General features: G+C 75.1%; 51 protein-coding genes (2 of these 51 cut by a window edge). 32 read left to right on the forward strand and 19 right to left on the reverse strand.

The window, feature by feature from the left end; all coding sequences use genetic code 11:
• The 4 genes from dut to OG989_RS15445 form a co-directional block, all read left to right on the forward strand.
• Positions 1-208, forward strand: partial view of a dUTP diphosphatase gene (gene dut / locus OG989_RS15430; RefSeq protein ID WP_327030884.1) — the end only. Its footprint begins 371 nt before the window's first position; only the last 208 of its 579 coding nucleotides appear in the window; its start codon lies off the left edge, out of view; its stop codon occupies positions 206-208.
• Positions 209-233: 25 nt separating this feature from the next.
• Entirely contained in the window at positions 234-902 is a 669-nt protein-coding gene (locus OG989_RS15435) for a DUF3710 domain-containing protein (protein WP_151452451.1), read from the forward strand.
• A gap of 127 nt (positions 903-1,029) precedes the next feature.
• Positions 1,030-1,410 (forward strand): OB-fold nucleic acid binding domain-containing protein, encoded by a 381-nt coding sequence (locus tag OG989_RS15440; protein WP_151452452.1) that lies wholly within the window; start codon positions 1,030-1,032, stop codon positions 1,408-1,410.
• 31 nt (positions 1,411-1,441) lie between these two features.
• The gene (locus OG989_RS15445) at positions 1,442-2,125 is read left to right on the forward strand and encodes a DUF3159 domain-containing protein (RefSeq protein ID WP_151452453.1); all 684 of its coding nucleotides are present in this window, start codon (positions 1,442-1,444) and stop codon (positions 2,123-2,125) included.
• 10 nt (positions 2,126-2,135) lie between these two features.
• Here the strand turns inward: OG989_RS15445 and OG989_RS15450 are convergent, their stop codons facing one another.
• Both OG989_RS15450 and OG989_RS15455 read right to left on the reverse strand, forming a co-directional pair.
• Positions 2,136-2,825 (reverse strand): potassium channel family protein, encoded by a 690-nt coding sequence (locus OG989_RS15450; RefSeq protein ID WP_327031173.1) that lies wholly within the window; start codon positions 2,823-2,825, stop codon positions 2,136-2,138.
• 2 nt (positions 2,826-2,827) lie between these two features.
• Positions 2,828-3,493 carry a potassium channel family protein gene (locus OG989_RS15455; protein WP_151452454.1) on the reverse strand — a complete coding sequence of 222 codons (666 nt, stop codon included), beginning with the start codon at positions 3,491-3,493 and terminating at the stop codon, positions 2,828-2,830.
• A 161-nt stretch (positions 3,494-3,654) separates the two neighbouring features.
• On the opposite strand from OG989_RS15455, the gene OG989_RS15460 reads away from it, so the two are divergent.
• The 4 genes from OG989_RS15460 (at position 3,655) to dxs (ending at position 10,241) form a co-directional block, all read left to right on the forward strand.
• Positions 3,655-5,730, forward strand: coding sequence for an APC family permease (locus OG989_RS15460; protein ID WP_151452455.1), 2,076 nt, complete (start codon positions 3,655-3,657; stop codon positions 5,728-5,730).
• Positions 5,727-6,980 carry a class I SAM-dependent RNA methyltransferase gene (locus OG989_RS15465; RefSeq protein ID WP_327030885.1) on the forward strand — a complete coding sequence of 418 codons (1,254 nt, stop codon included), beginning with the start codon at positions 5,727-5,729 and terminating at the stop codon, positions 6,978-6,980. Before OG989_RS15460 ends, OG989_RS15465 begins: the two co-directional genes overlap by 4 nt.
• Positions 6,981-6,989: 9 nt before the next feature.
• Positions 6,990-8,159 carry an anhydro-N-acetylmuramic acid kinase gene (locus tag OG989_RS15470; RefSeq protein WP_151452457.1) on the forward strand — a complete coding sequence of 390 codons (1,170 nt, stop codon included), beginning with the start codon at positions 6,990-6,992 and terminating at the stop codon, positions 8,157-8,159.
• A 129-nt stretch (positions 8,160-8,288) separates the two neighbouring features.
• Positions 8,289-10,241, forward strand: coding sequence for a 1-deoxy-D-xylulose-5-phosphate synthase (gene dxs, locus OG989_RS15475; RefSeq protein ID WP_327030886.1), 1,953 nt, complete (start codon positions 8,289-8,291; stop codon positions 10,239-10,241).
• Between the two features lie 88 nt (positions 10,242-10,329).
• Here the strand turns inward: dxs and OG989_RS15480 are convergent, their stop codons facing one another.
• Complete coding sequence (locus tag OG989_RS15480) at positions 10,330-11,523, reverse strand: hypothetical protein (protein ID WP_151452459.1); 1,194 nt, start codon at positions 11,521-11,523, stop codon at positions 10,330-10,332.
• A gap of 189 nt (positions 11,524-11,712) precedes the next feature.
• Between OG989_RS15480 and OG989_RS15485 the strand changes: the two genes are divergently transcribed.
• Together OG989_RS15485 and OG989_RS15490 are read left to right on the forward strand one after the other, a co-directional pair.
• Positions 11,713-13,683: a hypothetical protein gene (locus tag OG989_RS15485; protein ID WP_327030887.1), complete on the forward strand. Its 1,971-nt coding sequence runs from the start codon at positions 11,713-11,715 to the stop codon at positions 13,681-13,683.
• Positions 13,683-15,500, forward strand: a complete 1,818-nt coding sequence (locus OG989_RS15490; RefSeq protein ID WP_327030888.1) for a hypothetical protein — start codon at positions 13,683-13,685, stop codon at positions 15,498-15,500. The genes OG989_RS15485 and OG989_RS15490 overlap by 1 nt, the downstream gene beginning before the upstream one ends.
• Before the next feature lie 57 nt (positions 15,501-15,557).
• Here OG989_RS15490 and OG989_RS15495 read toward each other — a convergent pair whose 3' ends face one another.
• A complete protein-coding gene (locus tag OG989_RS15495; protein ID WP_151452461.1) occupies positions 15,558-17,426 on the reverse strand; it encodes a glycosyltransferase family 87 protein in 1,869 nt (622 codons plus the stop codon).
• Between the two features lie 106 nt (positions 17,427-17,532).
• Between OG989_RS15495 and OG989_RS15500 the strand changes: the two genes are divergently transcribed.
• Entirely contained in the window at positions 17,533-18,831 is a 1,299-nt protein-coding gene (locus OG989_RS15500; protein ID WP_327030889.1) for an outer membrane protein assembly factor BamB family protein, read from the forward strand.
• Positions 18,828-20,114: an outer membrane protein assembly factor BamB family protein gene (locus tag OG989_RS15505; RefSeq protein ID WP_327030890.1), complete on the forward strand. Its 1,287-nt coding sequence runs from the start codon at positions 18,828-18,830 to the stop codon at positions 20,112-20,114. The genes OG989_RS15500 and OG989_RS15505 overlap by 4 nt, the downstream gene beginning before the upstream one ends.
• 34 nt (positions 20,115-20,148) lie before the next feature.
• Here OG989_RS15505 and OG989_RS15510 read toward each other — a convergent pair whose 3' ends face one another.
• Complete coding sequence (locus OG989_RS15510; RefSeq protein WP_327030891.1) at positions 20,149-21,444, reverse strand: peptidase C39 family protein; 1,296 nt, start codon at positions 21,442-21,444, stop codon at positions 20,149-20,151.
• 149 nt (positions 21,445-21,593) lie between these two features.
• On the opposite strand from OG989_RS15510, the gene OG989_RS15515 reads away from it, so the two are divergent.
• The 4 genes from OG989_RS15515 (at position 21,594) to OG989_RS15530 (ending at position 24,480) form a co-directional block, all read left to right on the forward strand.
• Positions 21,594-22,265, forward strand: a complete 672-nt coding sequence (locus OG989_RS15515) for a response regulator transcription factor (protein ID WP_151452465.1) — start codon at positions 21,594-21,596, stop codon at positions 22,263-22,265.
• A 192-nt stretch (positions 22,266-22,457) separates the two neighbouring features.
• Complete coding sequence (locus OG989_RS15520; protein WP_151452474.1) at positions 22,458-23,627, forward strand: sensor histidine kinase; 1,170 nt, start codon at positions 22,458-22,460, stop codon at positions 23,625-23,627.
• A gap of 167 nt (positions 23,628-23,794) precedes the next feature.
• A complete protein-coding gene (locus OG989_RS15525; protein WP_327030892.1) occupies positions 23,795-24,097 on the forward strand; it encodes a VOC family protein in 303 nt (100 codons plus the stop codon).
• Positions 24,094-24,480, forward strand: coding sequence for a VOC family protein (locus tag OG989_RS15530; RefSeq protein WP_151452467.1), 387 nt, complete (start codon positions 24,094-24,096; stop codon positions 24,478-24,480). The genes OG989_RS15525 and OG989_RS15530 overlap by 4 nt, the downstream gene beginning before the upstream one ends.
• 53 nt (positions 24,481-24,533) lie before the next feature.
• Here OG989_RS15530 and OG989_RS15535 read toward each other — a convergent pair whose 3' ends face one another.
• From OG989_RS15535 to OG989_RS15555, 5 genes are all read right to left on the reverse strand, one after another.
• On the reverse strand, positions 24,534-25,403 hold the full coding sequence (locus OG989_RS15535) for a hypothetical protein (protein WP_327030893.1): 870 nt from the start codon (positions 25,401-25,403) through the stop codon (positions 24,534-24,536).
• A gap of 107 nt (positions 25,404-25,510) precedes the next feature.
• A complete protein-coding gene (locus OG989_RS15540) occupies positions 25,511-26,590 on the reverse strand; it encodes a hypothetical protein (protein WP_327030894.1) in 1,080 nt (359 codons plus the stop codon).
• Positions 26,591-26,749: 159 nt separating this feature from the next.
• Positions 26,750-28,819, reverse strand: coding sequence for a 3-hydroxyacyl-CoA dehydrogenase NAD-binding domain-containing protein (locus OG989_RS15545; protein WP_327030895.1), 2,070 nt, complete (start codon positions 28,817-28,819; stop codon positions 26,750-26,752).
• Entirely contained in the window at positions 28,816-30,012 is a 1,197-nt protein-coding gene (locus OG989_RS15550) for a thiolase family protein (protein WP_151457454.1), read from the reverse strand. The genes OG989_RS15545 and OG989_RS15550 overlap by 4 nt, the downstream gene beginning before the upstream one ends.
• A 155-nt stretch (positions 30,013-30,167) precedes the next feature.
• Positions 30,168-31,496: a ribonuclease D gene (locus OG989_RS15555; RefSeq protein WP_327030896.1), complete on the reverse strand. Its 1,329-nt coding sequence runs from the start codon at positions 31,494-31,496 to the stop codon at positions 30,168-30,170.
• A gap of 209 nt (positions 31,497-31,705) precedes the next feature.
• Between OG989_RS15555 and OG989_RS15560 the strand changes: the two genes are divergently transcribed.
• The gene (locus OG989_RS15560; RefSeq protein WP_327031174.1) at positions 31,706-32,920 is read left to right on the forward strand and encodes a S1C family serine protease; all 1,215 of its coding nucleotides are present in this window, start codon (positions 31,706-31,708) and stop codon (positions 32,918-32,920) included.
• 74 nt (positions 32,921-32,994) lie between these two features.
• A complete protein-coding gene (locus tag OG989_RS15565) occupies positions 32,995-33,834 on the forward strand; it encodes a hypothetical protein (RefSeq protein WP_327030897.1) in 840 nt (279 codons plus the stop codon).
• Between the two features lie 17 nt (positions 33,835-33,851).
• Here OG989_RS15565 and OG989_RS15570 read toward each other — a convergent pair whose 3' ends face one another.
• On the reverse strand, positions 33,852-34,424 hold the full coding sequence (locus OG989_RS15570) for a DUF3000 domain-containing protein (RefSeq protein ID WP_151457523.1): 573 nt from the start codon (positions 34,422-34,424) through the stop codon (positions 33,852-33,854).
• Positions 34,425-34,595: 171 nt separating this feature from the next.
• Here OG989_RS15570 and hemE point away from each other — a divergent pair, with 171 nt between their 5' ends.
• Genes hemE through hemQ form a run of 3 tightly spaced genes read left to right on the forward strand, consistent with a single transcriptional unit; the run spans position 34,596 to position 37,806 of the window.
• The gene (hemE, locus tag OG989_RS15575; RefSeq protein WP_327030898.1) at positions 34,596-35,693 is read left to right on the forward strand and encodes a uroporphyrinogen decarboxylase; all 1,098 of its coding nucleotides are present in this window, start codon (positions 34,596-34,598) and stop codon (positions 35,691-35,693) included.
• 5 nt (positions 35,694-35,698) lie between these two features.
• Positions 35,699-37,108: a protoporphyrinogen oxidase gene (gene hemG / locus OG989_RS15580; RefSeq protein WP_327030899.1), complete on the forward strand. Its 1,410-nt coding sequence runs from the start codon at positions 35,699-35,701 to the stop codon at positions 37,106-37,108.
• Positions 37,105-37,806, forward strand: coding sequence for a hydrogen peroxide-dependent heme synthase (gene hemQ / locus OG989_RS15585; RefSeq protein WP_151457526.1), 702 nt, complete (start codon positions 37,105-37,107; stop codon positions 37,804-37,806). The genes hemG and hemQ overlap by 4 nt, the downstream gene beginning before the upstream one ends.
• A gap of 90 nt (positions 37,807-37,896) precedes the next feature.
• Here the strand turns inward: hemQ and OG989_RS15590 are convergent, their stop codons facing one another.
• From OG989_RS15590 to OG989_RS15600, 3 genes are all read right to left on the reverse strand, one after another.
• A complete protein-coding gene (locus OG989_RS15590) occupies positions 37,897-39,000 on the reverse strand; it encodes a lytic polysaccharide monooxygenase auxiliary activity family 9 protein (RefSeq protein ID WP_327030900.1) in 1,104 nt (367 codons plus the stop codon).
• Positions 39,001-39,112: 112 nt separating this feature from the next.
• Positions 39,113-39,571: a GNAT family N-acetyltransferase gene (locus OG989_RS15595; protein WP_327030901.1), complete on the reverse strand. Its 459-nt coding sequence runs from the start codon at positions 39,569-39,571 to the stop codon at positions 39,113-39,115.
• A 111-nt stretch (positions 39,572-39,682) separates the two neighbouring features.
• Positions 39,683-39,943 (reverse strand): Prokaryotic metallothionein, encoded by a 261-nt coding sequence (locus OG989_RS15600; protein ID WP_151457740.1) that lies wholly within the window; start codon positions 39,941-39,943, stop codon positions 39,683-39,685.
• Positions 39,944-40,102: 159 nt separating this feature from the next.
• On the opposite strand from OG989_RS15600, the gene OG989_RS15605 reads away from it, so the two are divergent.
• The 3 genes from OG989_RS15605 (at position 40,103) to OG989_RS15615 (ending at position 41,895) form a co-directional block, all read left to right on the forward strand.
• Positions 40,103-40,378, forward strand: coding sequence for an isoamylase early set domain-containing protein (locus tag OG989_RS15605; protein ID WP_132233095.1), 276 nt, complete (start codon positions 40,103-40,105; stop codon positions 40,376-40,378).
• A 119-nt stretch (positions 40,379-40,497) separates the two neighbouring features.
• Positions 40,498-41,244 carry a lytic polysaccharide monooxygenase gene (locus tag OG989_RS15610; RefSeq protein ID WP_327030902.1) on the forward strand — a complete coding sequence of 249 codons (747 nt, stop codon included), beginning with the start codon at positions 40,498-40,500 and terminating at the stop codon, positions 41,242-41,244.
• A 66-nt stretch (positions 41,245-41,310) separates the two neighbouring features.
• Entirely contained in the window at positions 41,311-41,895 is a 585-nt protein-coding gene (locus OG989_RS15615; RefSeq protein WP_327030903.1) for a DUF305 domain-containing protein, read from the forward strand.
• 15 nt (positions 41,896-41,910) lie between these two features.
• Here the strand turns inward: OG989_RS15615 and msrB are convergent, their stop codons facing one another.
• A complete protein-coding gene (gene msrB / locus OG989_RS15620) occupies positions 41,911-42,324 on the reverse strand; it encodes a peptide-methionine (R)-S-oxide reductase MsrB (RefSeq protein WP_101414752.1) in 414 nt (137 codons plus the stop codon).
• 47 nt (positions 42,325-42,371) lie between these two features.
• On the opposite strand from msrB, the gene ligD reads away from it, so the two are divergent.
• Complete coding sequence (gene ligD, locus OG989_RS15625; RefSeq protein ID WP_327030904.1) at positions 42,372-43,397, forward strand: non-homologous end-joining DNA ligase; 1,026 nt, start codon at positions 42,372-42,374, stop codon at positions 43,395-43,397.
• Between the two features lie 55 nt (positions 43,398-43,452).
• On the opposite strand, the gene OG989_RS15630 is transcribed toward ligD, so the two are convergent.
• Positions 43,453-43,746: a hypothetical protein gene (locus OG989_RS15630; protein ID WP_132233105.1), complete on the reverse strand. Its 294-nt coding sequence runs from the start codon at positions 43,744-43,746 to the stop codon at positions 43,453-43,455.
• 169 nt (positions 43,747-43,915) lie between these two features.
• Here OG989_RS15630 and OG989_RS15635 point away from each other — a divergent pair, with 169 nt between their 5' ends.
• The 4 genes from OG989_RS15635 (at position 43,916) to OG989_RS15650 (ending at position 51,791) form a co-directional block, all read left to right on the forward strand.
• Positions 43,916-47,110 (forward strand): FtsX-like permease family protein, encoded by a 3,195-nt coding sequence (locus tag OG989_RS15635; protein ID WP_327030905.1) that lies wholly within the window; start codon positions 43,916-43,918, stop codon positions 47,108-47,110.
• Positions 47,111-47,147: 37 nt separating this feature from the next.
• Positions 47,148-49,859: an FtsX-like permease family protein gene (locus OG989_RS15640; protein WP_327030906.1), complete on the forward strand. Its 2,712-nt coding sequence runs from the start codon at positions 47,148-47,150 to the stop codon at positions 49,857-49,859.
• A gap of 2 nt (positions 49,860-49,861) precedes the next feature.
• A complete protein-coding gene (locus OG989_RS15645; protein WP_151456705.1) occupies positions 49,862-50,860 on the forward strand; it encodes an ABC transporter ATP-binding protein in 999 nt (332 codons plus the stop codon).
• Positions 50,861-51,050: 190 nt separating this feature from the next.
• The gene (locus tag OG989_RS15650; RefSeq protein WP_327030907.1) at positions 51,051-51,791 is read left to right on the forward strand and encodes an ABC transporter ATP-binding protein; all 741 of its coding nucleotides are present in this window, start codon (positions 51,051-51,053) and stop codon (positions 51,789-51,791) included.
• A gap of 320 nt (positions 51,792-52,111) precedes the next feature.
• On the opposite strand, the gene OG989_RS15655 is transcribed toward OG989_RS15650, so the two are convergent.
• Complete coding sequence (locus OG989_RS15655; protein ID WP_327030908.1) at positions 52,112-52,564, reverse strand: GNAT family N-acetyltransferase; 453 nt, start codon at positions 52,562-52,564, stop codon at positions 52,112-52,114.
• Positions 52,565-52,637: 73 nt separating this feature from the next.
• Between OG989_RS15655 and OG989_RS15660 the strand changes: the two genes are divergently transcribed.
• Positions 52,638-53,150: an ion channel gene (locus OG989_RS15660; protein ID WP_327030909.1), complete on the forward strand. Its 513-nt coding sequence runs from the start codon at positions 52,638-52,640 to the stop codon at positions 53,148-53,150.
• Here OG989_RS15660 and OG989_RS15665 read toward each other — a convergent pair.
• Together OG989_RS15665 and OG989_RS15670 are read right to left on the reverse strand one after the other, a co-directional pair.
• Positions 53,077-54,666 (reverse strand): alpha/beta hydrolase, encoded by a 1,590-nt coding sequence (locus tag OG989_RS15665; RefSeq protein WP_151455600.1) that lies wholly within the window; start codon positions 54,664-54,666, stop codon positions 53,077-53,079. The genes OG989_RS15660 and OG989_RS15665 overlap by 74 nt on opposite strands.
• 33 nt (positions 54,667-54,699) lie before the next feature.
• Positions 54,700-55,812 (reverse strand): ATP-dependent DNA ligase, encoded by a 1,113-nt coding sequence (locus OG989_RS15670; protein WP_151455599.1) that lies wholly within the window; start codon positions 55,810-55,812, stop codon positions 54,700-54,702.
• 136 nt (positions 55,813-55,948) lie between these two features.
• Between OG989_RS15670 and OG989_RS15675 the strand changes: the two genes are divergently transcribed.
• Positions 55,949-56,161 (forward strand): hypothetical protein, encoded by a 213-nt coding sequence (locus tag OG989_RS15675; protein ID WP_132233121.1) that lies wholly within the window; start codon positions 55,949-55,951, stop codon positions 56,159-56,161.
• 165 nt (positions 56,162-56,326) lie between these two features.
• A protein-coding gene (locus OG989_RS15680; RefSeq protein ID WP_151455598.1) for an SRPBCC family protein crosses the window boundary here: on the forward strand, positions 56,327-56,466 show its 5' portion. 283 nt of this gene lie beyond the right edge of the window; 140 of the gene's 423 nt are visible here — the first part of the coding sequence; it begins with the start codon at positions 56,327-56,329; the stop codon falls past the right edge of the window.

Consider the following 56,466-nt stretch of genomic DNA (forward strand, 5'->3'; position numbering starts at 1 on the left):
GGACTTCCGGCCGGTGGCCGAGCTGCCCGAGTCCCGGCGGGGGACCGGCGGCCACGGCTCCACGGGCGGCCACGCCGGCCTGGTGCCGTCCCCGGCGGACGGCGGGCAGGACGCGGCCCCGGCGGCGCCGGACGGACGGCGGTCGCCGGACGTGCGACGGGAAGAGCGGGACCGGGCAGGCGGCCGGACGGAAGAGGTGGCAGGGTGAGAGCGAACAGCGGAGGGTTGGCGCAGTGATCTTCTCCCGGAAGCGGGACAGTGCCGGACGGCACGCCCGTGACGAGCGGACGACCGAGGTCCTCGACTCGCACGAGGAGTCGACCCCGGCCCGCGGCCCGTACGACATCTCCGAGGCGCCCGAGGGGGTGCAGCGGCTCGACCTGGGCAGCCTGCACATCCCGGCGGTGCGGGATGTCGAGGTGCGGGTGCAGGCCGACCCGGAGGGCGTGATCCAGCAGGTCGTGCTCGTGCACGGTCCGAACGCGCTCCAGCTCGGCGTCTTCGCCGCGCCGCGCTCCGAGGGCATCTGGGACGAGGTGCGCGAGGAGATCCGCCAGTCGCTGTTCAACGACGGCGCGGCGGCCCAGGAGGTCCAGGGCGAGTACGGCACCGAGCTGCACGCCCGGGTGCGTACCCCGGACGGGCTGACCGCCCTGCGGTTCGTCGGCATCGACGGGCCGCGCTGGATGGTCCGCGGCGTCTACCAGGGCGAGGTGGCCACCGACCCGGCCGCCGCCGGCCCGCTGGCCGAGTGCCTCGACGGCCTGGTGGTCGACCGGGGCCAGGAGGCCAAGCCGGTGCGCGAGCCGCTGCCGCTGCGGCTGCCCCGCGAGGTGGCCGACCAGGCGGGCACCGAGGCACCGGCCGACGGCAACCCCGCGCCCGCGCCCCGCGAGGCCTGACCGACCGTCACGACGCACCGGGACCGGCCCCGTCGGCGTACGCTGGCGGGACGGTTCCGGCGTCGCCGGGGTCGTCCCGGGTGCCGGCGACGCGTCGGCCCAGCGTGGAGAGGGTGACGCGGAGGTCATGTCGACCGACGAGGGCCGGGGTCCGCTGCGCCGCATGCTGCGACGGCTGACGGCGAGCGAGGCGGAGATCGAGGCGCAGGAGCTGCGCCGGGAGAGCGCCGAGCACGGCGGTGTACCGGCCGGGCAGTGCATGCGGGGCCAGGTGGTCTCGGTGGCCGGTCGGCTGCGTACGGTCGTCTACACCCCGCGGACCAACCTGCCCACGCTGGAGGCGGACCTCTACGACGGCAGCGACGTGGTCACCCTGGTCTGGCTGGGCCGGCGGCACATCGCCGGGATCGAGCCCGGCCGGCACCTGACCGCGCGCGGCCGGGTGGCGGTGCGCGACGACCGCAAGGTCATCTACAACCCGTACTACGAGCTGGAACCGCCGAAGTGATCCGGTGGCCGCGGCGGACGGAAGGCGTGCGATGACGACGGGACAGCACCGGGCGGCACAGCCGGAGAGCGACCCGCAGGGCGAGGAGCCGCTGCCCACCCTCGCCGAGCAGATGGCCGACCAGCTCGGCGGCTGGCGGGGCCTGGTCGAGTCCAGCATCCCGGTGGTCGTCTTCGTGCTGGCCAACATCATCGGCGAGCTGCGGCCCGCCGTGATCGCCTCGGTGGCCGTGGCCCTCGCGATCGCCGGGCTCCGGCTGGCGCAGCGCCGCCCGGTCCGGCACGCGGTCAACGGGCTCTTCGGCGTCGCCGTCGGCGCCGCGATCGCCTGGCGCACCGGCGACGAACGCGACTTCTACCTTCCCGGCATCCTCTACGGCATCGGCTACGGACTGGCCCTGCTGCTCTCGGCGGCGCTCCGGCAGCCCCTCGTGGGGTGGATCTGGTCGGTGCTGGTGGCCAAGGGCCGCTCGGAGTGGCGCGACGATCCGCGCCTGGTACGCACCTTCACCGGGCTCACCGTGCTGTGGGGCGTGGTGTGGCTGGCCAAGGTGGGCGTGCAGGCGGGGCTCTACCTCGCCCACCAGGACACGGCGCTCGGCGTGGCGCGGCTGGTGCTGGGTTACCCGCCGTACGTGCTGCTGCTGCTGATCACGGTCTGGACGGTCCGCCGGGTCACCCGGGAGGCGGAGTCCGAGGCGCTGCCCGGCGGCTGAGACCGCCGCCTCAGCGCTGCTCGCGGGTGCGCTCGACGCTGTCCGCCCCGAGCATCACCGCGCGGACCGCGTCCTCGACCTCCGCCGTGCACACGAAGATCAGCTCGTCGCCGGCCTCCAACGGGTCGTCCGGCGTGGGCACCAGCACCCGCTTGCCGCGCAGGATCGCCACCAGCGCCGAGTCGCGGGGCAGGGGGACCGCGCGCAACGGCTCCCCGACGTACGGGGCGGTCGGCGGCAGGGTGATCTCCACCAGGTTCGCCTCGCCCTGCCGGAACGTCATCAGCCGGACCAGGTCGCCGACGGTGACCGCCTCCTCGACCAGGGCCGCCATCACCCGCGGCTTGCTCACCGCGACGTCGACGCCCCACTGCTCGGTGAAGAGCCACTCGTTCTCGGCCCGGTTGACCCGGGCCACCACCCGGGGCACCGCGAACTCGGTCTTGGCCAGCAGCGAGACCACCAGGTTGACCTTGTCGTCCCCGGTGGCCGCGACCACCACGTCGCAACCGGCGATGTCGGCCTCCTCCAGGCTGGCCAGCTCGCAGGCGTCGGCCAGCACCCAGTCGGCGGCCGGCACCCGGTCGGGGCGGAGCATCCTGGGCTGGCGCTCGATGAGCATCACCTGGTGGCCGTTGTCGATCAGCTCCTGCGCGATCGAGCGGCCCACGTTGCCCGCGCCGGCGATGGCGATGCGCATGCTCACAGCCCTCCTTCCGGCGGCGCCGCCGCCACCGACGTGACCGTCTCCGCGATGTCGTCGGTGACCAGCATGAAGAGCTGGTCGCCCTCCTGGACGACGCTGGAGCGGGTCGGCAGCGTGCCGATGCCGAAGCGGATCAGGTACGCCACCCGGGCCCCGGTCGCCCCCTCCAGGGCGCGTACCGGCCGGCTGACCCAGTCCTTGTGCACCGGCACCTCGATGATCGACACCGTGCTCGTCGGGTCGCGGAAGATCTCCACGTTCCCCTCCGGCACCAGGTGCCGCAGCATCCGTTCGGCGGTCCACCGGACGGTGGCCACGGTGGGGATGCCGAGCCGCTCGTAGACCTGCGCGCGGCGCTGGTCGTAGATCCGCGCCGCCACCCGGGACACGCCGAACGTCTCCCGGGCGAGCCGGGCCGAGATGATGTTGGAGTTGTCGCCGCTGGAGACGGCCGCGAAGGCGTCCGCCCGCTCGATGCCGGCCTGCCGCAGCACCTCCCCGTCGAAGCCGGCGCCGGTGACGGTGATCCCGGCGAAGTCCGGGCCGAGCCGGCGGAAGGCGTCGGCGTCGTGGTCGATGACCGCGACCGAGTGCCCCCGGGACTCCAGGCTGTAGGCGAGGGTCGAGCCGACCCGGCCACAACCCATGATCACGACATGCACCGCGTCCCTCCTCAAGGTGCGCCACACCGGCCGGTGAGCGTGCCGTCTGCGAGCCTGCCACGTTCCCGGCGCGAGTGCGGACCGACGGTACTCCGCCGGTCCGCCCCGCCGCGCTCGACCACCCCACGACGCCCACCCGGCTGGTCGTACGCTTGGCCGTTGTGGCCAGACCCACCTCGCTGCTGAAGCGGCTGCTCCTCGGTCGACCGTTCCGGTCCGACCGGCTCAAGCACACGCTTCTGCCCAAGCGCATCGCGCTGCCCGTGTTCGCGTCCGACGCGCTCTCCAGCGTCGCGTACGCGCCCGACGAGATCCTGCTGACCCTCTCCATCGCCGGCGCCTCGGCGTACTTCTTCTCGCCGTGGATCGCCCTGGCCGTCGTGGTGGTGATGCTCACCGTCGTGGCCAGCTACCGGCAGAACGTGCACGCCTACCCCTCGGGCGGCGGCGACTACGAGGTGGCCACGGTCAACCTCGGACCCCGGGCGGGGGTCGCGGTGGCCAGCGCGCTGCTGGTGGACTACGTGCTCACGGTCGCGGTCTCGGTCTCCTCCGGGGTGGCCAACCTGGGCTCGGTGGTGCCGTTCGTGGCCACCCACAAGGTGCTGATCGCGGTGACCGCGGTGGTGCTGCTCACCGCGGTGAACCTGCGCGGCCTGCGGGAGTCCGGCACGGCCTTCGCCATCCCCACCTACGGCTTCATCATCGTGATGGTCGGGATGCTGCTCACCGGCCTGGTCCGGGTGTTCGTGCTCGGCCACGACCTGCGCGCGCCCAGCGCCGGCCTGGAGATCCAGGCCGAGCACAGCGTCACCGGCTTCGCCCTGGTCTTCCTGCTGCTGCGCACCTTCTCCTCGGGCTGCGCGGCGCTGACCGGCGTGGAGGCGATCTCCAACGGGGTGCCGGCGTTCAAGGCCCCGAAGAGCCGCAACGCGGCCACCACGCTGCTGCTGCTCGGCACCATCTCGGTGGCGATGCTGGTCGGCATCATCTGGCTGTCCCGCCTCACCGGCCTCCAGTTCGTCGAGGACCCGCGGCTCCAGATCATCTCCGGCCCCGAGGGGTACGTGCAGAAGACCGTCACCACCCAGCTCGGGGAGACGGTCTTCGGCTCCGGCTCGGTGCTGCTCTTCGTGGTCGCCGGGGTCACCGCGCTGATCCTCTTCCTCGCCGCGAACACCGCGTTCAACGGCTTCCCGGTGCTCGGCTCGATCCTCGCCCAGGACCGCTACCTGCCCCGGCAGCTGCACACCCGCGGCGACCGGCTGGCCTTCTCCAACGGCATCGTCTTCCTGGCCGTCGCCGCGATCGTGCTGATCGTCGGCTTCCAGGCCGAGGTGACCAAGCTCATCCAGCTCTACATCGTGGGCGTCTTCGTCTCGTTCACGCTCTCCCAGGCCGGCATGATCCGGCACTGGAACCGGCACCTGAGGACCGCGCGGGACCCGCAGGCGCGCCGGCGGATGCTCCGCTCCCGGGCGATCAACACCTTCGGCATGGCGATGACCGGCGCGGTGCTGATCGTCGTGCTCGTCACCAAGTTCCTGCTCGGCGCGTGGATCGCCATCGCCGCGATGGCGATGATCTACGTGCTGATGCTGGGCATCCGCCGACACTACGACCGGGTCGCGGCGGAGCTGACCCCGCCGGACGAGGGCCGCGCCGTGCTGCCCGCCCGCAACCACGCCGTCGTGCTGGTCAGCAAGCTGCACAAGCCGACGCTGCGGGCGATCGCGTACGCCCGGGCCACCCGGCCGGACACGCTGACCGCGGTGACCGTCAACGTCGACGAGAAGGACACCCGGGAGTTGCAGGCGGAGTGGGAGCGGCGGGACCTGCCCGTCCCGCTGACCGTGGTCGACTCGCCGTACCGGGAGATCACCCGCCCGATCCTGAACTACGTGGCCGGCGTCCGCCGGGAGTCGCCGCGCGACGTGGTCACGGTCTTCATCCCGGAGTACGTGGTGGGGCGCTGGTGGGAGCACCTGCTGCACAACCAGAGCGCGCTGCGCCTGAAAGGCCGGCTGCTCTTCGAACCGGGGGTGATGGTGACCAGCGTGCCGTGGCAGCTCGCCTCGACCGCCGGCAAGGACCTGGACCGGCTGGACGCCACACTGAGCCGGGGGCCGGCACGCGGCCCCCGGGTCGCGCCGCGCGGCACCCTGCCGCCGAGCGTCCCGCCCGTCGTGTCCGCGCCGCCCGGCGAGAGCGGCCAGAGTGGTGGAGGTGAACGGTGAGGGCGCACGGTAACGACCGGGGGCTGGAGGAGGCCGAGCGGGTCGAGCTGACCGTGGGGGCGGTCGCGCCCGGCGGGCACTGCGTCGCGCGGGTGGACGGCCAGGTGGTCTTCGTCCGGCACGCGCTGCCCGGCGAGCGGGTGGTCGCCGAGGTCACCGAGGTGCACAAGGGGTTCGTCCGGGCCGACGCGGTGAGCGTGCTCGAGGCCGCCCCGGACCGGGTCGAGCAGCCCTGCCCGTACGCGAAGCCGGGCCGGTGCGGCGGGTGCGACCTGCAACACGTCGCCCCGGCCGCCCAGCTCGACTGGAAGGCGGCGGTGGTGCGCGAGCAGCTCACCCGCCTCGGCGGGCTCACCGACGCCGAGCTGGACGCCCTCGGCGTCCGGGTCGAGGCGCTGCCAGGCGGGCCGCTCGGCTGGCGCTCCCGGGTCCGCTACGCCGTCGACGGGGCCGGCCGGGCCGGCCTGCTCAAGCACCGCTCGCACGAGGTGGTCCCGATCGACCGCTGCCTGATCGCCCACCCGGCGATCCGCGAGCTGCCCGTGCTGGCCCCGACCGGGGCGCGCTGGCCGGACGCGGACGCGGTCGAGACCGTCGCCTCCACCGGCGGGGACGTGGCCGTGACCGCCGTCGCCGACGGGGCGCCCCGCACGGTGAGCGGCCCGGACCGGGTCCGCGAGGTGGCCACCGGCCGGGAGTGGACGCTGCCGGCGTCGTCGTTCTGGCAGGTCCACCCGGCCGCCGCCGACACCCTGGTCGACGCCGTGCTGGAGCTGGTCGACCCGCGCCCGGGGGAGCGGGCCTGGGACCTCTACGGCGGGGCGGGGCTCTTCGCCGCCGCGCTCGCCGGCCGGGTCGGCGACGCGGGCCGTGTCACCCTGGTCGAGTCGGCGGCGCAGGGCGTCGCCGCCGCCCGGGAGAACCTGCGCGACCTGCCCCGGGTGGAGGTCGTGCCGGCCCGGGTGGAGACCGCGCTGGCCCGCCGCCGGATCACCGGCCCGGTCGACGTGGTGGTGCTCGACCCGCCGCGCTCCGGCGCGGGCGCCCGGGTGGTGCGCGACATCGTGGCCGCCGGTCCCCGCGCGGTGGCGTACGTGGCCTGCGACCCGGCCGCCTTCGCCCGCGACGTGCGCACCTTCGCCGGGCTGGGCTGGCGGCTGACCGTGCTGCGCGGCTTCGACCTGTTCCCGATGACCCAGCACGTCGAGCTGGTCGGTCTGCTCCTGCCGCCCGACGGAGCCGCCCGCTAGCCTGACGCCATGAAGATCGTCGGACTGATGTCGGGGACCTCCTACGACGGGGTGGACGTGGCCGCCGCCGAGTTCACCCTCGACGGGGACACGCTGCGGCTGCGCCCGCTGGGGCACCGCGCCCTCGACTACGACGACGAACTGCGCGAAGCGATCGGCGCGCTGCTGCCGCCCGGGAGCACCACGATCGAGGCGGTCTGCCGGCTGGACAACCGCCTCGGCGAGGTCTTCGCCGAGGCGGCGGCCCTCGGCGTCGAGCTGGCCGGCGGCGCGGTCGACGCGGTGGTCTCGCCCGGGCAGACGGTCTTCCACTGGGTCGCCGACGGGCGCGCCCGGGGCACCCTGCAACTGGGCGCGGTGGCCCGGGTGGCCGCCCGGGTGGGCGTACCCGTGCTCAGCGACCTGCGCTCGGCGGACGTCGCGGCCGGCGGGCAGGGCGCGCCCCTGGTCCCGGCGTTCGACGCGCTGCTGCTCGACCCGGCAGACGGTGCGGCCCCACGCGCCGCGCTCAACCTGGGCGGCATCGCCAACCTCACGGTGCTCGCGCCGGGCGCGCCGGTGCTCGGGTACGACGTCGGGCCCGCCAACGCGCTGCTCGACGCGGCGGCCCGCCGCCTCCTCGGGCGGCCCTGCGATCTCGACGGCGCCCGCGCGGCGGCCGGTCGGGTGCACCCCGGGCTGCTCGACGCGCTGCTCGCCGAGCCGTACTACGCGGCGCCGCCGCCCAAGTCGACAGGCAAGGAGCTGTTCCACGCCGGCTACCTGGACGCCCGGCTGGCCGCCCTCGACGAGGCGGTGCCGGCCGACGACGTGCTCGCCACCCTGACCGAACTGACCGCCCGGGTGGTGGCCGCCGAGTGCGACCGGCACGGCGTGGCGGAGGTGGTGGCGGCCGGCGGCGGGGTGCGCAACCCCACCCTGACCGCCCGGCTGGCGGCCCTCGGGGCGGGGCGCTGGCGGCTGCGCACCACCGACGAGCTGGGGGTGCCCGCGCAGGCCAAGGAGGCCTACGCGTTCGCCCTGCTGGGCTGGCTCTCCTGGCACGGGCTGCCCGGCGCGCTGCCCTCGGTGACCGGCGCCGCCCGGGCCGCCGTGCTGGGCTCCTGGACCCCGTCCGGGCCGGCGTACCGGGGCACCCCGGCCGTCCCGGCGCCCCGGCGGCTGCGGATCGCGGCCTGACTCCCGCGGGCGCGCGCCCGGCCGCCCGCGATCCATCCGCAGGCTGACCAGGCGCTCAGCACCCCCGGTCGGTGGGCGGGCGTCCGGGCCAGCCTGCGGAGTGTCGGACGGCCGATAGACTCTTGCGTCATGAGCGTTGAAGAGGGCACGGTCCACCACACCGGGCTGCTGGCCACCGTCCGGGGTCCGCAGGACGTCAAGCGGATGTCCGCCGAGGAGTTGGACGTCCTCGCCGCCGAGATCCGTGACTTCCTGATCGCCAAGGTCTCGCGTACCGGCGGGCACGTCGGCCCCAACCTGGGCGTGGTCGAGCTGACCCTGGCCATGCACCGGGTCTTCGACTCGCCCCGCGACCGGTTCCTGTTCGACACCGGCCACCAGGCGTACGTGCACAAGATCGTGACCGGGCGGCAGGCCGGCTTCGACCGGCTGCGCCAGCGCGGCGGCCTCTCCGGCTACCCGAGCCAGGCCGAGAGCGAGCACGACCTGATCGAGAACTCGCACGCCTCCACCGCCCTGTCCTACGCCGACGGCCTGGCCAAGGCGTACGCGCTGCGGGGCGAGCAGCGCAGCGTGGTCGCCGTGGTCGGCGACGGCGCGCTCACCGGCGGCATGTGCTGGGAGGCGCTGAACAACATCGCCACCGCCCGCAACCCGCTGGTGATAGTGGTCAACGACAACGGCCGGTCCTACGCGCCGACCATCGGCGGCCTCGCCGACCACCTCTCCTCGCTGCGGCTCAATCCCGGCTACGAGAAGGTGCTCGACACCGTCAAGGAGGCACTCGGCTCGACGCCGCTGGTCGGCCGGCCGATGTACGAGGTGCTGCACGCCGTCAAGCGGGGCATCAAGGACGCCGTCGCCCCGCAGGCGATGTTCGAGGACCTCGGCATCAAGTACGTCGGCCCGGTCGACGGGCACGACGTGGCCGCGGTCGAGTCGGCGCTGCGCGCGGCGAAGAACTTCGGCGGCCCGGTGATCGTGCACGCCGTCACCCGTAAGGGCTACGGCTACCGCCCGGCCGAGGAGGACGAGGCCGACTGCCTGCACGGCCCCGGCAGCGCCTTCGACATCGAGACCGGCAAGCTGGTCGCCGCCCCGTCGGTGAAGTGGACGCACGTCTTCGCCGACGAGCTGGTCGCGATCGCCGACGAGCGGCCCGACGTGGTGGGCATCACCGCCGCGATGGCCGAGCCCACCGGCATAGCCAAGCTGGCCCGCAAGCACCCGAACCGGGTCTACGACGTGGGCATCGCCGAGCAGCACGCGGCCACCTCCGCCGCCGGCCTGGCCCTCGGCGGGCTGCACCCCGTGGTGGCGGTCTACGCGACCTTCCTCAACCGCGCCTTCGACCAGGTCCTGCTGGACGTGGCGATGCACCGGCTGCCGGTGACCTTCGTGCTGGACCGGGCCGGCATCACCGGCCCCGACGGGCCCAGCCACTACGGCATGTGGGACATGTCCGTCTTCGGGGTCGTGCCGGGCCTGCGGATCGCCGCGCCCCGCGACGCCGCCACCCTGCGCGAGGAGCTGCGCGAGGCTGTGGCCGTCGACGACGGCCCCACCATCGTCCGCTTCCCGACCGGCACCGTCGCCGCCGACCTGCCGGCCGTGCGCCGGGTCGGCACCGTCGACGTGCTGGCCGAGGCGGCGCGCAAGGACGTGCTGCTGGTGGCGGTCGGCTCCTTCGGCCACCTGGGCATGGAGGTGGCCACCCGGGTCGCCGGGCAGGGCTTCGGGGTGACCGTGGTCGACCCGCGCTGGGTCCGCCCGGTCCCGGCCGAGCTGGTCGAGCTGGCCGCCGGGCACCGCCTCGTGGTCACCGTCGAGGACGGCGTCCGGGTCGGTGGCGTGGGTGACGCCCTCGCCCAGGCGATGCGGGACGCCGACGTCCGGGTGCCGCTGAAGGACCTGGGCGTGCCAGCCGACTGGCACCCGCACGGCACCCGCGCGCAGATCCTCGCCGACCTCGGCCTGACCGCGCAGGACGTGGCCCGCGACGTCACCGGCTGGATCTCCCGGCTGGACGTCGAGCCGGTCGAGCCGGTGATCGCCGCCGACGACGCGACCGCACAGAACTGAGTTCCAGACCGCCGACGGCGGGTGCCCCGGGAGACCGGGTCACCCGCCGTCGGCGTCTCGCGTGCCGGTCAGCGGAGCCGACGCCGGGTCAGCGACCGCCGAGGGAGCGGTAGTGCGTCTTCTCCGCCTCGGCGAGGCTGAACGTCTCCGACCGGGTCGGCGCCGGCACCACGACCAGCCCCGGCCGGTCCACCAGCCGGGGCGTGTCCGGCGGCGTCGACAGCGAACTGTCGGCGGTCGGCCGCCAGCTCAGCACGGCCAGCGGCTGCCCCGGCACCGGCAGCGTGTACGTCTGCAACGGGTTGGAGCGGTCGGCGGGGGAGACCACCGGCGTGCCCCCGTCGGCGGGGCGGTAGACCACGGCGGTCATCGTGCCGTCGGCCGTCTCCCAGCTCAACTGCTCCAGCTCCGCCGGCTCCCCGCCGCCGAGGGCGACCTCGCCGAGGGTGCGTACGGTCAGCTTGGTCATCGGCCACGACGACGGGACCGAGCGCGGCGCGTCCCGGTCGCCGATGCGCCGGGGGACGCTGCCGAACGGGCCCTCCTCGCCGGCGAGCGCGCAGGTGTCCAGGCCCGTGAGGGCCCGCTTGCCGGAGCCGCTCTCGTCGCGGACGAGGGGGTAGCGCGGGTCGGTGGTGCCGGTGCCGAGGTCCAGCAGCCGGTCGGCGGCGCGGCCCCGGGGCAGCGCCTCGGTGGCCCTGAGCGTGGCGGTCACCGGCACCGCCCGGCAGGCCGGCACGGTCACCGGCTCGGTGAGGCCGTCGGTGTGCCGCAGGGCGCGGCCGTCCGGCCCGAGCAGCCGCTGCACCCGGCCCGACGTGAGGTAGCGCCGCCCGTCGGAGGTGTGCACGGGGAGCACGTCGGAGTAGACGAGGTAGCCGGGGTCGGTGTACTCGGCGGCGCGGGTGACCGCGTACCGGCCGTCCTCGGTGGTGACCTGGAGCAGCCAGGAGGCGCTCTCGCCGGGCACGTCCGCGGCGACCAGGGCCAGCGGCGCGCCGCCGACCTCGCCGGACCAGAGGATCCCGGACGTGGGCAGGTGCACCCGGTCGTCGGCCGGTGACCGCCAGTCGCGTACCGCCTCGGTCACCGCCGACCGGACGGCGGCGTCGCCCGCCAGGGTGCCGCGTGGCGGCCAGACCGTCAGGTCGCCGTCCAGGCTGTCGTAGCCGACCCGCAGGTCGCCCGGCTGCCGGTCGGCCACCGGCCCGCAGGCGGTCGCGGTGAGCAGCAGGGTCAGCAGTGCGGTGGCCGTGATGCCGCGCCGGCGGACTGGAGCCACCTGTACGCCCCCTCGATCGCCTCAGCCGTCGTTCAACGGAAAGCGCCATAGTACGAGATGTCGGATCACCGGGACGCGCCACCTCGCCCACCGTCCGTGCGCAGGTCGCGGGCGGTGGGCGACGCCGACCACAGAGGACACTGCCGTGGTTTCAGGGTGAATGTCCCGCTCGGGTAGACTCCGCCGACTGTGACGCCTGCCGAGACCCGCGCCGAATCCTGGTCGGAATCCGACGCCGCCGCGGCCCCCGCGTCCGAACCCGTGGCGCCGCCCGTGGGCGGCGCCGGTGACCGTACGCCGGACGGGGCCGCCCGCGCCGACGAGGCCGACGCCCCCGGCGCGGCCGTGGCCACCACCGAAGCGACCGACGCCGCCGCCCCCTCCGGTGAGGCCCGCGGGGCGGACGGCGCGGCCCGGCCCCGGCGGTGGACCCGGCGTCGGCAGGACCTCACGGTCTTCGGCCTGTTCCTGCTCGCCGCGGTGTGGGTCACCAGCCAGATCTGGGTGGACCCGGCCGGCCGGGTGGCCTCGCTCTACAGCAGCGACCCGGCCCAGGTGCAGTTCTTCCTCGCCCACTCGGTACGCGTGGTGCTGCACGGCGAGTTCCCGTTCTTCACCGAGCAGTTCAACTACCCCGACGGGGTCAACCTGATGGCCAACACGGCCATCCTCGCGCTGGGCATCCCGATGGTGCCGGTGACGCTGCTCTTCGGGCCGGCCGTGACCTTCGTGGTGCTGGTCACGCTCGCGCTCGCCGGCACGGCCTCGGCCTGGTACTTCGTGCTCTCCCGGCACGTCGTGCGCAGCCCGCTGGCGGCGGCCGTCGGCGGCTGGTTCTGCGGGTTCTCGCCGGCGATGCTGTCGCACGCCAACTGGCACCCCAACATCATCTCGCAGTTCCTGCTGCCGTTCATCGTCTGGCGGGTGCTGGTCATCACCCGGTCCCGACGGCCGTGGCGCGACGGCGTGCTGCTCGCCCTGATGGTCACCGCCCAGGCGTTCATCAACGAGGAGATCCTGCTCTTCACGGCGCTCGCCTGCGGGGTGTTCCTGCTCGCCGTGCTCGCCCAGCGGCCCGGGCTCTGGTCGGCGGCGTGGCGGCCGCTGGCCAAGGCCCTCGCGATCTGCACCGTGCTCGCCGGGTCGCTGCTGGCGTACCCGCTCTACGTCCAGTTCGCCGGGCCGATGGCGTACCACGGCCTGAGCGACGCGGTCCGCGACTACGGCAACGACATCGCGGCCTTCTTCGCGCCCGGCTCGCCGACGATCGGCGGCGACGAGCGCGCCAACGTCAACCTCGCGCCGAACTACTCGGAGGAGAACGCCTTCTTCGGTTGGAGCCTCGCCCTGATCGCCATCGGCATCGTGGCCTGGCTGCGCCGGGAGATGCTGGTCCGGGCGCTCGCCGCGACCGGGGCGTTCTTCGCGGTGCTCTCCCTCGGCGAGCGGGTGTCCTGGTGGCACCGGGAGCTGTTCACCGGGCCCTGGGAGTGGCTGGTCCGGCTGCCGCTGCTCGACGCGGTGGTGCCCACCCGCTTCGGCCTGATCACCAGCGTGGTGGTGGGCATCCTGCTGGCGCTCGCCGTCGAGCGCTCCCGGACGCTGCCGGTCGAGCGGCGGACGCTGCGTACGCTCACCGTGGCCGGGCTCGTCCTGGCGCTGCTGCCGATCGCGCCGATGCCGCTGAAGGTGACCTCCCGCCCGCCCGTACCGGACTTCATCACCGCCGACCGGTGGCGCGGCTACGTCGGTGAGGACCAGACGCTGGTGCCGATCCCGGTGCCGAACATGGGGCACACCCACGGCATGCGCTGGGCCGCCTCCACCAACCTCGACTTCAAGATCCCCGGCGGCTACTTCCTGGCGCCGCGCAACGGCAACACCGGCGACCCCGGCCGCTTCGGCGGCCGGCCCAGCGGCGTCGGGCGGCTGCTGGAGGAGGTCGCCTCGACCGGCCGCATCCCGAAGCTGGACGACCGGCAGCGCCGCCGCTCGCTCGACGAGCTGCGGCACTGGCGGGCGGCCGTCCTGGTGCTCCCGGTCGGCCAGCACCACTCCGAGCAGCTGCGGCGCACCGTCGAGCAGCTGGTCGGTCCCGGCCGCCGGGAGCTGGACGTCTGGGTCTGGGACGTCCGGGCGCTGACCGACCAGCCGACCTGATGACCGCCCCGGCGGCGACCGGCACCGCCGGGGCGGCACCCGCCCGGCGGTCCCGCCGGCTGCCGGTGCGCGCGCCGGACGCGCTGGTCGTCGCCGGCTACCTCGCCCTGGCGGTGCTGCTGACCCTCGGCCAGTGGGGTCGCCCGGGGCGGCTGTTCCACCAGGCGGGGGACCAGGTCCTCTTCGAGTGGATGCTGGCCCGCGCGGCCCGGGCGGTGACGGGCCTGGAGAACCCGCTGTACAGCGGGGAGCTGAACGCCCCGGACGGGGTGAACCTGATGGCCAACACCTCGGTGCTGGGCCTGGGCGTGCCGCTGACCCCGGTCACCCTGCTCTTCGGCTCGCAGGTCGCGTTCCTGGTGGCCGTGGTCTGCTGCCTGGCCGGCACCGCGACCGCCTGGTACGCGCTGCTGCGCCGCCGGCTCGTCGACTCCCGGGCGGCGGCGGCGGTCGGCGGGCTCTTCTGCGGCTTCGCCCCCGGCATGGTCGCGCAGGCCGGGGCGCACCTGCACATGGCGGCGCAGTTCCTGGTGCCGGTGATCCTGGCGCTGGTGTTCCACCCGGACCCGCGCCGGGTGTGGCGGCACGGGACGCTGCTCGGGCTGCTGGTGGCGTACCAGGTCTTCCTCGGCGAGGAGGTGCTGGTCTTCCTGGTGCTCGCCGCCGGGACGTTCGCGCTGGCGTACGCGGTGGCCGACCGGGAGAGCGCGCGTCGGCGGGCCCCGGCGCTGCTCGGCCGCCTCGCGGTCGGGGTGGCGGTGGCGCTGCCGCTGCTGGCGTACCCGCTGTGGTTCCAGTTCTTCGGTCCGGGCCACTACCGGGGGATGCCCTTCCACGCGTACGGCTACCAGCTCGACGCCGCGTCGTTCACCGCCTCGGCGCGGCAGACGGTGCTCGGCGACGACCACCTGCCCGGCCTGCTCGCGCCGAACCCCACCGAGGAGAACTCCTTCTTCGGCCCGGGGCTGCTGGTGCTCGCCGTGGTGATCGTGATCTGGCTGTGGCGCCGGCCGCTGGTCCGCGCGCTGGCCGCCTGCGGGCTGCTCTTCGCGCTGCTCTCGCTGGGCGAGCAGGTCCGCCTGGACGGCACGTCCACCGGCATCCCCGGGCCGTACCGGCTGGTCGCCGAGCTGCCGCTGCTCGACCACGCGGTGCCGGCGCGCTTCCCGCTGGTCTGCGTCCCGGTGCTGGGCATCCTGCTCGCCCTCTCCCTGGACCGGCTGCGCCCTGCGGCCGGGGCCGACCGGCTGCGCCCCGAGGACGGGGCCGAGGCCCGGGTGGGCGCCGTGCCGGTGCGGCTGCTCTGGGGCGGGGCGGTGGCCGCCGCGCTGCTGCCGCTGATCCCCACCCCGATCCGGACCGTGCCGGCCTGGCCCGTGCCGGCGTTCGTGGCCGAGGGCGGCTGGCGGGCCCACGTCCCGCCGGGCCGGACCCTCGTCCCGGTGCCGCCGGTGACCGGTGCGGGGCTCAGCCCGGCGATGCTCTGGTCGGCCCGCACCGGGCTGGCCTTCCCGGCCCCGGGCGGCTACTTCATCGGCCCCCGGGGCGCCGACGACCCGGCCGCCCGGTGGGGCGCCCCGGACCGCCCCACCGCCGAGCTGCTGCGCCGGGTGGCCGAGACCGGCGAGGTGCCGGTGGTCACCGACGAGCACCGCCGGCAGGCGGTCGAGGACCTGCGGCACTGGCGCGCCGCGCTGGTGGTGCAGGGCGGACTGCACCACGGCGACCCGGTGCGCCGTACGCTCGACGCGCTGCTCGGGCCCGGCCGGGAGGTGGCCGGCGCCCACGTCTGGGACGTCCGCCCGGTGGTGGGCTGACGGCTCAGCCCCGCCGCCGGTCGCCCGGCGGCCGGCTGAGCCTCGACGGTCGCCGGCTCACCCGACGAGCGGCCGGACGTCCCAGAGCCACACGTCGTCGACGCGCTGGGGCGGGCCGATCAGCGCGGTCATCAGCTCGCGCAGGACCGCCTCCCGGGGATGCGCGCCGAGGACCACCACGGACGCCCGCCAGAAGCGCAGGTCCTCGACGGCCTGGCGGCGGTTCTCGTCGGTCAGCGCGGGGACGGCGTTCTTGTCCATGGTGGAGTAGATCAGGGTGCTGGTCGGACGGTTGGGCGCGCCGAAGACGCCCTCGCCCAGCTCGTTCGGCCCGATGAAGTAGCCGCCCGGGATCGGGAACGCGTGCTGCGTCAGCGCGCTCCAGCGCAGCGTGGGCAGGCCGTGCACGTTGCTCGGGATCGGTACCGGCACCAGGGTCCGGCCCTCCGGCACGTACGGGCGCCAGCCGCCGGCGGTGATGAAGTGCGGCGGCGGGTCGACGGGCTCCGCGGGCAGCGGACGCGGGAACAGCGGCAGCACGGCGAGCGCGACGGCCGCGTACCCGACCGGCCGGAGCCAGCGGCGGCGCGACCCGGCGTCGGCACCGGCCGCGCGGTCGTCGCCGTCGGAGCCGGCGCGGGGGGCCGGCACCGGCGGGCGGCCGCTGCCGGCGACGGTGTCCCAGGCCAGGGCGAGCAGCACGCCGAGCGCCGCCGCCACGACCAGGGCCAGCCGGGTCGGCATCATCATCTCGACCAGCGGCAGGTCGTCGGAGACGTAGGCCCACGGGCCGTCCGTCTCCGTCTCCACCCCGTTGATCCGCACCTTCGGGCCGATCGAGGCCACCGTGAAGACCACCACCAGCACCGCGAGGATCCGGGCGGCGAGCGAGCGGCGGACCAGCAGCACCAGCGCCACCAGCGACAGCAGCACCAGCGGCCAGCCGAACCAGGTGTTCTGCTCGGTCAGGCCGATGGTCTTCTCCACCGCCTCGTCGCCGGCCACGGTGTCGCGGGCGAAGGTGACGAAGGCGGCCAGGTCCTCGCCCCAGTTGTGGAACACCCCGCCCTGCAACCCCCGGTAGGACTGCGGGCCGTTGAACTGGAACCAGATCGGGTAGGCCGTCAGGAGCAGCGCCAGAGCGCCGCCCACGCCGAGCGCGGCGGCGAAGGTGCCGGCCACCGCCCGCGTCCGCGCCGGCCGCATGATCGCGTACGCGACCACGACGACCAGGCACGCCAGCGCGGTGAGCAGCAGCATCTCCTCGTTGATGAAGATCTGGTACGCCACCAGCAGGCCGAGCACGATCCCGTTGCGCCGCCACCGGCCGGGCTCGCCGAGCCGGAGCACCCGCACCACGATCAGCGGCAGCAGGAAGTTCGAGACGAAGTTGGGCTGGCCGTTGGCGTGGTGCACGATGCCCGGCGCGAAACCCAGGAACGCGCCGCCGACGAAGGCCGCCGCGCGCGAGCGCACCAGGTGCCGCGACAGCATCCAGTACGACGTGCCGGCGGTCGCGGCCAGCGCGCCGCCCAGGTAGAGCGCGTACATGACCTGCGGGCCGAGGAGCATGGTCAGCGGCGCCAGTGGCAGCGTCACCCCGAGCAGCGAGGTGTTCGCCATCATGTTCACCCCGTCCGGGGCGTTCTGCCGCTCGGTGAACAGCGGGTTCTCCAGGTGCCGCACCGAGTACGCGCCGTGCGAGAAGAGCCACTCGAACCAACTGTGGTCGGTGGGCAGGTGCGACGACACCCGGTTCTGCACGTCGACCCAGTAGTTCAGGCACACGAAAACGCCGAGCAGGACATAGGCTCCGATGGCCAGTACGTCGGCGCGGGAGGGCCTGCGCCGGGGCCGGCGCGTCGGCTCGGCCGCGACGGGCTCGGAGACGGAGTTCAGCGAGGGGTCTACCACCGGCACAGCCACGACGCGCCATCGTACAGGCGCTCCGGCGTCGCTTTTGCCGGGCCGGTGCCCCCACGGCCGATTTGCCGGTCCGCCGGAGGCCACGGTGTGACGGGGAGGACGCCACGTGACGGTCATCGACCTGGGCGAGCGACGGGACGTCGACGGGGCCGCCGGGCCCGGTCCGGGCCGGTTCCTCCGCCGCTGGGCCCCGGCCCTGGTCGCCCTGCTCTGCCTGGTGACGTCTGCGGCCGCCGCGCCGTGGCCCGCGCAACCGCCGGGCGTCACGGTCCCGGCCGGCCCGGACGCGAATCTCCTGTTCGTCGAGGGGGTCCTGCTGGTGGCGGAGCCGTCGGGCCCCGGCACGGTGGCCGACGGGGATCCGGTGTCGCGGCTGGCCGCCCACCGGCTGCCCTCCGGCCGTCCCCTGTGGCGGGTGCCGTTGCCCGCGCCGGGGCGGGTGTTCCACGCCGTCCGGGCCGGCGACCTGCTGGCGGTCGGCCTGGCCGGGGACCGGACGGCGTCCGAGGTGGTCGGGCTCTCCCTCGCCGACGGCGGGGTGCGCTGGCGGGGCGCGGGACAGTTGCACGGCGCCACCTCGGCCGGGCACCTGCTGCTGTCGGGCTTCGCCGGATCGAGCGCGTCCGTGCTGCGCTCGGTGGACCCCGCCACCGGTGCCGTCCGGTGGTCGCAGCCGCTGGCATTCGAGGACGCGCACCTGTCGCGGCGGGACCAGCGGATCAGCCTGCTGACGGTGCTCGCCGGCGGGCGGCTGGAGCTGCGCGACCCCGACACGGGCGCGGCGCGTGCCGCGACCACCGTGCCCGACCGCTCCCGCGTGCTGACGGTCACGGAGGAGTTGGTGCTGCTCACCGACGCCAGCGGCGTCCTCAGCGGCTACGAGATTCCCGGCCTGCGCCGGCGGTGGAGCGTGCCCCGCGGCCCGGCCGACCAGCCGGACGTCTACGACTGCGGCGCCCTGATCTGTGTCGACGACGGCTCGCCCGCCACCCGGCTGCTCGATCCCGCCACCGGCGCCCTGCGGTGGCGGAGCGAGAACGCGGCGCTGGGGCCGGTCGCCGTCGAGGGCCGGCTGCTGGCCGTCCGGCGCGCCTCCGGTGGCGCCGCGGAGCACGTGCTGCTCGACGCGGCGACCGGCCAGCCGGTGCGGCAACTGGGCCGCTGGCGGGCCGGCGCCCCGTGGCTCTCGGCCGACGCGACGACCGTGCACCGCCGGCAGCGCGACGGGCGGTACCTGGTCGGCCGGATCGACGAGCGCGGGGAGGGCGTGCAGGTGCTGGCGGCACTGCGCGGCGTGGTGGGGGAGTGCGGCGCTCGCGAGTCGTTCGTCGCCTGCCGGCGCGAGGACGGTGGGTTGGGCGTGTGGGAACTGCCCGGCGACCGCGACCGGAAGGGGCGGGCGTGACGCTCATCGACCTCGGCGAGGTGCGTGACGAGCCGGGCCGCGAGGCGCCGCCGCCCCGCCCGCCGCGCGCCGTCGGCCGCCCGTTGCGGGTCGCGCTGGCGCTCGCGTTCCTCGTGGCCACCGTGGCGGCGGCCGCCCCGGTGCCGGCCCGGGTCGGGCTCGTCGTGCCGGCCCGCCTCGGGTCGGAGGCGTTCCTGCACGGTGACCGGCTCTACGTCGTCGAGCCGGCCGAGGGGGAGCCCGAGGGGACCGTCGAGGTGCGCGCGTACGCCCTGCCCGAGCGGGCGCCGGCGGACGACGCCCCACCCACCCCGGTGTGGCGCTCCCGGGTCGCGGCGGCGGGCCGGTTCTGGCAGGTCCAGACCGGGCCGGGGATGGTGCTCTTCTCCGTCACCGGGGACCAGGACGACGGGCAGACGATCGCCCTGGACGCCGCGACCGGCCGCGGGCTCTGGCGGCAGCCCGGCTACCCCTGGTGGGACCCGGCCGGCATCCTGCTGATGCAGACCGGCGGGGAGGAGGGCGGCGCCGTGCGGTCGGTGGATCCGGCCTCCGGGCAGGCCCTGTGGTCGGTGCCGACGACGCGCGAGGGCGCGACGTACAGTCTCCGCGACGGGCGGGTCGAGCGGATCGTCCGGGTCCCCGCCGAGGGGCGGGTCGAGGTGCGCGACCCCCGCTCCGGCGCACTGGTGCACGCGGCGGACCTGGGCCTCGACGAGGCCTCCGGGCACGTGGTGGTGGCGTACGACCTGCTGCTGGTCGTCCGGCCGGCCGCGGGCGTGGTGACCGCCTACGGGCTGGACGGGCTGCGGCGGCGGTGGAAGGCGCGCGTCCCCATGGTGGAGCACGTCACCGAGTGCGGCGAGCTGTTGTGCGTGCCCGGGGGAAACAGGTTCGTCGCGCTCGACCCGGCGACCGGCGCGCTCCGGTGGGTCGGCGGGCGGTGGTTCGGGGTGCTGTCGGCACAGGGCGGCCGGCTCCTGGCGGTCGCGCCCGGGCCCCTCGGCGACCGGCTGGGCGTGCTCGACGCGGCCACCGGTCGGGAAGTGGCCGACCTGGGCACCTGGCAGCTGATGACCTGGCACGCCGACGAACGGCTCCTGGCCGTGCGGCCGGCCGCCGCCGGTGGCGGGGTGGTGGTCGCCGAGCTGGACGTCGCCGAGGGCCGGGCCCGGGTGCTGGACGTGCTCCGCGGCGCGACCGGGGACTGCCGCAGCCGGGCCGAGACGGTGGTGTGCCGGCTGCAGACCGGCGAGCTCGGCGTCTGGCGCTATCCCGGTTGAGCCGCCGCGTCCGGTGCCGCGGACGCCGCCGGGGTCACCAGTTGGGCTGCTCCGGCGCCGGGGGGAGCGGCACGCCGGGCGGCCGGAGCACGTACGCCACCCCGCCGCTGCCACCCTGCCAGGCGGCCTCGAACCGGTCCCGGTCGACGGTCCGGCGCACCGCGTCGTCGTCCGGGGCGTACGGGTCGTTGAGCACCGGCGCGCCCGTGGCGGTGAAGCCCACCAGCACCATCAGGTGCCCGGCGGTGTCGTAGTCCAACCCGGGCACCTCGCCCGACTTGAACGCGGCGGAGACGATCAGCGGGATGCCGGTGGCCACGAACGCCTCCGCCTCGGCCAGCGACCGCAGCCGGGTGACGAAGGCGTCCACCCCGTGCAGGCCCGCGTACGCGGTGTTGAACGGCCAGTTCCCGGCCCCGGCGAAGGCGTGGTCGTAGCAGTGTCGCGCGGCGTGCACCACCACCGGGCGAGGGCCGGCCGGAGCCACCCAGGCGTACCGGGTCGGGGCCGGGGCGGCGTCCCAGAAGGCCAGCACCATCGAGGTGCAGGTGGGGCTGCACCAGGCATCCCCGCCGCCACCCCACTGCGGGTGGGCGCCGGCGTGCAGCCGCTGCGAGTAGCGCGGCACGTCCAGCACCGTGCCCCAGGCGGCCGGGACCGTCGCGGCGGACCCACTCGCAGGGGCCGGACCCGGGGCGCGGAACTCGGGCCCGGTGACCGGGGCGGGCCCGGCCGCCACCGGCGGGGAGCCCGCTGCGGTGGGCCGGGACGCCCCGGCCGCAGCCGTCGGGCGCGGGCCCGCGGCGACCGCCCCGACCGCGCGCAGCACCGGGGTCGCGTCGGCGTCCTCGGGCCGGAGCAGGGTCACCCGGACCTGCCAGCCGGTGACGGTCGCACCCGTCACCACCAGCGTGTCCGTGTCCACCCGGGCATCACTGTCGCGCTGCCCGGGCACGGACGTCCGGCGGATCGCGTGGTCGTCGGCCGCCCAGTCGGCGAGGACGTACCACCCGGTGGCCGGCGCGTCGTCGTGCCAGCCCCGCAGCTCCACCCGCAGCCAGCAGTCGCCGGGGGTGTCCCCGGTCCACGAGGGCACCACGTCGCGCACGGCGAAGCCGACCGGCACGGGCGGGGACGTCCAGCTGCCGGCCGCGTACCGGCGGGTGCGGCCGTCGGCGTCGGTGTGGTCGAGCCGGTCGGCCGGGTCGGCCAGTTCGAGGCCCCGTCCGCCCGCGCGCAGCCCGGACAGGCTGCCCAGCCCGGCGTCGCCGGGAAGGCGGAAGCCCCGGTAGGTGACGTCCCGTCGGATCGTCGGCGCCGCGTCGGTCATGCGTCTTCCCGTCCGTCGTGAAGGTTGCCGCCAAGAGCATTGCGTACGACGAAGGTTTTCTGCAACGGGGTCGGACCGGGACGGCGGGTGCGGCCCGGTTTGGCTGCCGGCACTAGGTTGTGGGTGGTCAGGGGCGCGAGGAGGCCGGAATGCGGGTACTGGTGGTCGAGGACGAGCGCAACCTCGCCGACGCGATCGCGCGGGGGCTGCGCAAGCGGGGGATGGCGGTGGACGTCGCCTACGACGGCGACAGCGGCCACGAGATGGCGTTCGTCACCCGGTACGACGTGGTGGTGCTCGACCGGGACCTGCCCGGCGTGCACGGTGACCAGATCTGCGCCGAGCTGGCCGCCTCCGGCACGCTCACCCGGGTGCTGATGCTTACCGCCAGCGGCACCGTCGCCGACCGGGTGGAGGGGCTGCAGCTCGGCGCGGACGACTACCTGCCGAAGCCGTTCGCCTTCGACGAGCTGGTCGCCCGGGTGCAGGCGCTCGGCCGCCGGGCCACCCCGGCCGCGCCGCCGGTGCTCGAACTCGCCGATCTGGTCCTCGACCCGGCCCGCCGGGTGGCCACCCGGGGCGGCCAGCCGGTCGACCTGACCAACAAGGAGTTCGGCGTGCTCTGCGAGCTGCTCAAGGCGCGCGGCGCGGTGGTCTCCAGCGAGGAGCTGCTGGAGCGGGTCTGGGACGCCAACACCGATCCGTTCACCACGATCGTCCGGGTCACCGTGATGACCCTGCGCAAGAAGCTCGGCGACCCGCCGCTGATCGAGACGGTTGTCGGTGCGGGCTACCGCACGGCGGAGACGGTGGGGCTGTGAGCGTGAGGAGTGAGCCGGTTTTGCGAGCCCCGCAGTCGCGAACGAAGGTGGGGCTGTGAGCGTGAGGAGTGAGCCGGGTTTGCGAGCCCCGCAGTCGCGAACGAAGGTGGGGCTGTGAGCGTGAGGAGTGAGCCGGTTTTGCGGGCCCCGCAGTCGCGGACGAAGGCTGGTGCCGCGACCCGGCGGGCCCGGCTGCGGCCCACGCTGCGGCTGCGGCTGACCCTGCTCAACGGGGTGCTGCTGGTCGGCGCGGGCGCGATCCTGGTGCTGCTGGCCTGGCTGCTGGTCCGCGACGCGCTGCGCCCGACCGACGAGCTGCTGCCCGGCACCGTGGTGGTGCTGGCGGACGGCCGGTCGCTGGACGCCGCGCAGTGGCAGCGCCAACTGGTCGACGCCGCCAGCGCGGAGCTGCTGGTCAAGGGCCTGGTGGCGCTGCTGGCGATCAGCGTCGTCGGGGTGGCCGGCGCGTACGCGGTCGCCGGCCGGGCGCTGCGCCCGCTGCACCAGGTCACCGCCACCGCCCGCCGGCTGGGCGAGACCACCCTGGACCAGCGGATCGGCTATTCGGGCGCCGACGACGAGGTGGCCGAGCTGGCGGAGACCTTCGACGAGATGCTGGACCGCATCGCCGCCGCGTTCGAGGCGCAGAAGCGCTTCGTGGCCAACGCCTCGCACGAGCTGCGGACCCCCCTCGCGGTGATGCGTACCGAGATCGACGTGACGCTCAGCGACGACGAGGCGGACGCCGCCGAGTACCGCCGGATGGCCACCGTGGTCCGGGACGCCTCCGAGCGGGCCAACGGGCTGGTCGACGCCCTGCTGGTGCTCGCCCGCAGCGAGGCCCAGGCGGGCCGCCGGCTGGGCCGCCGCACCGAGTGCGACCTCGCCGCCGGCACCGCCAACGCCCTGTCGGCGGTACGGCGGGAGGTCGAGCGGATCAAGCTGCGGGTGCAGACCTCGCTGGAGTCCGCGCCGGTCGTCGGCGATCCCGGGCTGCTGGACCGGCTGGCCGGCAACCTGATCGAGAACGCGATCCGCTACAACCACCTGCACGGCCGGGTCTGGGTGCGTACCGGGTCGGACGGGTGCCGGTCGTGGCTGGTGGTGGGCAACACCGGTTTCGAGGTGGACCAGGCCGACGTGCCCGGCCTGTTCGAGCCGTTCCGGCGCGGCGGCCGGGAGCGTACCGGCGCGCGCGGCTCGGGCCTCGGGCTCTCCATCGTGCGGGCGGTCTGCGACGCGCACGGCGGCACCGTGAAGGTGGTCGCCCAGACCGGTGGCGGGCTGGAGGTCACGGTGACCCTGCCGGCGGCGGAGGCGGCCCCGGCGGTCACCGCCCAGGAGCCGGCCGCCCGGCGGTGACGGGCCACCCCGGGGTTGCGGGGAGTACGGGCCCGATGGAAGGATCACGGCGTCAGCTCGAGGACCGGAGGGGGGTGCGTCGATGTTCACCGTCATGATCTCCGCGCCCCGTCTCGCCGGCTGACCCTCACGCACGCGGGGCGCCTCATCCCCAGCGGAGGAACTCCGTGTATCCACGGATCCACAACACCAGTTTCGACTGTCACGACACCTACGCCCGCTCCGGCTCCTGGCCGGCGGTGACCGGGTACGTCCGGCACGGCGACGACGCCCCCGGTGGTCCGGAGGCGGCGCTGCCGGCCACCCCGCACGTCTTCTTCCCACCGGTCTGCGAGGCCGGGACGGTGAAGAGCCGGGCGCGCGTCCGTCTCGAACCGGCCGTTCGGACCCGGGCGCGGGAGGCCGAGCGGGTGCTCGGCGCCGGCGCGACGGAGCGGGCGGGTAAGACCATCGAGGAGGAACACCCGTGAGCGCACGGATCCACAACGTCTGCATCGACTGCCGCGACACGTACGCGCTGTCCGGCTTCTGGGCGCAGGTCTTCGACTGCCCCCGCCAGCCGGACGACTTCCCCGGCGACCCGGAGGCCATGCTGCTGCCCCCGGGAGGACCGGAGGTGCTCTTCGTGGCGGTGCCGGACGGCAAGGAGGTGAAGAACCGCCTCCACCTCGACCTGGAGCCCACGGACCGGACCCGGGACGAGGAGGTCGCGCGCCTGGTGGGCATCGGTGCCACCCAGGTCGCCGACCAGCGCCGCCCCGACGGTTCGGGCTGGGTGGTGCTCGCCGACCCGGAGGGCAACGAGTTCTGCGTGCTGCGCAGCGCCGCCGAGCGGGCCGCCACGGCGGGCTGACGCGAAAGGGGCCCGTCCACCGTCGTGGGCGGGCCCCCGCGCTGCCGTACGGGTCAGGACTTCTGCTCGACCTGTCCCCGGATGGTGGCGAACTCGGCGTGGGCCTGCTGGCCCGTCTTGAAGTAGATGATGACCATGCCGACGCTGCCCTTGTCGCTCCACACGCAGACGCCGAGCGGCACGTCCTGCGCCTTGGCGTCGCCGCACTTGGCCTCGCCGCCGAGCGGTCCCGGATCCACGGTCTTCATCTCGCCCAGCCGCACGTCGCTGGTGCGCGCGCCCCTGATGGTGTCCTCGAGCGTCTTGGCCGGGTCCGGGTTCAAGCCGGACGCGGCGGCGATCATCACGAGGTTCCTGCCGGTGAGGGTGCCGTAGAACTCGCCGACGGTGCTGCTGGCGCCGGGGATCGTCTTGTTGAGTTCCGCCTCGAGCTCCCGGGCGCCGGCCTGCAGGGTCGGGTCCGTCGCCCTGGGCCGCCCGGCGAGGGTCGCCGGCGCGACGACCCGGGTCCGGGTGGCGTCGACGGTCTCCTTGACGTCGTCCTTGACGGCGAAGGCGACGATCGCCGCGCCGCCCAGGCAGAGCACCAGCACCACGGCGAGCGAGATCAGCACGATCTTGCCGGCGTTCGACTTCCGCGGCGCCGGCGGGCCGCCGTACGCCCCCGACCCGCCCCCGTACGGCGGTGGCCCGTACCCGCCGGCCTGCGCGGGCGGTGGCCCGTACCCGCCGGCGTGGGGCTGCGGTCCGTACCCGCCGGCGTGGGGCTGCGGTCCGTACCCGCCAACCTGCGGCGGCGGTCCGTATCCGCCGGGCTGTGCCGGTGGCGGTCCATACCCGCCGGGCTGTGCCGGCGGGTACGAGCCGTACGGGCCGCCCCCGCCGTCCGGCGGCGGGTAGGAGTTGGCGGGTGGGTAGGACATCGGTCAGCTCCGGGTCTGCGCGAGAGAGATGGTGGTCCGTGCGGCCCCGGCCACGCCCGACGCGCCGCGTCGGTCGTGGGCGGCGGCGCGCACCGGGCGGGTGCTGGTCAGTACTTCTGCTCGATCTGACTGCGGAAGGCGACGAACTCCGCCGCCGTGGCTGCCGAGGAGGAGAAGAACATCACGATGAGCCCGACGCTGCCGTGGTCGGCCCACGCGCAGACGCCCAGCGGCACGCCGGCGGACTCGCCGTCGCCGCACTTGGCCAGGCCGCCGAGCGGTCCGGGGGCGACGGTGGTCAACCGCTTGACGGCCAGGTCCTTCGAGATGCCCTTGACCGCGTCGTCGAGCTCCCGTTCCGGGTTGAGCACGAAGGTGCTGGCGGCGATCACCATGACCATGTCCCGCTTGTCGGCGCTGCCGTAGAAGGCGCCGGCGACGCCGGTCTCGCCGCGCACCGAGGACTGCAGCTCGCGGACCATGTCGTCGGCGGCCTTCCGCAGGGTCGGCTCGGTGCTCTTCGGGCGGCCCCCGAGGGTCTCCGGCGTGACGACCCTGATCTGCGGGGCGTCGCTGGACTCCGGCGACGGGGCGGCTTCGGACGAGGTGTCGGCGCTCGGCGTGGCGCTCGGCGCCGCAGCGGTGGGGGACGCGGTCGGCGTGGGCCTGGGGTCGGCGCCCTGATCGCCCTCGTAGGCGAGGTAGGCGATGCCACCTCCGCCGAGGCAGAGCACCAGCAGCCCGACGATGCCGAGGGACAGCACCAGCTGGTGGGGCCTCGCCGGCCGGCCCGCGCCGGGAGGGGGCGGCGGGTAGCCGGCGTACGGGCTGGCCGGGAACCCGCCCTGCGGCGTCACGGGATAGCCGCCGTACGGCTGGGTGGGGTGCGGCTGGGCCGACGTGGGCCCGGGGTGCGGCTGTGCCGAGGTGGGCCCCGGGTACGGCTGGGCGGACGTGGGTCCGGGATACGGCTGGGCGGACGTGGGCCCGGGGTACGGCTGGGCCTGCGGGGGGTGGGGGTGCGGCGTGGTGGGCCAGCCGCCACCCGCCGGCGGCTGCCCGTGCGGCGGGGAGGCCCAACCATCGGCGGGCGGTGCCGGGTAGCCGTCCGGTCGCGGCGGATGGAAGTCGTAGTGGGCGTCGTGCTCCGGCTGCCCGGACCAGGGATCGACCGGCGGTGAGGACATGATCAGCTCCAGGCGAGGGTGCGAACGGGTGATCGTAGCCAGCCACGGCACGGTACCGCTGTCCCGACCCCGACCGTATCGGCCGCAACGACGAACGCGGTGGCCACCTCCATCCAAGCTGGACGGGGCAACCACCGCGAACGCGGGGGGCGGTGTGGATCAGGCGGGCAGGCTGGCCACCCCGTGCGGCAGGAACCGCTGGCCGGTGACCCGCTCCGAGGTGCCGGTCCGGTCCAGGTACGGCGTGATGCCGCCCAGGTGGAACGGCCAACCCGCGCCGAGGATCATGCACAGGTCGATGTCCTGCGCCTCGGCGACGACGCCCTCGTCGAGCATGAGCCGGATCTCCTGCGCCAGCGCGTCGAGCGCGTTCTGGCGCACCTGCTCGGCGGTGAGCGGCTGGTCGCCCACCACGAGCAGCTTGGCCACCTCGTCGTTGACCTGGTCGTCGACGACGATCGGCTGACCGGAGTCGGCGATCCGCTTGAGGTTCTCGCTCACGTCGAAGCGGTCCGGGAACGCGGCGTGCAGAGTGCCGCCCACGTGGTACGCGACGGCCGGCCCGACGAGCTGGAGCAGGGCGAGCGGGCGCATCGGCAGGCCCAGCGGGTCCAGCGCGCTGTTGGCCACGTCCAGCGGGGTGCCCGCGTCCACGGCGGCGAAGACGGTGCCGAGGAAGCGGGTGAGCAGCCGGTTGACCACGAACGCCGGGGCGTCGGAGACCAGCACGGAGGACTTCTTCAGCTGCTTGCCGACCGCGAACGCGGTGGCGAGCGTGGCGTCGTCGGTGCGCTCGCCCCGGACGATCTCCAGCAGCGGCAGCACCGCGACCGGGTTGAAGAAGTGGAAGCCGACCACCCGCTCGGGGTGCTCCAGCTCCTCGGCCATCGCCGTGATCGACAGGCTGGAGGTGTTGGTGGCCAGCACCGCCTCCGGCTTGACGATCTTCTCCAGCTCGGCCCAGACCTGCTTCTTGACGGCGAGATCCTCGAAGACGGCCTCGATGACGAAGTCGGCGTCCGCGAAGACGCCCTTGTCGACGGAGCCGCTGACCAGGCCGTACAGCTTGGCGGCCGTGCCCTTGTCCATCCGGCCCTTGCTGACGGCCTTCTCGATCTGGGTGTGCACGTAGCCGACGCCCTTGTCCACCCGGGCCTGGTCCAGGTCGGTCATCACGACCGGCACCTGGAGGCGACGGGCGAAGAGCAGGGCGAGCTGGCTGGCCATCAGGCCGGCGCCCACGATGCCGACCTTGGTGACCGGGCGGGCCAGGCCCTTGTCCGGCGCGCCGGCCGGCCGCTTGGCCCGCCGCTGCGCCAGGTCGAACGCGTAGAGGCCGCTGCGCAGCTCCTCGGAGAAGACCAGGTCCGCGAGGGCCTCGTCCTCGGCGGCGGTGCCGGTGGCGAAGTCGGCGTCCTTCGCCGTCTCCAGCAGGTCCAGCGCCTTGTACGCGGCCGGGACCGCGCCGTGTAGCCGCTGGTCGAGGGTCTGCCGGGCGAAGTAGAGCACGCCCGCCCACATGTCCTTGTCGACCTCGGGCCGGGTCACGGTGACCTCGCCCCGGACGACGCCGGCGGCCCACTCCAGGGACCGCTCCAGGAAGTCCGCCGGCTCCAGCAGCACGTCCGCGATGCCCATCTCGGCGGCCTGCTTCGGCTTGAGCATCTTGTTCTGCATCAGCGGGTTCTGGATGATCACCTGGGTCGCCGCCGGGATGCCGATCAGGTTCGGCAGCAGCTGCGTGCCGCCCCAACCGGGGACCAGGCCGAGGAAGACCTCGGGCAGCGCCAGCGCCGCCACCCCACCGGAGAGCGTCCGGTAGTGGCAGTGCAGCGCCAGCTCCAGGCCGCCGCCCATCGCCGCGCCGTTGACGAAGGCGAAGGTCGGGACCTCGCTGTCCTTGAGCCGGGCGAAGACCCGGTGGCCGAGCCGCCCGATCTCCAGCGCCTGCTCGCGGTCGGCGAGCTGCGGGAGGCTGGTGATGTCCGCGCCCACGCAGAAGACGTACGGCTTGCCGGTGACCGCCACGAACGCCGGGTTCGCGGCCAGGGCGGCGGTGATCGCCTCGTCCAGGCTGGTCAGGCCGCCCGGGCCGAAGCTGTTGGGCTTGGTGTGGTCGAAGCCGTTGTCCAGGGTGATCAGGGCGGCCGGCCGGTCCAGCCCCGGTACGTTCACCTGGCGCAGCAGCGCCCGGGTGACGACCTCGTTCGGTGCGGCGAGCGCGCTCACTTGTCTCCACCCTCCCAGTGCGGGTTCTCCCAGATGACCGTGCCGCCCATGCCGATGCCGATGCACATGGCGGTGACGCCGTAGCGGACCTCGGGGTGCTCGGCGAACTGCCGGGCGAGCTGGGTCATCAGCCGCACGCCCGAGGAGGCGAGCGGGTGGCCGATGGCGATCGCGCCGCCCCACGGGTTGACCCGCGGGTCGTCGTCGGCGATGCCGAAGTGGTCGAGGAAGGCGAGCACCTGCACGGCGAACGCCTCGTTCAGCTCGAACAGGCCGATGTCGTCGATGGTCAGGCCGGCGAGGCGCAGCGCCTTCTCGGTCGACGGGATCGGGCCGACGCCCATCACCTCGGGCTCGACGCCGACGAAGCCGAACGACACCAGCCGCATGGCGACCGGCAGGCCCAGCTCGCGGGCGACGTCCTCGGAGGCGAGCAGGCTGGCGGTGGCGCCGTCGTTCAGGCCGGCCGCGTTGCCGGCGGTGACCTTGCCGTGCGGGCGGAACGGGGTCTTCAGGGTGGCGAGCTTCTCCAGCGAGGTGTCGCGGGGGGCCTCGTCGACCGTGGCCATGCCCCAGGCGTTCTCCTCGTCGCGGACCGCCACGGACACCAGGTCGTCCTGGAGCTTGCCGTTGGCGTACGCCTTGGCGGTCTTCTGCTGCGAGGCGAGCGCGAAGGCGTCGGTGCGCGCCTTGGTGATGTGCGGGACCCGGTCGTGCAGGTTCTCCGCGGTCGCGCCCATGACCAGCGCGGACGGGTCGACGAGCTTCTCGGCGACGATCCGCGGGTTGGGGTCGACGCCCTCGCCCATCGGGTGGCGGCCCATGTGCTCGACGCCGCCGGCGATCGCGACGTCGTAGGCGCCCATGGCGATGCCGCTGGCGACGGTGGTCACCGCGGTCATGGCGCCGGCGCACATCCGGTCGATCGCGAAGCCGGGGACGGTCTTGGGCAGGCCCGCCAGCAGGGCGGCGGTCCGGCCGATGGTCAGGCCCTGGTCGCCGATCTGGGTGGTGGCGGCGATCGCGACCTCCTCGACCCGCTCCGGCGGCAGCTGCGGGTTACGGCGCAGCAGCTCGCGGATGCAGCGGATCACCAGGTCGTCGGCGCGGGTGTTGGCGTACATGCCACCCGCCTTGCCGAACGGGGTACGGACGCCGTCGACGAAGACGACATCCCGAACTTCACGGGGCACTTGAGCCTCCTCTTCGACCTGATCCGGCCTCCGTGCCGGCAGGCGGCACTACGGACCGGACGAAGGTCGCCGGCACGGGCGTGTTCCTCCGGATGCTACTCGCCAGTAACCAACACTGGCACCCGCCCCCGTGTGGCCCACCCCACACCGCCGGTTCAAGGCGCGGGGGGCGGATCGGTGAGGGCCTCCGTGAGGGCGGGAAGGAGCAGGGCGATCTGCCACTCGCGGGCGTTGAAGCCCCGGAGGGTCTCCGCGACGGCCGCCTCCGTGACCTCCTCCGGAGGCACCCACGCCAGCCGACGGATCGAGTCGGGAGCGATGAGGTTCTCCGGCGGCAGCTGGTGCGCGCCGGCGATCCGGACCACCACCTCCCGGCAGCGGGCCAGCCGGGCCGCCGCCACCGGGTCCCGTTCCGCCCAGCGGTGCGGCGGCGGGGGACCCTCGACCGTCGGGGCGACCGGCAGCGCGTCCTCGGGCAGCTGCCGCGCGTCGTCGAGCGCGGCGAGCCAGGTGCGCGCCAGCCGGCGCACCGAGCGGCCACCGAAGCCGGGCAGGGTCAGCAGGGTCTTCTCGTCCCTCGGATCCAGCTCCGCCGCCGCGACGATGGCCGAGTCCGGCAGCACCCGCCCCGGGGCGGCGTCCCGCCGCGCGGCGATCTGGTCCCGCGCGTACCAGAGGGAACGGACGCGGGCCTGGGCCCGCGCGCCGCGCACCCGGTGGATGCCGGACGTGCGGCGCCACGGCTCGGCCCGCACCTTCGGCGGCCGGGCGCCGGTGCGCACCAGCGCGGCGAACTCCTCCGCCGCCCACGCGGACTTGCCCTGCCGGGTCAGCTCCTCGTCGAGCGCGTCGCGCAGGTCGACCAGCATCTCCACGTCGAGCGCGGCGTAGGTCAGCCAGGACTCCGGCAGCGGGCGGCTCGACCAGTCGGCCGCCGAGTGGTGCTTCTCCAGGCTGTAGCCGAGCAGCTGCTCGGTCAGCGCGGCCAGGCCGACCCGCTCGAATCCGGCCAGCCGGGCGGCCAGTTCGGTGTCGAACAGCCGGCGGGGCCGCAGCCCCAGCTCGGCCAGGCAGTGCAGGTCCTGGCTGGCGGCGTGCAGCACCCACTCGGCCTCGCCGATCACCGTGTCGAGGGCGCTCAGGTCGGGCAGCGGCAGCGGGTCGATCAGCGCCGTGCCGGAACCGGCCCGGCGCAGCTGCACCAGGTAGGCCCGCTGGCTGTAGCGGTAGCCGGAGGCGCGTTCGGCGTCGAGGGCGACGGGGCCGGTGCCTGCGGCGAAGCGGGCCACGACGTCGTCCAGCTCGCCGGGCGTGGCCGCCGGCTGGGGTGTGCCCTCGCGCGGGGCGGTCAGCGGAACGGGCCCGTCGGCGGTCTGTTCGGTCCCCGCGGCCTCCGGCTCCGGTCGGGCCGACGGCGGGTGGTGCGCATCGTTTCCCGTACGGCTTTCGGCGGGCCGACGGCGCAGGGGTGGTTCGTCGGTCACCTGACAACCCTAGTGCGCGACGCGACGCGGTGGGTGAAGCCGGTCCGGTGTGTGTTGCCGGGCGACCGCCGGATGCCCTTCCGGAGGCCGGACATAGGGGAAGACAAAGCCCGTTGACGCAGGTACGGTCCATCGGGCCGTTGCGCGGGTACGGCATCATCAGGGTCCCGCGTGCGGAGCGGGGCGTCTACGGGGAGGGCAAGGCGATCATGACTGGCTACGGGTCGGCGGACAAGGGCCCGGCGGGACCGGGTGACGGCGGGTTCCCGCCGGGGACGGCCCGCCCCGGGCCACTGCCACCCCGGATCGAGCCGGTCGGCTCCGCATACCTGCCGCCGGGCGCCCCCGGGCAGCCCCCGGCCCCCCGCCCCGCCTGGTCGCCGCCGGCGCAGCCGGGCCAGTGGGGCACCGCCCCGGCCAACGCGCCCGCCCCGGCCGCCGCGCCCGCCGCCGCAGGCTGGGGACACGGCGGCGCGCCGTCCACCGCCCCGGGCCCGTCGACGCCCCCCGGGGTCCCCCCGGGGCCCGGCTGGCCCCCCGCGTCCGGGTCGACGCCGCCGGGTGTCCCCGGTCAGCCGCCAGCCCACGGCCACCCCCAGGGCCCCGGGCCGGGCCAGCCGTACCCCGTCGGGCCGGCGCCGGCGACGAAGGGGCGCGGGCTCACCGTCACCGCGCTCGTGCTCGCCGGCCTGCTGGCCGTGGTGACGGGCGTGCAGGCGTACCAGATCAACCGGCTCTCGAACCGGCTGGGCGACACCGACAGCCGGGTGGCGGCGGCGCAGGCGGCCGACGGCACCCGGTTCGACGGCCTGGAGTCCCGGGCGGGGGCGCTGGAGAAGCAGGCCGGCGCCGCGTTCAACCCGGAGGCCGTGGCCAGCGCCGTGCTGCCCAGCGTCTTCCGGGTCCGGGCCGGCAACTCCACCGGCACCGCGTTCGCGATCGGCAAGCCGGCCGCGGGCGGGGGCACCAACCTGTTCACCAACTACCACGTGGTGGACGCGCTCTGGCAGACCGGCGAGCGGGAGGTCTTCCTGGAGCGCACCAACCAGCGCTTCCCGGCGACCATCGTGCGCGTCGACGAGACCAACGACGTCGCCCACCTGCGGACCAACGGCAAGTTCACCGGCCTGGTCGCGGCGTCCGCCGCGGTGAAGTCCGGGCAGCAGATCGTGGTCGTCGGCGCGCCGCTCGGCCTGGAGGACAGCGTCACCACCGGCGTGGTGAGCGCCTTCCGCGAGGCCGGCGGCGGCGAGGGCCCGGTCATCCAGTTCGACGCCCCGATCAACCCCGGCAACTCGGGCGGCCCGGTCATCAACGGCAGCAAGCAGGTCGTCGGCATCGCCACCGCCAAGGCCCGCAACGCCGAGGGGATCGGTCTCGCCGTACCGATCAAGGTCGCCTGCGACGGTTTCAAGATCTGCTGACCCCGTCAGCGCCCAACCACCCCCTCGGCCCGGCGGCTCCAACGCCGGACCAGCACACGTGGAGGAAGAACGACATGTCCCAGCCACCGACCGGGCCGGAGGGCTACCCGCCGTACCCGCCGGCCGCGCCCGGTCAGCCGCCGTCGGGCGGCGCCCCGCACGGCACCACCTACGGCAGCCCGCGCCCGTACACGCCCGAACAGCAGGACGCCGGCCAGCAGTACGCCCCGGCGCCGCAGCAGTACAACCCGGCCCCGCCCGCCGGCTACCCGCAGTCCGCGCCGCCGGCCGGACCCTCCGGCTACCCGCAGTCCGCGCCGCCGGCGTCGCCCGGCTTCGGCCCCGGCAGCGCGTCGCCCCACGCCGGGCAGGCCTCCGGCGGGCCGGCCTTCGGGCAGCCGATGTCGGTCCCCCCGGCCTCCGGGCCGGCGTACGGGCAGCCATTGTCCGCCCCGCCCGGCTCCGCCCCGCCCTTCGGCGCCCCCGCGCCCGGCGGCCCCCGCAAGAGCCACAAGGTGCTCGTCCTGGCGGTCGTGGCCGGGCTGCTCTTCGTCCTCGGCGGGGTGATGACCGGCCTGTTCGTGTCGACCACCAACGAGCTGGACCGGACCGAGAAGAAGATGGCCAGCGAGGTCAGCCAGCGCGACGGCACCATCACGGCGAACGGCAAGGAGATCGAGAAGCTCAAGACCGACCTCCAGGCGGTCCGGGACAAGCTCGGCGACACCGAGCAGGACCTCACCGGCACCCGCAACGACCGGGACGAGCAGGCCCGGCAGAAGAAGGTCATCGCCAACTGCCTCGACAAGCTCACCACCGCGCTCGCCGCGGCGGCGAACGGCAACAAGCCGGCCTACGACAAGGCCATCCAGGGCATGGACAAGGTCTGCAACGAGGCCGAGAAGTATCTGTGAGGTGATCCGTCGCGGGGTCAGGCCGCGCCGGCGGGGCGACGCTCCGGCAGCGCGGTCACCCCGGGCGGGGGAAGCCCGGCGGTCGAGGCCAGCAGCGCGCACCAGGCCAGCAGGTGCGGGGCGAGGTCGTCGTCGACCGGCGTCCAGGAGGCGCGGATCTCGATGTCGCCGGCGGCGGGCGGCCCGGCCAGGTCACCGAAGCGCGTCGACATGGTCTGGGTGATGGTGCCGCCGATCGCCCGGTGCTCCGCGTCCTGCGCCTCCAGGGCGTCGGTCAGCCAGGTCCAGCCCACCCCCGGCAGCAGCGGGTCGGCGGCCAGGTCGACCTCCAGCTCCGCCGTCACGTAGGTGACCAGCCGCAGGGTGCCCTGCCACGCCTCGTGACCGGCCGGGTCGTGCAGCAGGATGAGCCGCCCGGAGGCCACCTCCTCGCCGTCGCGCAGGACGGTGGCGGAGAGCGCGAAGGTGTACGGGGCGAGCCGCTGCGGCGCGCCGACCTCCTCCAGCACGATCTCCGATCGGGGCGCCGCGGACCGCAGCCCGGTGACCGCGCGGGCGAAGGTCTCCGGGAGCGCGATCGGGGGGGCCATGCCGGCAGCCTATGCCGCCGGCCGCCCGCCCGCCCGAGAGGCGCGCCGACGCCGTCTGACGCCGGGGCCGCCGCCACCGCCCGGCCGGTCCCACCGCCGGCGGGCTGACCGGGGTCACAAAAGGCGGCGCTGCCCGCTGCCGGTCGCGTCCCCCGTGGCACGATGGCCGCGATGAGCACCACGACGACGGGCGCCGACGCCCGAGACGAAGACCCCCGCCCCGGCGGACCGGCCGACTCGCCCTTCGTCCGGGCCTGCCGGCGTCAGTCCGGCCCGCACACCCCCGTCTGGTTCATGCGCCAGGCCGGCCGGTCGCTGCCGGAGTACCGCGCGATCAGGGCCAACGTGGCGATGCTGGAGTCCTGCCGCCGCCCCGACCTGGTCACCGAGATCACCCTCCAGCCGGTACGCCGGCACGGTGTGGACGCCGCGATCCTGTTCAGCGACATCGTGGTGCCGGTCGCCGCCGCCGGGGTGGACCTGGACATCGTGCCGGGCACCGGCCCGGTGGTCGCCGAGCCCGTGCGCACCCTGACCGACGTGGAGCGGATCCGGCCGATCACCCGCGACGACGTGTCGTACGTGGACGAGGCGGTCCGGATGCTCGTCGCCGAGCTGGGCGACACCCCGCTGATCGGCTTCGCCGGCGCGCCGTTCACCCTGGCCAGCTACCTGGTCGAGGGCGGCCCGTCGCGGACCCACGCGAAGACCAAGGCGATGATGTACGGCCAGCCGGAGCTGTGGCACGCGCTCTGTGGCCGGCTGGCCGAGGTGACGCTGGAGTTCCTGCGGGTGCAGGTGGCCGCCGGGGTCTCCGCGGTGCAGCTCTTCGACTCGTGGGCCGGCGCGCTGTCGGAGGCCGACTACCGCCGCTTCGTGCTGCCGCACTCGGCGGGCGTGCTGGCCGGGCTGGCCGACGCGGGCGTGCCCCGGATCCACTTCGGGGTGGGCACCGGCGAGCTGCTCGGCGCGATGGGCGAGGCCGGCGCCGACGTGGTGGGCGTCGACTGGCGTACGCCGCTGGACGCGGCGACCCGGCGGATCGGGCCGGAGCGGGCGGTGCAGGGCAACCTCGACCCGTGCGTGCTGTTCGCGCCGTGGCCGGTGGTCGAGGCCGAGGTGCGGCGGATCCTGGAGCAGGGCCGGGCCGCCCCCGGGCACGTGTTCAACCTGGGGCACGGGGTGCTGCCGGAGACCGACCCCGACGTGCTGACCCGGGTGGTCGCCCTGGTGCACGAGCTGTCCGCCGAGTCGGGCGACCGGGGCTGAGCGGCATGCGGGCGCCGTGGCGGGTGGCGGTGGTCGGTGGCGGGATCGCCGGGCTGGCCGCCGCGGTCCGGTTGCGCGACCGCGCTCCCGCCGGCACCGAGATCACGGTGTACGAGCAGTCCGGCGCGCTCGGCGGCAAGCTGCGCACCGGGGAGCTGGCCGGCTCACCGGTGGAGTTCGGCGCCGAGTCGTTCCTGATGCGCGACCCGGCCGGGGGCGAGTCGGCCGCCGTGGCCCTGGTCCGCCGGCTCGGCCTGGGGGAGCGGATCGTGCACCCCACCGTCGGGCAGGCCGCGCTCGTGGTCGACGGGGGGCTGCGCCCGATCCCGGGCGGCACGCTGGTCGGCGTACCCGGGGACCTGGAGCGGGTGGCCACGGTCGCGCGGCCGGCGGCGGACGCCGACGTCGACGCCGGCCGCCCGCTGCTCGGCGCGGACGAGGACGTCTCCGTCGGCGCGCTGGTGCGGGCCCGGTTCGGCGACGAGGTGGTCGACCGGCTGGTCGACCCGATGCTCGGCGGCGTCTACGCCGGCCGGGCCGACGACCTCTCCCTGACCACCACCATGCCCGCGCTGGCCCGGTCCGCTCGGGTGGAGCACACCCTGGTGGGCGCGGTGCGCGCCGCACAGGCCGCGGCCCCCCGCGCGCCGGGGGCGCCGGTCTTCGGCACCCTGGCCGGCGGGCTCAGCACGCTGGTCGAGGCCGCCGCGGCGGCCAGCGGGGCGACGATCCGGCGGGGCGCGGCGGTACGCGAGCTGACCCCGGCCGGGGCAGGGTGGCGGCTGACCGTCGGCCCCACCCGCGAGGCGGAGTCGGTCGACGTCGACGCCGTGGTGCTGGCCGTGCCGGCCCGCCCGGCGGCCCGGCTGCTCGGCGGCCCGGCCCCGCGGGTGGCCGAGGGCGTCGGCGGGCTGGACTACGCCAGCGTCGCGCTGGTCACCCTGGCGCTGCCCGAGCCGGAGCTGCCGGAGCTGTCCGGCTTCCTGGTGCCGGGCACCGAGGGCCTGCTGATCAAGGCGTCGACCTTCTTCACCACGAAGTGGGGCCACCTGCGCCGCACCGACGGGCTGGCGCTCGTCCGCGCCTCCGTGGGCCGCTACGGCGAGGAACGGCAGGTGCAGCGCACCGACGAGGACCTGGCCGCCACCGTGCACCGGGAACTGTCGGCGGTGCTCGGCGTGCCGCTGCCCGCACCGGTCGCCGGCCACGTGCAGCGCTGGGGCGGGTCGCTGCCGCAGTACACCCCGGGACACGCCGACCGGGTGGCCGCCGCGCGGGCGGCCCTGCGGGCGAGCCACCCGACCCTGGTCCTGGCCGGCGCCGGGTACGACGGGGTGGGCATCCCGATCTGCGTCCGCTCCGGCGAGACGGCGGCCGAGGAGATCATCACAGCACTGGGAGGACCGGGGACATGACCGAGCAGACCAACGCGGCCCGGCTGCGGGAGCTCAACGACAGCATCCGCTACACGATGTGGTCGGTGTACCGGGCCACCAGCCCGCTGCCGTCGCTGCGCGACAACGTCACCGGCGAGGTCGAGGCACTCTTCGCGGAGCTGGCCGGCAAGGACGTGGTCGTTCGCGGCACGTACGACGTCTCGGGGCTGCGTGCCGACGCCGACCTGATGATCTGGTGGCACTCCGCCTCCAGCGACGACCTCCAGGACGCGTACCTGCGGTTCCGCCGCACCACGCTGGGCCGGGCGCTCACGCCGGTTTGGTCGCAGATGGCGCTGCACCGCCCGGCGGAGTTCAACAAGAGCCACATCCCGGCGTTCCTGGCCGGTGAGGAGGCGCGCTCCTACGTCTGCGTCTACCCGTTCGTCCGCTCCTACGAGTGGTACCTGCTGCCGGACGCCGAGCGGCGCGAGCTGCTCGCCGAGCACGGCAAGATGGCCCGCGGCTACCCGGACGTGCGGGCCAACACGGTCGCCTCGTTCGCGCTCGGCGACTACGAGTGGATGCTCGCGTTCGAGGCCGACGAGCTGCACCGGATCGTCGACCTGATGCGCGACCTGCGGGCCTCCGGCGCCCGGCGGCACGTCCGGGAGGAGATCCCGTTCTACACCGGTCGTCGCCGCTCGGTCGCCGACATCGTCAACTGCCTGGTCTGACGCACGCCTGCCCGCCGCACCGCCGTCGGGCCGGCCGGGGTCGCGCCCGGAGGGAGTGGGCTGCGACCCCGGCCGGGGTTCCGGTGGGGATCAGACCACGGTCGTGCAGGTGGGTGTCGGCACGCTGTTGGTGCCGGACCACGAGCCGAGGAAGCCGAACGTGGTGCTCGCCCCGGGGGCCAGCGACCCGTTGTGCTCCGCGTTGCGGGCGACGACCCGCGTGCCGCTGGTGGTCACGGTCGCGTTCCACGCCGACGTCACCTGCTGGCCGTTGGCGTAGGTCCAGGTCACGGACCAGCCCCTGACGGCCCCGCCACCGGCGGTCACCGTCACCTCGCCCTGGAAGCCTCCGGTCCACTGCCCGGTCACCCGGTACGTCGCCGTGCAGGCCCCGGCCGGCGGCGGGGTCGTGGGCGGCGGCGTCGTCGGCGGGGGAGTGGTCGGCGGCGGCGTGGTGGGCGGGGGAGTGGTGGGCGGCGGCGTCGTCGGCGGCGGGTTGGTCGGCCCACCGGAGAAGTCGACGTCGCTGCACAGGTAGTACGACTGGTCCAGGTGGCTGGCCTGCCAGATGGTGTAGACGACGTGCCGCCCGGTCCGCCCCGGCGCGTTCGCCGGGATCTCGATGGACACGCCGGTGGGCTCCGGCTTCCACCCCGACGCCGGGGTGTTGCCGATCTGGCCGACCAGTTCCAGGTCGTCCCAGCCCAGCGGCTCGGTGAGCGCGTTGAAGCCCTGCCTGGTCACGTACACCCGGATGTAGTCCGCGCCGTGACTGGCCTGGTCGTAGAGGCGGACCCGGAAGTTGCTGGAGACCGGGGCGGTCTTCCAGGCGCCGACCGTGTCGAGGGCGTTGTAGCGACCGCCCTCGGTCCGGCCGCCGGAGCAGAGCTGGCCGTTGGGGATGGCGGCCTGGTGGTTGCCGGCGACGCCCTCGCGGAACAGGCCGTTCCAGTTCCACATGGCGTTCGGGTTGGCCTGCCAGGCCTGCCAGCACATCGGGTCCTCGGTGGCCATCCGGGGATTCTGGAAGTCGCTGCCCCAGCGCTGCCAGCAGCCGTAGTTGCGTGACGCCGGGTCCACCACGGAGCCGTGCGCCGACACGGGGTTGGCCAGGGCGGTGGTCAGCAGCAGCACGGCGGTCGCCGCGACGGCGAGCAGCCACGCCAGGCGGGAGGTGCGAAGTTGAGTGGACATGGGGAGCCCCCGGGAGGAGAGGTCGGACGACGACGCCCGGACGGCCCGGGAGTTGCCCCTCCCGTGCGCGCTGCGTGGCTTCCGCGACGGCTCTGCCCGGAGGCTGTCACATTTATCGGCTTCGGTCAATGCCTTCCCGGCGCATCGGGGTGTGCGGGATGCCGTCCTCGACGTACTCGGGACCGGCGACGGCGAAGCCGTGGCGGGCGTAGAGGCCGACCAGGTGGGACTGGGCCTCCAGCACGCAGGGGCGGTCGCCGACCAGCTCCAGCGCCGCGGCCATCAGCCGGCCCGCGTGCCCGCCGCCGCGCGCCTTCGGCGCCACCACCACCCGCCCGATCCGCGCCACGCCGCCCGGGTCGGCGAGGATCCGCAGGTACGCCAGGGGCGCGCCGCCGTCGTCGAGCCAGAGGTGGCGGGTGCCCGGCTCGACGTCGCGCCCGTCGAGTTCCGGGTACGGGCACGCCTGCTCCACCACGAACACGTCGATCCGGAGCCGGAGCAGGTCGTGGAAGGTGCGGGCGTCGAGTTCGGCGAACGAGGCGGTCCTCGGCACGGGGGGCTGTGGCACTCCCCGATGGTAGGCCGGGCCCGTGGGCCAGCCGCCCCGCTGCCCCGCGTGCCGCCGGTGCGCCCGGCCGACCGGGCGGCCATGGCGGCGGCGGCCGGCCGACCGCCGGCCTCAGGCGGGGCGGGCGCCGACCGCGTCGCGGATCTCTGCGCCCCGGGCGCCCTCCTCCGCGCGGGCGCAGTGCGCGCAGCAGAAGAACCGGCCGGACACCTCCACCCCGTGCCCGACGATCTTGACCTGGCAGTGCTCGCAGATCGGCGCCAGCTTGTGCGCGGCGCACTCGAAGCAGTCGAAGGTGTGCACGTCGCCGCTGACGGTCCGCACCTCGAACGCCATCCAGTAGTCGTTACCGCAGACCTCGCACGTCGCCACGACAGAACCCCCCGAAGGCCGACACATTTCCTCGAGCGTGCGGCAACCGGACCGTGCCGGGTGGGCGGATCGGCCCAGGTCACTCGGGGGTGGCGGCGTGTCGCCCCCGGCGTGTCGGGCGTTGTACCGGGTGACCGCGCGACCCCGGAGGAACACGACATGATCAAGCGGAACAAGCTCTTCGGCAACCAGGTACGGGTCACCTTCAGCCTGCCCCGCGACACCCCGCCCGGCCCGGTCAGCGTGGTCGGCTCCTTCAACGGCTGGGAGCCGGGGCGGCACGAACTCCTCCCGCGTCGGGACGGCACCCGGACGGTCACCGTACGACTCGGCCCGGGGGAGTACCGCTTCCGCTACCTCGCCACCGGTGGCGTCTGGCTGGACGACGAGTCCGCCGACCGGGTGGACGAGCGGGGCAGCCTGTTGCTGCTCTGATGGTCACCCTGCGTGTGCAGAAGGTGCGATGTTTCTATCGACAGGAGTCTTTACTGTTAACAAGCTTTAATTTATGTTGATGGCACCTCACCAGGCCGAAGTCCGAAGGAGCTGCCACCATGCGTCGAAGAATCACCATCCCGCTCGTGGCGACGGGTGCCGTCGTCTCCGCACTCGCCGTCGCGGCGCCCGCCCAGGCGCACGGCTACGTGTCCGGCCCGCCGAGCCGTCAGGCGCTCTGCGCCCAGGGGCGGGTCCCCGACTGCGGGCAGATCAAGTACGAGCCGCAGAGCGTCGAGGGGCCGAAGGGGCTGCGCAGCTGCCACGCGGGGATCGCCCAGTTCGCCGTCCTCAACGACGACAGCCGGGGCTGGCCCGCCACCTCGGTCGGCAGCTCCGTCACCTTCACCTGGACCAACACCGCCCGGCACGCCACCAGCAACTGGGAGTACTTCATCGGCGGCACCCGGGTGGCCGTCTTCAACGGCGGCGGGCAGCAGCCCGGCGCCACCGTCTCGCACACCGTCAACCTGGGCGGCCACCCGGGACGGCAGAAGGTCCTCGCCGTGTGGAACATCGCGGACACCGCCAACGCGTTCTACTCCTGCGTCGACCTCCAGGTCGGCGGGGGCGGCAACCCGTCGCCCACGCCGAGCCCGACCGGGCCGGCCCCGTCGCCCACCCCGACCCCCACCGCCGCCCCGACCACCCCGCCCGCGCCGGGCGGCAGCTGGACGGCGGGCCGGGCCTACCAGGTCGGCGACCAGGTCACCTACGGCGGGCTGACGTACCGCTGCCGGCAGGCGCACACCGCGATCCCCGGTTGGGAACCGCCGCACGTGCCGGCGCTCTGGACGCAGGTCTGACCGGACGGGTGCGGCCCGTCCCCCCGGCGCCCGCACCCGTCATCCCTTCCCGGATCGGAGTACGCCATGCGACGGCTGCCCACGGTCGTCCTGCTCGCCGTCCTGCTGACCGTCTCCGGTTGCGCCGCGCGGACCGCCCCGGCGTCGTCCGTCCCCGCGCCGCCGGGGCCGGCCGCGGCCAGCGCGACCGAGATGAACGGCTTGGACGTGGTCTTCCTGGCCATGTTGGCGGCACACACCGAGCAGACGCTGGAGATGGTGCGGCTCAGCCGCGACCGGGTGACCGACCGGAAGCTGCACACCCTCGTCGCCGCCATCGAGGTCACCGAGATCGACGAACTCGCCACGATGCGCGGCTGGCTGCGCGACGCCGGACCGGCCGCCGCCGAGGCCGCCCGCCGGCACGACCACGGACAGCACGGGACCGCCGCCGAGGACATGGCACGCCTGCGGGCCGCCCCGGACGGCGAGGTCGACCGCGTCCTGCTCGGCCTGCTCGTCCCGCACCAGGAGGCGGCGGCCGACCTGGCCCGGGCGCACCAGACGGTCGGCGCCGACCCGCGCGTACGCGACTTCGCCGGTCGCGTCGAGCGGTCGCGTACGGCCGAGGTCTCGCTGATGGCCGGGCTGACGCCGGCCCGGGGCGCCTGAACCCCGGGCGCCGGATCAGGCGTCGGCGCGCGGCTCCAGCCGGATGGAGACGGAGTTGACGCAGTGCCGGGTGTCCTTCGGGGTGAAACCCTCGCCCCGGAAGACGTGCCCCAGGTGGCTGTCGCATCGGGCGCAGCGGATCTCGGTGCGGCTCATCCCCAGGCTGCGGTCCTCGATCTCCTTGACCGCGCCGGGGATCGCGTCGTCGAAGCTGGGCCACCCGCAGTGCGAGTCGAACTTCGTGTCGCTGGGGTAGAGCTGCGCGCCGCAGGCCCGGCAGTGGTAGGTCCCGGGCGTCTTCGTGTCGACGTACTCGCCGGTCCACGGGCGCTCGGTGCCGGCCTCCCGCAGCACCCGGAACTCCTCCGGGCTGAGCCGGACCCGCCACTCTTCCTCGGTACGGGGCAGTTCACTCTCGTCAAGACTCACCCGTCAACGGTACGTCGGACGTCGGAGGTGTGGCATATGGTCGCGCAATGGGTGGCACGAAGGCTGCGGCCGAACTGATCGAGGTGGCCGGGCACGAGGTCCGGCTGACCAGCCCCGACCGGGTGATCTTCCCGCAGCGCGGCTTCACCAAGGCCGACGTCTTCCACTACTACCTCGCGGTGGGTGACGGCATCATGCGCGCCCTGCGCGAGCGTCCCACCACGTTGCAGCGCTTCCCGGAGGGCGTCGAGGGGGAGGCGTTCTTCCAGAAGCGGGTGCCCGCGCGGGGCGTGCCGCCCTGGGTGCGGACGACCACGATCAGCTTCCCGAGCGGTCGCAGCGCGGCCGAGCTCTGCCCCGCCGACCTGGCCCACGTGGCCTGGGCCGCCCAGATGGGCACCATCGTGTTCCACCCGTGGCCGGTGCGTGCCGCCGACGTCGACCGCCCCGACGAGTTGCGCATCGACTTCGACCCGCAGCCCGGCACCGACTTCGCCGACGCGGTTGCCGCCGCCGGAGAGCTGCGCGGGCTCCTCGACGAGCTGGGCGTCACCGGCTGGCCGAAGACCTCCGGCGGCCGTGGCGTGCACGTCTACCTGCGGATCGCGCCACGCTGGACGTTCACGGAGGTGCGCCGGGCCACCATCGCGCTGGCCCGCGAGCTGGAGCGGCGCCGGCCGGAGCTGGTGACCACCGCCTGGTGGAAGGAGCAGCGGGGCGAGCGCGTCTTCGTCGACTACAACCAGATGGCCCGCGACCGCACGATCGCCTGCGCGTACTCGCTGCGGGCCAACGCCCGGGCCACCGTGTCCACCCCGGTCACCTGGGACGAGCTGCCCGACGTCGACCCCGACGACTTCGACCTGCGCACCGTCCCGGCCCGGCTGGCCGAGCGCGGCGATCCGCACGCCGGCATCGACGACACCGCGTGGGACATCAGCCCGCTGCTGGAGTGGGCCGACCGGGACGACACCGCCGGCCAGGGCGACATGCCCTATCCGCCGGACCACCCGAAGATGCCCGGCGAGCCGAAGCGCGTGCAGCCCTCCAAGGACCGCGACCGCCCCCGCTGACCGGCCCGCCCGATCGCCGCCGTCCCGCCGGCACGGGCGGGACGCGTGCCCGCCGTCACCGGCGGTCGCCGTACGCCTCCACCGCCTCCTTGGCCGAGCGCAGGTCCGCGCCGGTCGCCTTCCGGTACGCGGCGATCGCCTTGATCTTGTCGCCCCGGGCCAGGTGCTGTCCCACCTCCGGCGGCACGGGCGAGGCGTCCACCACGCCCAGGTGGTCCATCACCAGCCGGAGCCGGCGCTCGATCTCGGCGAGCCGGTACGCGGTCCGCGCCTGCTCGGTCCTGCCGGGCAACTGGGCGGCGAGCAGCGCGACGACGGCCACCATCAGGGCGGTGAGGGCGATCTCCATCCGGTGATGGAAGCACATCCGCGCACCGCGCCACCCTCGCCGGGTCGCCGGCCCCGCCCACCGGTCGGGCGCCTCCGGATAACGATCAAGTAACGGGCGCGAACCTTTCCCGGCACGTCACCGCTCTCCCTGATCGTCGGCCCGACAACGGGCCAGGGGAGGGCATCGGATGAAGCTGGTGTGGAGGCGGGCCCGCGAGGCGCGTGGGCTGCTGCTCGCCGCGGTGGTCGCGGCCCTGGTGGCGGTCGCGTTGGTCACCGGGCTTTCTGACTACAACCGGCGGGCCGTCGAGGCGGGCCAGCGTGCCCTGCTCAGCGGGGCGTCGTTCGAGGAGCGCAGCCTCCTGGTCAGCGGCGCGGCCGGCCGGGACGCTGCCGAGTTCGCCGCCCGGGACCGGGCCGTCCGGGACGGGTTCGCCGCTGGCCTCGGCGGCGCGCCGGTCACCGTCGACGCCGCCCGCTACGGCGGTGGCCGCGAGCTGACCGGCGACCTCGGCCCCGTGGCCCGCGACGACGACGATCCGGTCTTCGCCACCCTGGCGGCCCTCGACGACCTGCCCCGCCACGCCGAGCTGACCGGCGGCGCCTGGCCCGCCCCGGGAGCCTCGCCGCTGCAGGTCACCCTGCCGGAGAAGGTCGCCGGCATGCTCGGGATGACCGTCGGCGACCGGGTGCCGATGCTGGACCGCCGGTCCGACGAGGCCAGCACCGTGGTGCTCGTCGGGACCTGGCGCCCCCGCGACGCGGCCGACCCGTACTGGCGGCTGGCACCCGGGGTCGGGGCGGGCAGCGCCGCGGACGCCGGCACCTCGTACGGGCCGTTCGTGCTGGACCCGGCGGACTTCGTCGCCACGTACCCGGGCTCGGTGTCGGCGTCCTGGGTCGTCGAGCCGGACCTCGCGGCGGCGGCCGGCGCGGGGCGGCTGTCCGACGTGCGGCAGGCGCTCACCGCGGCCCTCGCCGAGGTGCCCGAGGCGGCCGGGCTGGGCTCCTCCGGCCAGACCGTCACGGCGATCGACCGGCTCCTCGACCGCGTCACCCGGGCCGACCTGGTGGGCCGTTCCTCGCTGGCCACCCCGCTGCTGCTGATCGTCGTCCTCGGCGGGTACGCGCTGGTGCTCGTCGCCGCCCTGCTGCACGAGGACCGGCGCGGCCAGACCGCCCTGCTCCGGGCCCGGGGCGCCGCGCGGCGGCAACTGGCCGGCCTGGCGGCCCGGGAGGCGGCCCTGGTCGTCCTGCCCGCCGGCGTGCTGGGGCCCCTGATCGCCGGCGAGGCGCTGCGGCACGTGGGTACCGGCGGCGCCACCCCGCTGACGCTCGCCGCCGGCAACACCACGCTGATCTGGGCCGCCGCAGCCGCCACCGCCGCCGGCTGCCTGGTCGCGATGGTCGTCCCGACGTTGCGGGGGGCCGGCACCTACGTCGCCGACATGGCGGCCCGGTCCCGGCCCACCCGCGCCGCGAGCGTCCAGCGGGCCAGCCTCGACCTGGTGCTGGTCGGCTTCGCGGTGCTGGCCTGGACCCAGCTGCGCCAGTACTCGTCGCCGGTCGCCGGGGCGGCCGGCCGGCTCGGGGTGGACCCGCTGCTGGTCGCGGCGCCGACGCTGGGCGTGCTGGCCGGCGCGGTCGTGGCGTTGCGGCTGCTGCCGCCCGCGACCCGCTTCGCCGAGCGGTTCGTCGACCGCAGACCGTGGACCGCGACCATGTTCGGCATGTGGCAGGCGGGGCGGCGCCCGCACGCCGGCCCCGTGCTGCTGCTCGCCCTCGCCGTCGGCGGCAGCACCCTGGCGTGGTCGCTGGTGACCACCGGCGAGCTGTCGCAGGCCGACCAGGCCGAGCACACCGTCGGCGCCGACCTGCGGGTCGTCGAGCGCACCGGCTCGGCACCCGACGGTCGGGCCGGTCAGCTCGCCGCTCTGCCCGGCGTCCGCGAGGCGCTGCCGGCCTGGCGGGACGAGATTCGCCTCGGCCGCGCCGACCTGCCGACGACGGTGGTGAGCCTCGACGCCGCGGCCGCGGCCGACGTGCTGCGGCTCAACGAGAGGCTGACCGACGAGCCCGCGCCGGCACTGCTCGACCGGCTGACCCGGGCGCGCGGCGCGCCCACCGGGCTGGAACTGCCCGCCGGCACCCGGTCGCTCACCGGCACGGTACGCACCCCCGTGCGCGACGCCGTCACGCCGCACCAGATCGGCCTCTGGGTGCTGCTGACCCGGGCGGACGGGCTGGCCTTCCGGCTTCCGGCGGGCAGCAGCGGCAGCGACGGCCGACCGGCGCCGTTCACCGTCGCCGTCCCCGCCGGGGAGGGCGCCCTACGACTGTCCGGTTTCGAGGCCGACGGCGGGAGCGCGCGCGGGCGGGCGTACCGCCTGGAGGTGTCGGACCTGCGGCTGGTCGGCGCCGACGGCGCGGCCCGGCCGGCGTCGCTGGACGGCGGGTGGGTGGCCGTCGACGGCCAGGGCAAACCGGTCGATGCGTCGGCCACGGCCGCCGGGCTGAAGGCCGACTGGGAGGTCGAGTACCGCGAGGGCGGCCGGTTCGCGTTCCAGCCGCCGAGCCGTTTCGCCGTGGTGCCGGCCGGCGAGAACCGGCCGGTACCCGCACTGATGACCCCGGCCGTACGCGACGCGTTGAGCTTGCGCGTCGGCGACACGGTCAACCTGGTGCTGTCCGGCGCGACGCTGCCGGTCACGCTCGTCGGTGAGCTGGACGCAGTGCCGTCCGCGGCCGGCGAGGGCGTGCTGCTGGACCTGCCTGCGGCGGCGGACTGGCTGATCCGGGACCGGGGCGGGGTCCGGCCGGTGCCGGAGTGGTGGCTGGGCACCGAGGACGCCGGCCACGCCGAGGCGGCCCGCGCGGCGGCCGACCTGACCGGCGCCACGCTGCTCGACCGGCGGGAGGTGGCCGAGCGGGCTGCCGGCGACCCGTACTGGCAGGGGGCCCGCACGGGGCTGCTCGCCGCGGCGCTCGGCTCGGTGCTGCTGGCCCTGGTCGGCCTGATCGTCGACGTCTGGGCGACCGCCCGGCACCGGCTGGGGGAGTTCGCCGTGCTGCACACGCTCGGCGCCAGCCCCCGGCTGCTGGCCCGGGCGCTGCTGGCCGAGCAGACCTTCCTGGCCGGGATCGGCGTCGGCGTGGGCCTGCTGCTGGGCGCCGCGGTCGGCGCGACCATGGCCCCGCTGGTCATCCTCACGCCGTCCGCGGGCCGGCCGGTGCCGGAGGCCGCCTTCGTGCTGCCCTGGCTGCCCATCGGCCTGACCGCGCTCGGCCTGCTGCTGGCGGCACTCGCCTTCAGCGCGTTCATCGCCCTCGGCATCCGACAGCGGGTGGCCGTGGCGCAGCTGCGGATCGGGGGAGACCGGTGACCGGGAGCGTAGGGACGACCAGGAGCGGAGACGGGGCGTGGTGAGCATCGGGGCGGTCGTCCGCCGGGTCCGGGCGTACGGCGGGCAGTTCCTGCTCCTCGCGGCGCTGACGCTGGTCGCCACGCTGGTGATCAGCGGGGTGCCCAGGATCGTCAACGGGCACGCCCAGGAGGGCCTGAAGGCCCACCTGGGTGCGGTGCCGCCGCAGCAGCGGGACGTGACGTACTCGTCCGGGCCGCTCGCCGCGGCGGACAACGGCACCTCCGTGGTGGACGCCCACGAGGGCGACCTGGCGGCGATCGAGAGCGCGATGCCGCCGGTCGTCGGGCGCATGGTCGACCAGCGGTGGTACGCCGGGGAGACCCCGGCCAGCCTGGTGCGGGGCCCGGACCTGGCGGCGAAGAACCTCCTGGTCCACCTGGGCCTGCGGTCCGTGACCGGGATCGAGGAGGCCGGCACGCTGGTCGAGGGAAGCTGGCCGGCCGACACGCCGAAGGACCAGCCGGTGCAGGTGGCGCTGGCCGCGGACGTCGCCGGCAAGCTGAACCTGCGGCTCAACAGCCGGCTCACCCTCGCCGCGCCGGAGCCGCTCACCGCCGACTCCCCGCCCCCCACCCAGCTCACCGTGGTCGGCCTCTTCCAGCCCCGTGACGCCGCCGACGGGTTCTGGGACGGGCTGCCGCCGCTGCTGCGCATCGTCGAGCCGGTGGGGGACGGCCAACCCTTCATCGCCGTCGGCGTCGTCGACGGCGCCGCGCTGAACCGCCAGGCCGTCGCCGGCTGGCCGCTGACGTTCAGCTGGCGCTACCGCCTGGGCGCCGACGGCGTCGACGCCCGCGAGCTGGACCAGGTGATCGGCGGACTCCAGCAGATGACCCGGGAGGCGGGCGGCCGCAACCTCGTCCAGGGGCTGGACATCCCGCTGCGGCAGTTCTCCGCCGAGGTGGACAGCGCCCGGACGGTGCTCGGGGTCATCGCCGCGGGCGTACTGGCCACCCTGGCCGGCCTCGTCGTGCTGGCCGCCGGGCTGCTGGTGCGCCGCCGCCGCTCGGAGTTCACCCTGCTGCGGGCCCGGGGCGGGGCGGCCACCACGAGCGCGGGCCGCAGCCTGACCGAGGCGCTGCTGGTGGTGCCGCCCGCCGGTGCGCTCGGCTGGCTGGTCGGTGGCCTCGCTCCGGGGGCACCGGGGGAGACCCTGTGGTCCGCCGTCGCCGCGACCGTCCTGGTGGCCCTCGCGCTGCCGGTGGCCACCCTCGCCGCGTCCAGGGGCGGTGCCGGTCGGCGCGACCTGATCCGGTCGCGCCCCTCCGCGCGTCGCCTCACGGTGGAGGCGGGGCTGCTGGTCCTCGCGGGTCTCGCGGTCGTGCTGCTGCGCCGCCGCGGCCTCACCCCGGGGGAGGTCGACCCGCTGCTGGTCTCGGTGCCGGTGCTGCTGGCCGTCGCCGCGGCGGTGGTCGCGATGCGGTTGTACCCGTGGCCGCTGCGGCTGGTCAGCCGGCTCGCGGCCCGGGCCCGGGGCAGCGTCGCCTTCCTGGGTACCGCCCGGGCCGGCCGGTCCGTCGTCGCCGTGCCGCTGGTGGTCGTCGTGCTGGCCATCGCGACCGCGGCGTTCTGCGCGGTGACGGCCGCCGGGATCGAGGCGAGCCGGGACCGGGCCGCCAGCCGGGTGGTCCCCGCCGACGCCCTGATCCTGGGGGACCGGATCGCCCCGGACACGGGCGCCGAGCTGGAGCGGCTGCCGGGGGTCCGTGCCGCGAGCCCGGTGCTGCACGAGGCGGGCCAACGACTGGCGAAGGACGCCGTCGGCACCGAGGCCCGGCTCGGCGGGGTGACCGTACTCATGGTCGACGGTCCGGCCATGGCCCGGATCGTCCGCGAGTCCGGCGTCGACGTGACGGTGCCGGCGGCGCTGCTCGCCCCCGCCGGGGAAGGCGGCCCGCTGCCCGCGGTGGTCTCCCCGACGGTCGCCGCCGAGCTGGCCGACGCCGGTCTCGACGGCTCCGCCTTCGTCAGCGCCCAGGGCCAGCGGTACGAGTTCCGGGTCGCCGGGCAGGCGGAGAGCTTCCCGCTGCTGCGCGCGGACAGCAGCCGGTTCGTCGTCCTGCCCTGGCAGTCCCTGCCCCGGCGGGACTACGCCGCCGTGCCGACCGGCTTCCTGGTGGCCGGCGACGACCTGGACGGCGACGCGCTGCGCCGGGCCGGCGACGCGGGGCAGTCCCGCTTCCAGACCGGCGGGGCCGTCACCGGCCGGGAGCGCCCGCGCGGCGTGGAGGTGCTGACCTTCGCGGACACCCGTCGGCAGGTGGGCGAGGGCGGCGCCAACGGGGTGCTCGCCTTCGGCTTCACCGCCGGCGCAGCCGGCGGGACGGCGCTCGGCCTGCTCGCGATCGCCTTCACGGTGCTCGCCGGTGCCCGCGAGCGTGGCCAGGTGCTCTCCCGGCTGCGCACCCTCGGCCTGTCCCGACGCCAGTGGCGCGGGCTGCTGCTGGTGGAGCTGGTCCCGCTGGTGGGCGTCTCGGTGGTGACCGGTGCGCTGGTCGGCACGGTCCTGCCGCTGTTGCTCACCCCGGTGCTCGGCCTGTCCGCCTTCACCGACGGGGTCGAGGTCCGGGTGGCGTTCGAGCCCGGCCTGGCGGCCGCGGTCATCGCGCTCGGTGCGCTCGCCCTCGGCTTCGCGGTCGCCGTCGAGGCCCTGAACAACCGCCGGATGCGCCTCGGTGAGGTGCTCCGGCTCGGAGAGGAGAACTGACAATGACCGCTACCGCGGAGAGCACCGCCGTGCCGGACCTGGCCGCCCTGCAACAGCGGGCCGCCCAGCGTGCGGCCGAGCGGGCCGGCGGCCGGGACCGGTTGCGTGGGCACATCGTCTGCGACGGGCTGGTCCGGATCTTCAAGACCGAGGGGGTGGAGGTCGTCGCGTTGCAGGGGCTCGACCTGGTCATCGACCGGGGCGAGCTGGTGGCGATCGTGGGCGCCTCCGGTTCCGGCAAGTCGACGCTGCTGAACATCCTCTCCGGGCTGGACACGCCCACCGCCGGCATCGCCCGGGTCGGCGACTACGACCTGCTCAACCTCTCCACCCGACGGCGACTGAGCTACCGGCGGAGCATGGTCGGATTCGTCTGGCAGCAGACCGGCCGCAACCTGCTGCCGTACCTGACCGCGCTGGAGAACGTCGAGCTGCCGATGCGGCTCGCCGGGCGGCGCGGCGGCCGGCGGGCCCACCGCGAGCGGGCGCGGGAGTTGCTCGACCTGGTCGGGGTGGGCTACTGCGCGGACCGGCGGCCCGGGCAGCTCAGCGGCGGCGAGCAGCAGCGCTGCGCGGTGGCGGTGGCGGTGGCGAACGACCCCGAGGTCCTCTTCGCCGACGAGCCGACCGGTGAGCTGGACGAGGCGACCGGGGCCGACGTCTTCGGGGCGCTGCGCACCATCAACGCCGAGCTCGGCGTCACCATCGTGGTGGTCACCCACGACCACGCCGTGGCCACCCAGGTCCGCCGGACCGTCGCGATCCGCGACGGCCGGACCGCCTCCGAGGTACGCCGGACCGCGCGGATCGGCGCGGACGGCAGCACCGAACTGGTAAGCGAGGAGTACGCCGTGCTCGACCGCAGCGGCCGGATGCAGCTGCCGGCGCCGTTCGTGGACGCGTTGTCGCTGCGCGACCGGGTGCGGCTCAACCTGGAGCCGGACCACGTGGAGGTACGCCCGGGCGACCGGCCGCAGGACGAGCGGGAGACGCCGCGGTGAGCGGCCGGGGCATCGCCACGGTCAGCGGTCGGGAGGCCTGCGCGGCCAGCGGGCGTGGCATCGCCACGGTGAGCGGGCGGGAAGCCGGCGCGGTGGGCGGGCGGAAGGCCGTCGCCGTGGGCGGACGGGGCATCAGTCGGTACCGCGTGGTCGATCCGGTCGACCGCGCCGAGCACAGCGGGGCGGGATCATGAGCGAGCACGACGTGACGTCGGACGACCGGTCGGCCGGGGCGGTGGCGGGCGTCACGGTCACCGACGAGGTGGTCCGGGTGGAGGGGGTCAGCCGCACGTTCGGCCGCGGCGAGCACGCGGTGCACGCCGTACGGGACGTGTCGTTCTCGGCCGGGCGGGGCGAGCTGGTGGCCGTGCGCGGTCGCTCCGGGGCGGGCAAGACGACCCTGCTGAACCTGGTGGGCGGGCTGGACCGGCCCGACTCGGGCCGGGTGGTGGTCGCCGGGCACGACGTCACCGGCGCCGGTGAGAAGGAGCTGCTGGAGCTGCGCCGCGGCACGGTCGGCTTCGTGTTCCAGACCTTCGGGCTGGTGCCGATCCTGTCCGCCGCCGAGAACGTCGGCGTACCGCTGCGGTTGGCGCGGGTCCCGGCGGCCGAGCGGGAGGAGCGGGTGGCGGTGCTGCTTGAGCTGGTGGGCCTCGGCGGGCACGCGGGCCAGCGCCCGTACGAGCTCTCGGGCGGGCAGCAGCAGCGGGTGGCCGTGGCGCGGGCCCTGGCCAACGAGCCGGACCTGCTGATCGCCGACGAGCCCACCGGCCAACTCGACTCCGAGACCGGCCGGTCGATCATGGACCTGCTCCGGGCGGTCGTGCACGCCCGGGGCATGACCGCACTGGTCGCCACCCACGATCCGGCCCTGATCGACCTCGCCGACCGCGTCCTCACCCTCCGCGACGGCCACCTCCTCCCCACCTGACCCCGCCTTCTCCCGCCCTCCCGCGCCTCCCGCGCCTCCCGCGCCTCCCGCGCCTCCCGCGCCTCCCGCGCCTCCCGCGCCTCCCGCGCCGCCCGCGCCGCCCGCCCCGCTCGCGTCGATCATGCAGTTGTGGTGGGAGTTGTTCACCGCTTTGCCCTTTTTGCGGGGCGCCGCAACTGCATGATCGCCGGGGCGTGGGGCGTGGGGCGTGGGGCGTGGGGCGTGGGGCGTGGGGCGTGGGGCGTGGGGCGTGGGGCGTGGGGCGTGGGGCGTGGGGCGTGGGGCGTGGGGCGTGGGGCGTGGGGCGTGGGGCGTGGGGGTCAGAGGGGGAGCTTCATGCCCTCGTGGGTGGGGAGGAAGCCCAGGTTGAGGTAGAAGCGGTGGGCGTCGTGGCGGGTCTTGTCGGTGGTGAGCTGGGCCAGGGCGCAGCCACGCTGCCTCGCCTGGTCGACCGCCCAGGTGATCATCTGCCGGCCGACGCCGCGCCCGCGCAGGTCGGAGCGGACCCGGACCGCCTCGATCAGCTGCCGCTCCGCGCCGTGCCGGCCCAGGCCGGGGATGTAGGTGAGCTGCATGCAGCCGAGCAGCTCACCGTCCGCGTCGGCCACGATCAGCTGGTTGCGCGGGTCGGCGTCGATGTCGGCGAACGCCTTCTCGTACGCGGCGTCGACCTCCGTGAAGTCGCGGGTCCTGCCGAGCACGTCGTCGGCGAGCAGGGCGATCACGGCAGGCAGGTCGCCGCGGACGGCCTCACGGAAGATCACGTCACTCATGCCGCCAGCGTGGCACAGTGAGCCGGACCGATGGGCGGGCAGCGCTCGGGTACGGGGGGCAACATGACTGTCCATGGACGTCCTGCTGCTGCCGTTCCGGTTGATCTACCGGGGGCTGGTCTGGTTCGCCAACTCGCCCCGTACGTTGATCATTTCCTACCTGCTGATGATCGTGGTGGCCGGCGTGATCTACGGCCACGTGGAGAAGCGCAGCCCGGCGGACGCCGTCTGGTGGGCGGTGGTGACCGCGTCCACCGTCGGCTACGGCGACATCTCCCCGGTGAGTTGGCAGGGCCGCACCCTCGCCGCGCTGCTCATCTCGACAATGGTGCTGCTGGTCATCCCGTTGATCACCGCGCACTTCGCCAGTCAGCTCATCGTCGACGACGACGCCTTCGAACACGAGGAGCAGGAGCAGCTGAAGGCCGACGTACGCCGGATGCGGGCGTTGCTGGAGGAGATCGCGGCCCGGCAGGGCATCGACCTGCCCGACCTTCCGCCGGAACGACCGGTCAGCGGGCCGGGCAGCGCAGCCCTTCCCGGGGCACGGTCAGGTCGATCAGGTAGGCGTCGACCGCCTCGGTGATGCAGGAGGTCTGCGGGTACGCGGTGTGCCCCTCGCCCTCCCAGGTGAGCACCCGGCCCACGCCCAGCATCGCGGCCAGCGCCGGGGTCTGCTCGTAGGGCGTCGCGGGATCGCCGGTGGTGCCCACCACCAGGATCGGCGGCGCCCCGTCGGCCCGGCCCGTCGGGTACGGGTCGCGACCGCCCGGCCACTCGGTGCAGGAGAGCAGGCCGACGGCCAGGGCCGGCCCGAACAGTGGGTACTTCGCCCGCCACTGCGACTGGAGCTGCCGGATCCGCTCCCGGCTCGGCTTCTCCTCCTCGTCGGCGCAGTTGACCGCCAGGTTGGCGTCGAACATGTTCGAGTAGTGCCCGTCGGAGTCCCGGTCGGCGTACGCGTCGGCGAGGCGGAACACGTCGCCCGGGTCGCCGCCCTCCAGCTTGTCGATGGCGACGGCCAGCTCCTGCCACCCCGACTCGGTGTAGAGCGACGAGATGATCGCGTAGAAGACCCAGCCCGCGGTGGCCTCCCGGCCGTCGTCACCGCGTACCGGGGACACCCGCGCCTTGTCGATCGCCGAGGTGACCGCGGCCCGGGCGTCCGGGGCGATCGGGCAGCGCCCGGCGTTGGCCGCGCACCACGTGGCGAAGTTGCCGAAGGCCCGCTCGAAGCCCTTGGCCTGGCCCTCCGAGCCGGCGATCAGGCCCTGTCGCGGGTCGACCGCGCCGTCGAGGACCAGCGCCCGTACCCGCTGCGGGTAGAGCTGGGCGTAGGTGGCCCCGAGCAGGGTGCCGTAGGAGTAGCCGAGATAGGTCAGCTTGTCGTCGCCGACGGCGGCGCGGACCGCGTCCATGTCCCGGGCGGCCTGCTCGGTGCCGTAGAGCGGCAGCTGGTCGCCGTAGCGGTCGCCGCAGCCACGCCCGATCTTCTGGCTGAGCGCGACGAAGCCGTCGAACGACTCCTGGCTCTCCGGGTCGGGGTCGTAGCCGAAGCTGGCGTCCAGCTCGGCGTCGGGGATGCACTTGACCGGGCTGGAGCGGGACACCCCGCGCGGGTCGAAGCCGACGATGTCGAACCGGTCGGTGATCGAGGCGGGCAGGCCGCCGAAGCTCGGGCCGAAGGAGAGGTAGACGGCGGTGTCCACGCCGGAGCCGCCGGGCCCGCCCGGGTTGATCACCAGCGAGCCGATCCGGTCGCGCTGCTTCGTCGACCGGGCCCGCAGCAGCGCGATCTCGAAGGTCTGCCCGGCGCCCGGTCCGGCGGTCGCCCCGCCGCCCGTGCCCGTGCCCCAGTCGCGCGGCACCTTGATCCGCGCGCACTCGTAGCGCATGCCCGGCGCCCCGCGCCCGACCAGCTCCTCGGCCACCTCCGGGCAGGCCCGCCAGGTGGGCGCCGTGCCGGGGGCGGCGGCCTCGCCGCCGGCCTCCGTCCGGGGCGCGATCGCCGGAAGGGTGCAGCCGGCGGCGACCAGCGCGGCGGCGGCCAGCCCGGCGAGGGTGAGCCGGAACCGGCGGATCCGGTCGGGGGTGCGGGTCACGAGCGAGCCTCCGTGATCGGGTCGACGGCCAGGCTACGCCGGACCGGCGGCGGACCCCACGGTCACCGTGGGATCGCCGCGCAGCACCTGGTCCACATCGAACCGTACGGGCCGCTCGAGCTGGTCGTAGCGGCAGGATTGCGGTTCGCGGTCGGGCCGCCAGCGGACGAACCGGGCGGTGTGCCGGAACCGGTCGCCCTCCATGGCGTCGTAGCCGACCTCGACCACCAGCTCGGGGCGCAGCGGCTCCCACTCGAGGTTGCGGGCGCCCGTCCAGCGGCTCACCCCGCCGGGCAGGCGCTGGCCGCGTTCGTGGTCGCCGTGCACCCACGGGTGATCGGCGCCGACGTCACGGTAGGGCTCCAGCTCCTCCAGCAGCTCCGCGCGGCGGGCCATCGTGAACGACGCGCTCACCCCGACGTGGTGCAGGACCCCGTCGTCGTCGTGAAGGCCGAGCAGGAGCGAGCCGACCACCGGGCCGGACTTGTGCCAGCGGAAGCCGGCCACCACCACGTCGGCCGTGCGGGCGTGCTTGACCTTGAACATGAGCCGCTTGCCCGGCTCGTAGGGCAGGTCGGCCGGCTTGGCGATCAGGCCGTCCAGGCCGGCGCCCTCGAAGACGTCGAACCAGCGGTGGGCGGTGTCGACGTCGGTGGTGACCTGCGTGACGTGCACCGGCGGCCGGACCCCGGCCAGCGCCGACTCCAGCCGGGCCCGGCGTCGCGGATAGGGCTCGTCGAGCAGCGTCTCGTCGTCGAGGGCGAGCAGGTCGAAGGCGACGAAGTCGGCCGGAGTCGTCTCGGCCAGCATCCTCACCCGGGACGCGGCCGGGTGGACGCGCTGGGCCAGCAGCTCGAAGTCCAGCCGGGGCTGCCCGCCCGGCCCGTCACGCCGGATCACGATCAGCTCGCCGTCGACCGCGCACCGCTCGGGCAGCTGGCGGCGGGCCTGCTCGACCACCTCGGGGAAGTAGCGGGTCATCGACTTGCCGCCCCGGCTGGAGAGCTCCACCTCGTCGCCGTCGCGGAACACGATGCACCGGAAGCCGTCCCACTTCGGCTCGTAGGTCATCCCCGGCGCGGTGGGGACCCGCGGGACGCTCTTGGCCAGCATCGGCTCGACCGGCGGACTGATCGGCAGCTTCACGGCGACCAGTCAACCAGACCGCACCGACAGTCGTGAGGCAGATCACGTCCGCGCGGCGGGTGGCGTGTCCGGCCGCGCGCCGCTCGTACCGCACCGGGCGAATCATAAAAGTGCAGGTCAGAGCTACCTTCGCGGGGTGTCGGAGTGGGTTTGCGGGTGCTGCGGGCGGTGGCGGGTGAGCGTCGAGCTGATCCGGGGCCGCTACCGGTACCGGCTGGTGCGCCGCTATCCCCGCCAGTTCGGCGGGGGCAAGGACGTGCTCGGCGAGGCCGGCTCCGTGGCGGAGCTGGAGGAACTGCTGCGCCGGCGTACCCCCCTCGGGCTGGCCGACCTGCGCGAGGCCGCCTGACCCGGCGGCGGCCGAGCCCGGCGGACGCCCGGCGACCCGCCGACCCGGCACCCCCGCGCGCCGACGGACACGGACCGGCCGGCGGGCGCCTCGTCACGATCCCGCACGCGGCGTCGTCGAGACTGGCAGCGGCGCCGCCGGGCGCCGACACGGGGAGGGGGCGCGATGCGGTTCGAGGCCGGTACGGAGGTGGCCGCCGAGGCGGAACGGGTCTGGGCGGTGCTGGTCGACGTCGAGCGGTGGCCGGAGTGGACGCCCTCGGTGCGCCGGGCGCAACGGGGAGAGGCGGGACCGCTCGCGGTGGG

This window comes from Micromonospora sp. NBC_01740, from assembly GCF_035920365.1.
Lineage (GTDB): Bacteria > Actinomycetota > Actinomycetes > Mycobacteriales > Micromonosporaceae > Micromonospora > Micromonospora reichwaldensis.

What these genes read in the sequence shown, in the direction of transcription:
- OG989_RS15440 (WP_151452452.1), top strand. Translation starts at nt 1,030, where the DNA reads ATGTCGACCGACGAGGGCCGGGGTCCGCTGCGCCGCATGCTGCGACGG.
- OG989_RS15445 (WP_151452453.1), top strand. Translation starts at nt 1,442, where the DNA reads ATGACGACGGGACAGCACCGGGCGGCACAGCCGGAGAGCGACCCGCAG.
- OG989_RS15450 (WP_327031173.1), bottom strand. Translation starts at nt 2,825, where the DNA reads ATGCGCATCGCCATCGCCGGCGCGGGCAACGTGGGCCGCTCGATCGCG.
- OG989_RS15470 (WP_151452457.1), top strand. Translation starts at nt 6,990, where the DNA reads ATGAAGATCGTCGGACTGATGTCGGGGACCTCCTACGACGGGGTGGAC.
- dxs (WP_327030886.1), top strand. Translation starts at nt 8,289, where the DNA reads ATGAGCGTTGAAGAGGGCACGGTCCACCACACCGGGCTGCTGGCCACC.
- OG989_RS15490 (WP_327030888.1), top strand. Translation starts at nt 13,683, where the DNA reads ATGACCGCCCCGGCGGCGACCGGCACCGCCGGGGCGGCACCCGCCCGG.
- OG989_RS15510 (WP_327030891.1), bottom strand. Translation starts at nt 21,444, where the DNA reads ATGACCGACGCGGCGCCGACGATCCGACGGGACGTCACCTACCGGGGC.
- OG989_RS15515 (WP_151452465.1), top strand. Translation starts at nt 21,594, where the DNA reads ATGCGGGTACTGGTGGTCGAGGACGAGCGCAACCTCGCCGACGCGATC.
- OG989_RS15535 (WP_327030893.1), bottom strand. Translation starts at nt 25,403, where the DNA reads ATGTCCTACCCACCCGCCAACTCCTACCCGCCGCCGGACGGCGGGGGC.
- OG989_RS15540 (WP_327030894.1), bottom strand. Translation starts at nt 26,590, where the DNA reads ATGTCCTCACCGCCGGTCGATCCCTGGTCCGGGCAGCCGGAGCACGAC.
- OG989_RS15560 (WP_327031174.1), top strand. Translation starts at nt 31,706, where the DNA reads ATGACTGGCTACGGGTCGGCGGACAAGGGCCCGGCGGGACCGGGTGAC.
- OG989_RS15565 (WP_327030897.1), top strand. Translation starts at nt 32,995, where the DNA reads ATGTCCCAGCCACCGACCGGGCCGGAGGGCTACCCGCCGTACCCGCCG.
- OG989_RS15570 (WP_151457523.1), bottom strand. Translation starts at nt 34,424, where the DNA reads ATGGCCCCCCCGATCGCGCTCCCGGAGACCTTCGCCCGCGCGGTCACC.
- hemE (WP_327030898.1), top strand. Translation starts at nt 34,596, where the DNA reads ATGAGCACCACGACGACGGGCGCCGACGCCCGAGACGAAGACCCCCGC.
- hemG (WP_327030899.1), top strand. Translation starts at nt 35,699, where the DNA reads ATGCGGGCGCCGTGGCGGGTGGCGGTGGTCGGTGGCGGGATCGCCGGG.
- hemQ (WP_151457526.1), top strand. Translation starts at nt 37,105, where the DNA reads ATGACCGAGCAGACCAACGCGGCCCGGCTGCGGGAGCTCAACGACAGC.
- OG989_RS15590 (WP_327030900.1), bottom strand. Translation starts at nt 39,000, where the DNA reads ATGTCCACTCAACTTCGCACCTCCCGCCTGGCGTGGCTGCTCGCCGTC.
- OG989_RS15605 (WP_132233095.1), top strand. Translation starts at nt 40,103, where the DNA reads ATGATCAAGCGGAACAAGCTCTTCGGCAACCAGGTACGGGTCACCTTC.
- OG989_RS15610 (WP_327030902.1), top strand. Translation starts at nt 40,498, where the DNA reads ATGCGTCGAAGAATCACCATCCCGCTCGTGGCGACGGGTGCCGTCGTC.
- OG989_RS15615 (WP_327030903.1), top strand. Translation starts at nt 41,311, where the DNA reads ATGCGACGGCTGCCCACGGTCGTCCTGCTCGCCGTCCTGCTGACCGTC.
- ligD (WP_327030904.1), top strand. Translation starts at nt 42,372, where the DNA reads ATGGGTGGCACGAAGGCTGCGGCCGAACTGATCGAGGTGGCCGGGCAC.
- OG989_RS15630 (WP_132233105.1), bottom strand. Translation starts at nt 43,746, where the DNA reads ATGGAGATCGCCCTCACCGCCCTGATGGTGGCCGTCGTCGCGCTGCTC.
- OG989_RS15635 (WP_327030905.1), top strand. Translation starts at nt 43,916, where the DNA reads ATGAAGCTGGTGTGGAGGCGGGCCCGCGAGGCGCGTGGGCTGCTGCTC.
- OG989_RS15645 (WP_151456705.1), top strand. Translation starts at nt 49,862, where the DNA reads ATGACCGCTACCGCGGAGAGCACCGCCGTGCCGGACCTGGCCGCCCTG.
- OG989_RS15650 (WP_327030907.1), top strand. Translation starts at nt 51,051, where the DNA reads ATGAGCGAGCACGACGTGACGTCGGACGACCGGTCGGCCGGGGCGGTG.
- OG989_RS15655 (WP_327030908.1), bottom strand. Translation starts at nt 52,564, where the DNA reads ATGAGTGACGTGATCTTCCGTGAGGCCGTCCGCGGCGACCTGCCTGCC.
- OG989_RS15660 (WP_327030909.1), top strand. Translation starts at nt 52,638, where the DNA reads ATGGACGTCCTGCTGCTGCCGTTCCGGTTGATCTACCGGGGGCTGGTC.